This is a genomic window from Cellulophaga sp. L1A9, assembly GCF_009797025.1.
In the GTDB taxonomy this organism is placed as follows: domain Bacteria; phylum Bacteroidota; class Bacteroidia; order Flavobacteriales; family Flavobacteriaceae; genus Cellulophaga.
Genome location: NZ_CP047027.1, coordinates 346,028 through 403,698, shown reverse-complemented (window position 1 = coordinate 403,698; position 57,671 = coordinate 346,028). Strand labels below are relative to the sequence as shown.

Below are 57,671 nucleotides of genomic sequence, written 5' to 3'. Positions count from 1 at the left end.
CAGTTAAAGTGACACTAGAACCCGGAGTAATCGCTAAAGGATTAGCAACATCAGCAGGATCAATAATCTCAGTTATTGAAAGATTTGCATTGTCTCCATCAGGATCATTATCACCTGTTAATACATCAATATTTGAAGCTACAGCAGGATCTATCGTTGCTGACTCATCATCTGCTACCGGTGGTTGGTTTACCGTAATAGCTACGCTACCTGTATCAGTTAAACCATCTTCATCTTCTAAAGTATAGTCAAAACCTGTACTTGTACTACCTGCTGGAGGTGTTACATTTAAGGTTCCATCGGTTAATAGTTCTACAATAGTTCCATCGGTTAACGTGACACTAGATCCAGGAGTAATGGCTAACGGATTAGCCGTATCTGCAGGATCAATAATCTCGGTTATTGAAAGATTGGCATTGTCTCCATCAGGATCATCATCACCAGTTAATACATCTACATTTGTCGCTACAGCAGGATCTAAAGTTACGATTTCATCATCAGCTACTGGCGGTTGATTTACAGTAATAGCTACGTTACCTGTGTCAGTTAAACCATCTTCATCTTCTAAAGTATATTCAAACCCAGTACTTGTACTCCCCGCAGGAGGTGTTACATTTAAGGTTCCATCGGTTAATAGTTCTACAATAGTTCCATCAGTTAAGGTAACACTAGATCCAGGAGTAATGGCTAACGGATTAGCTGTATCTGCAGGATCAATAATTTCAGTTATTGAAAGGTTAGCATTGTCTCCATCAGGATCATCATCACCCGTTAATACATCTACATTTGTCGCTACAGCAGGATCTAAAGTTACGATTTCATCATCAGCTACTGGCGGTTGATTTACAGTAATAGCTACGTTACCTGTGTCAGTTAAACCATCTTCATCTTCTAAAGTATATTCAAACCCTGTACTTGTACTCCCCGCAGGAGGTGTTACATTTAAGGTACCATCAGTTAATAATTCAACAATAGTTCCATCAGTTAAGGTAACACTAGATCCAGGAGTAATGGCTAACGGATTAGCTGTATCTGCAGGATCAATAATTTCAGTTATTGAAAGGTTAGCATTGTCTCCATCAGGATCATCATCACCCGTTAATACATCTACATTTGTCGCTACAGCAGGATCTAAAGCTACGATTTCATCATCAGCTACTGGCGGTTGATTTACAGTAATAGCTACGTTACCTGTGTCAGTTAAACCATCTTCATCTTCTAAAGTATATTCAAACCCTGTACTTGTACTCCCCGCAGGAGGTGTTACATTTAAGGTACCATCAGTTAATAATTCTACAATAGTACCATCAGTTAAGGTAACACTAGATCCAGGAGTAATGGCTAACGGATTAGCCGTATCTGCAGGGTCAATAATCTCAGTTATTGAAAGGTTAGCATTGTCTCCATCAGGATCATCATCACCCGTTAATACATCAACATTTGTCGCTACAGCAGGATCTAAAGTTACCGTTTCATCATCAGCAACTGGAGGTTGATTTACTGTAATAGCTACATTACCCGTATCTGTAAGTCCATCTTCATCTTCTAGCGTATAATCAAAACCTGTACTTGTACTCCCCGCAGGAGGCGTTACATTTAAGGTTCCGTCAGTTAATAATTCTACAATAGTACCATCAGTTAAAGTGACACTAGAACCAGGAGTAATCGCTAAAGGATTAGCCGTATCAGCAGGGTCAATAATCTCAGTTATTGAAAGGTTAGCATTGTCTCCATCAGGATCATCATCACCCGTTAATATATCTACATTTGTCGCTACAGCAGGATCTAAAGTTACGGTTTCATCATCTGCTACTGGCGGTTGATTTACAGTAACAGCTACATTACCCGTATCTGTAAGTCCATCTTCATCTTCTAGCGTATAATCAAATCCTGTACTTGTACTCCCTGCTGGAGGAGTTACATTTAAGGTTCCATCAGTTAATAATTCTACAATAGTACCATCAGTTAAGGTAACACTAGATCCAGGAGTAATGGCTAAAGGATTAGCCGTATCTGCAGGATCAATAATTTCAGTTATTGAAAGGTTAGCATTGTCTCCATCAGGATCATCATCACCCGTTAATATATCTACATTTGTAGCCACAGCAGGATCTAAAGTTACCGTTTCATCATCTGCTACAGGAGGTAATTGTGTAAATGCAATAGCTACGCTACCCGTATCTGTAAGTCCATCTTCATCTTCTACTGTATAGTCAAAACCGATTGGCTCCGTACTATCAGTTGGAGGCGTTACCTCTAAAGTACCATCCGTATTAAGAGAAACAACAGTACCATCAGAAAGGGTAACTGGACTAGTCGTACTTATAGCTTGTCCTTCTACTTCTGTGATAACAAGATTTGCATTGTCTCCATCAGGATCATTATCACCATCTAAAACATCAACGGTAAGATCTGTATTTATGGTTGCCCCAATTACCATTTCATCATCAGCAACAGGAGGTTGGTTTACCGTAATAGCTACGCTACCAGTATCTGTAAGTCCATCTTCATCTTCTAAAGTATAGTCAAAACCTGTACTTGTACTCCCTACAGGAGGTGTTACATTTAAGGTTCCATCGGTTAATAATTCAACAATAGTTCCATCGGTTAAAGTGACACTAGAACCCGGAGTAATCGCTAAAGGATTAGCAACATCAGCAGGATCAATAATCTCAGTTATTGAAAGATTTGCATTATCACCATCAGGATCATTATCACCTGTTAATACATCAACATTTGTTGCTACAGCAGGATCTATCGTTGCTGACTCATCATCTGCTACCGGTGGTTGGTTTACCGTAATAGCTACGCTACCTGTATCAGTTAAACCATCTTCATCTTCTAAAGTATAGTCAAAACCTGTACTTGTACTACCTGCTGGAGGTGTTACATTTAAGGTTCCATCGGTTAATAGTTCTACAATAGTTCCATCGGTTAACGTGACACTAGATCCAGGAGTAATGGCTAACGGATTAGCCGTATCTGCAGGATCAATAATCTCGGTTATTGTAAGATTGGCATTGTCTCCATCAGGATCATCATCACCCGTTAATACATCTACATTTGTAGCTACGGCAGGATCTAAAGTTACAGTCTCATCATCTGCTACCGGTGGTTGGTTTACCGTAATAGCTACGCTACCTGTATCAGTTAAACCATCTTCATCTTCTAGCGTATAATCAAACCCTGTACTTGTACTCCCTACAGGAGGTGTTACATTTAATGTACCATCGGTTAATAATTCTACAATAGTTCCATCAGTTAAGGTTACACTAGATCCAGGAGTAATGGCTAAAGGATTAGCAACATCGGCAGGATCAATAATCTCAGTTATTGAAAGGTTAGCATTGTCTCCATCAGGATCATCATCACCCGTTAACACATCTACATTTGTAGCCACGGCAGGATCTAAAGTTACCGTTTCATCATCTGCTACCGGTGGTTGGTTTACTGTTAAAATAGCACTATCAATTAGTGATACGCATAAGTTATTAGGATGCGTTACTACAACAAAATATTCATTACCATTTAAACTGGTATTAGTTAAAATATTTAATGTATTTGTGGAAGTATCAGTATATGTAGCATCATCTGATAGTAATACACCTCCAGAATTTGGGTCGCCAAGATACCATTGGTACACAAAAGAAGATGATAGATCTGTTGCAGATGTTCCTGTATAATCAGGAGTTGTTGTAGGTGCAGTACCCGTATAATCAGTGGTACTAGTTGCAAGTGCTACAACTTGGAAAGTAGCCGTAGTACTTGGATCTTCAGTTTGATCTGTTGGTGCTGTGGTGATACTTGCTTCTACAGCTATAGTCTCGTCTCCATTGACCCCATCATAGGCTCCTGAAATATCACCTCCTCCAGTTACTTGACCATTAACATCTACAGTAGTAGGAGCATCACCTAAAATTCCATCACCATCATCATCTGTACCACCAGATTCTAAAACATCATTACAACCATCGTTGTCACTGTCTGTGTCTAAGTGATCTGGAATAGTATCACCATCAGAATCACATGATAATATAGCGTTACCTGTTAATATAATAAATGAACCTCTAAGACCTGCATTTCCAACCCCTGTTGCTCCTACAACCATACGATCAGTAACATAATAGGAATAATTTGCCTGTAATCCATATGCTGGATCACTATTCGTAGGATTTGAAACTCCGAAAGTACTTAATCTTGCATATTCATAACTCCCTGATGGTCCTCCTAACACAAATCCAGAATTGGTTAGTGCACTACCTTGTACCAAAGCACCTAATCTGCTATTTATTCCTGAACCTACTGCAAAACCTCCTACATCAGACATATCTCTACCTGTAGTAGCGTCAAGATCTCCTATAAAAATATTTGCATTAGCTAAAGAAACAGGTATACCTACTAAATCACCTGCTGATACGGTTGCAGTTTCAACAACTGTTAATTCAAATGCTATAAATTTATTATCATTTGGATTATGATCAGAAATACCTAGTCTTCCAGATGTAGCTGAAATAGCCGTTTCTCCAGGACCACTTACCTCAATTATGTTTAATCGAACATCGTAAGATAAAATACCATCTGTAAAACCACCTGAGAAAAGGAATACATCCCCTGCTACCAAATTTGCAATATCTGCTCCTGTTGAAACTGGAGTTGGTGGAGATGTTGGATCAAATGTTAATAGTGCTGAAACTGGACATTCTACCGTATCTAATATCCCATCATTATCATCATCTAAATCTGCAACATCATTTACACCATCTCCATCAGCATCAGCAACAAGAATAGTAGCAGTGGCTGTACTACAATTAGTCATATAATTAACATCAGCTTCACATATTTCATACATAAGTGTATATGTACCATCTGGTGTATTTGGATTTACAGTTATAGTACCATCTGTATTTAATGTTAAATTCGCTTGTGTTCCAACCTCTACAATGCTTACTTCACCTACTGCTGTACCAATTGTTGGTGGCGTGATTCCAAAAAAACTATCATTTAAAATAACACTTGGTGTAATTTCTCCGCTCGCTAGTGTTGCATATGAATCATTATTAGCCTCAATACAATTTAAAAAGTCTACCGGGGGAGAATCGAAGAAACACCCAGCGGCTTGTTCTACTCTTACAAAATAGACACCTGCCGCTGTTGCTGTATAAGTACCTGCAGTAGCTGAACTTACTACAGAAACCCCATCTTTAAACCATTCGTAATTTAAATATCCTGTTGGCGCTTCCAAATCAGCAGTAAAACCAGCCTCTAAACAAGCTGGACCATTTACTGTTACCGTAACTTCTGGTGTTGTATCAAAACCAGAAAAATAACCAGCATAGCCGGATATAGTGCCTACACCGCCAAAAACTCCAATTGCTACAGGACCATCAGCTACAACCGAAACATTACCCGTTAAATTAGGATTTGGTTCATAATAAATTGTCTTATAAATAGAAGTACCTAATATTGCATCAAATGTGTTTAATACAACTGGTGTACCTGTACCATCTGTAATCGTAACTTGTGTTACGGATTCATTAGCAACTACTGTAATTGCAGAAAAATTTGCAGTAGTACCTGCCATATCTTGAATATTAGGAATATTATTTACAGAATTTGGTAGTAAACAATTTGCTGGTGGAATAAAGTTCATCCCTATTGTTGGCCCATTTTGTTGACCTGCTGTACATTGATAAACATACGCGTTTTTTGTCGTAGTGATTAGCATATTAGACCCCACTGCTGTGCCAGAATATGAATCTACTCTTGCAAATTCTCCTATATCAATAGTATCTACTAAATTAGCAGGATTTGTTGGATCTCCAACATAAACCTCCGTATTATTTTGAGTTGCCACTACAATAGCATATTCATTAGCTGCCAAAGTAGATTCTCCTCTTATCAATACATATTCTCTCCCTAAAAAATCTATTGGTACGGGCTGATCCATACCTGCATCTGCTCCACTATCTCCAGCAGCAGCTACAAGTTGACCATTAGAAATTGCTATTGGTAAATTAGAACTAATTTGCGCACCAATCCATTCACTTCTATTTGCTACATGGTTAGTAACCCCAGAATCACAAATAGTCTCTAAAACATAAGTTTCACCTGCATTTAAGTTAATAGTTAGAGACCCTGTTGTCAAAACACCTGCAAGTGCTCCTTGTCTAAATGTTGTATTTCCATAATCTGAAATGGTTACACTCGTATTATCCTGTGTAGCATATATACCTAATGAAGTGGATACAGCATTAGAACCATTAGTTGTATTTGCATTATTTGGTAAACCTCCCCATCTAAACTCCGTACCTAAAGCTTTTGTTCCTTTTGCTGTATAAGATCCAGTCTGATTATTGGATGCAACTCTATAATTTAGATAAAAAAGATTATTAACCCCTTGAGACTCAAACCGCATACCTGCTGTTGTTTGCACAACCCCTGTTTGCGCTTGTGACATCAATATTATTTCATCTAAAGCTCCTTCAGCAACCAAATCACCAGTAACGTCTGTATTAAACAAATCCATTATTTGAGGGGTAGTATTTGACAATCCTACCACTGTATAAGAAGGAGACGTTGCATCACCAAAGTAAACATCCACATCAAAAGGAGTTGTTTCTGGCGTGGACAAATAAATGGCATTCCCAATATTAGAAACGTTGGTATCAGCTCCTGCGCGCATTGGAGGTAAATAATGCTTACTATCTAATTGTGAAAAAACCTGCCCTAGGTTTAATAAAATTATGATAAACGTCATCGCTATTTTAAACGATGGTCTATCAACATCAAAAGATTTATACATGTATTTATATTTCATAATAACAATAATTTGAAAAGGGGGGTTAGTGTTTGTAAAATATGTTTATTTTTTGCTTTACTTGAAGAGGAAATATAAAAGGTTGGTATTTAAAGGTCCAATAACAGAAAAGTATGGGGAATCTTTTTTCATGGTTTTAGTTGTATGGTTATTTTATTTGTGTTTTGAATCAAATATTATTATATATCATAGCGATTAGGTCCAAAACTAGTATCTTGATCACCTGTTATAAACCCATAACCATAAGCTACTGACACATTATATGCTAAAGGGTTTACCGTTACATTGTTAAATACAAATGAAGAATTTTCTACACTTGGAGTACTCGGGGATATAAAAGCTAATGTAGAACTTGTTGATGCATCTGGAGCATATACTATATAAGCTTCTCCTGTACAACTAAAAGGGTTTGTTAATGTAGAAACATCTGTTCCAGAAGGGTATTGAGCATTGATACTCAAATGAATTAAAGAAATAAACAAAAAAAGTAATTTTGCGGTTCTGAGGTTTTTTTTAGAAATATTTGAATTAGTTTTTATCATTTTATACTATTTACTTTTTATTAGCTAATTTTTGACAAGAAAATAAATTCAGTTTGAATGCAACTTTCTGTTCAATGTAAAATCGACACAATCGTTCAACGGCTTTATTTCAATGTTAAAATACAATTTTATAGGATAAAACTTACTTATTTGCATGTTAAATCTTATGAACTATAAAATTTTTATGTGTTAATTAGTTATAAAGTAAGACTAATTATGAAAGAATTTTTAAAAATTGTTGTGTTATGTACAATTTGTGTGGTCAAATGACCGATAAGTGTCGACAAGTGGTAAATTGACCATCAGGATAAGGAGATTTTTTATGTAGGAAATATTCCTAGAGAATGAATTTCACATAAAAAAGGATTTAGTTGAAGTCGGTAAACGGCTTCAACTAAATCCTTTTTATTTTATGATTTTGATTATCATATAGTTACGTATTATAAAGAAACTAATTTAAAAGAATCTTGGTGTTATTACTTTTTTGTATCGTGTTAAGAATTCATAGCGAAGAAAGACTTCAAAAGACCCATCATTAAAACGGGTAGCTCCTAGATCTGTTGTTTCTTTATCGTAGGCTAATCCTAGCATTAATTGTTCTGAGATTTGGAATCCTGCCAATAAACTCACTGCGGCATGCCAACGGTATGCAGCACCTACAGAAAATTTATCATTAATAAGGAAGTTAGCCGAAACATCTATTTGTAAAGGCGCTCCTTTTACAGCTTTTACAAGCCCTGCAGGTTTGAATTTTAGGTTGGGGTTTAAATCAAACACATAGCCTGTTATGAAATAAATGTTTAAACGTTCTTCTGCTAAGAAAGAGGAACTATTGGTTCCTGCACTATCAAAATGTTCTGTCTGTAAAAAGTTAGGAACAGATAATCCTGAATAAAACTTATCCGTATGGTAATAAATCCCTGCTCCAAAATTGGGAGCGAATTTATTATCCACGTTAGGCAAGTTACTTTCTGCGCCATAATTCCTAAGTTTAGAGAAATCGATGTTTAAGAAATGTCCTCCTGCTTTTAATCCAAATGAGAGTTTACCTTCTTCAGAGGTAGGGATGGTATAGGAAAACGCAGCATCTATATAGGTATCTTGGTTGGTACCATTTCCTATTTCATCATTAACAATAGAAAGTCCTAAACCCACCCTTCTAGACACCGGGGTATGCAGGTTTAGGGTTTGTGTGGTTGGCGCGCCATCTAATCCTACCCATTGTGAGCGGTGCAAGGCTGCAATGCTCAGTACCCCTCGGGAACCTGCATAGGCAGGATTCACCGAGATGGTATTGTACATGTACTGTGTGTATTGTGCATCTTGTTGAGCAGAGAGTGTGGTGGTCCCTGCAAAGACAAAGAGTGCTATGATCAAATATTTTTTCATGTTTTATTCTTAATGGTTAATGCTTATCGGTTGATGTATAAATATCCGGCTTTATTTAGATGATTCCCTTCATTTACGTATTTGATTATATAGAAGTAAACACCTACAGGTAGCTCAGAATCTGTACTAATGGTTACTCTACCATTAGAAGCGCCTCTAAATACGTTAGATTGATTATCATATCCAGCCATTTCATAGACTACCACTCCCCAACGGTTATAAATCTGTACTGTGTTGTTCGGGAAAGACTCAATGTTTTCAATCCTAAAGAAATCATTTACGCCATCGCCATCAGGAGTAAGAATTTCATTAGCAACAGCTATTCCTGAACTTACCACTTCTTCATCACAACCAGCTGCTAGGGTAGGGACACCACCAATAGCATCACAAGGATCTAAAGGATCTGTACCATCGGTTACTTCCTGACCATCTGGGATGGTATCCCCATCGGTATCTGCATTATTAGGGTCAGAACCAATGGCATCTTCTTGTGCAGTCGTCAACCCGTCTGCATCACAATCGCTATCAGGTAATGCTTTTCCGCCATTATAATCACAATCATCTAATGGATCAGTACCGTCCAATACTTCCTGTCCGTCCAAAATACCATCGCCATCGGAATCAGGGTCATTAGGATCTGTTCCTAAAGCAACTTCTTCATCTGTAGTTAAACCATCCATGTCACAATCTGATATTCCTAAAGGACTACCCCCGATAGAATCACAATCATTTAATGGATCAGTTCCATCTGTCATCTCTTGACTATCGGAAATTCCATCCCCATCAGTATCTGTATTGTAAGGATCAGTACCGTTGGTATCTTCTGTACCATTGATTACACCATCTGCATCACAATCTGCTGCTGCCCAAAGTGCATTGGTGGCATCGTATCCTGAGTACCCTGCAGCTTGCGCTGGACTACATGGATCTAGAGGATCAACATCGGTATTGTCAGGAACACCATCGCCATCGGTATCTGTATTGTAAGGATCTGTACCGTTGGTATCTTCCGTGCCATTGATTACACCATCTGCATCACAATCTGCTGCTGCCCAAATAGCATTGGTAGCATCGTATCCTGTGTACCCTGCAGATTGTGCAGGACTACATGGATCTAGAGGATCAACATCGGTATTGTCGGGAACACCATCCCCATCGGTATCTGTATTGTATGGATCTGTACCGTTGGTATCTTCTGTACCATTGGTTACACCATCTGCATCACAATCTGCTGCTGCCCAAAGTGCATTGGTGGCATCGTATCCTGAGTACCCTGCAGCTTGCGCTGGACTACATGGATCTAGAGGATCAACATCGGTATTGTCAGGAACACCATCCCCATCAGTATCTGTATTGTAAGGATCTGTACCGTTGGTATCTTCTGTACCATTGGTTACACCATCTGCATCACAATCTGCCGCTGCCCAAATAGCATTGGTAGCATCGTATCCTGTGTACCCTGCAGCTTGCGCTGGACTACATGGATCTAGAGGATCAACATCGGTATTGTCAGGAACACCATCCCCATCAGTATCTGTATTGTAAGGATCTGTACCGTTGGTATCTTCCGTGCCATTGATTACACCATCTGCATCACAATCTGCCGCTGCCCAAATAGCATTGGTAGCATCATATCCTGTATACCCTGCAGCTTGCGCTGGACTACATGGATCTAGAGGATCAACATCGGTATTGTCAGGAACACCATCCCCATCGGTATCTGTATTGTATGGATCTGTACCGTTGGTATTTTCTGTACCATTGGTTACACCATCTGCATCACAATCTGCTGCTGCCCAAATAGCATTGGTAGCATCATATCCTGTGTACCCTGCAGCTTGCGCTGGATTACATGGATCTAGAGGATCAACATCGGTATTGTCAGGAACACCATCCCCATCAGTATCTGTATTGTATGGATCTGTACCGTTGGTATTTTCTGTACCATTGGTTACACCATCTGCATCACAATCTGCTGCTGCCCAAATAGCATTGGTAGCATCGTATCCTGTGTACCCTGCAGCTTGCGCTGGACTACATGGATCTAGAGGATCAACATCGGTATTGTCAGGAACACCATCCCCATCAGTATCTGTATTGTAAGGATCTGTACCGTTGGTATCTTCTGTACCATTGGTTACACCATCTGCATCACAATCTGCCGCTGCCCAAATAGCATTGGTAGCATCGTATCCTGTGTACCCTGCAGCTTGCGCTGGACTACATGGATCTAGAGGATCAACATCGGTATTGTCAGGAACACCATCCCCATCAGTATCTGTATTGTAAGGATCTGTACCGTTGGTATCTTCCGTGCCATTGATTACACCATCTGCATCACAATCTGCCGCTGCCCAAATAGCATTGGTAGCATCATATCCTGTATACCCTGCAGCTTGCGCTGGACTACATGGATCTAGAGGATCAACATCGGTATTGTCAGGAACACCATCCCCATCGGTATCTGTATTGTAAGGATCTGTACCGTTGGTATTTTCTGTACCATTGGTTACACCATCTGCATCACAATCTGCTGCTGCCCAAATAGCATTGGTAGCATCATATCCTGTGTACCCTGCAGCTTGCGCTGGACTACATGGATCTAGAGGATCAACATCGGTATTGTCAGGAACACCATCCCCATCAGTATCTGTATTGTAAGGATCTGTACCGTTGGTATCTTCTGTACCATTGGTTACACCATCTGCATCACAATCTGCCGCTGCCCAAAGTGCATTGGTAGCATCATATCCTGTATACCCTGCAGCTTGCGCTGGACTACATGGATCTAGAGGATCAACATCGGTATTGTCAGGAACACCATCCCCATCAGTATCTGTATTGTATGGATCTGTACCGTTGGTATTTTCTGTACCATTGGTTACACCATCTGCATCACAATCTGCTGCTGCCCAAATAGCATTGGTAGCATCGTATCCTGTGTACCCTGCAGCTCGCGCTGGACTACATGGATTAAGCGAATCAGTACCATCAATTATTTCTTGACCGTTAGTAATACCGTCGCCATCACAATCAGCTGTATTCCATGCAGCGCTTGGTGCTTCAGTTGCACTTGAGATGATATAACTACATAAATCAAGAGGCAGTGTATTATCAATGTTAACTTCTGTTCCGTCAAGAACACCATCTCCATCAGAATCTGGATTATTAGGATCTGTGCCCGCTGTCGCTTCTTCTGCTTCTGTAAGTCCGTCATTATCACAGTCACTGGTTCCAAGTGGCGTTCCACCAACAGAATCACAGTCATTATTAGGGTCTGTACCGTCCAATGCTTCCTGCCCGTCGGAGATACCATCACCATCTGTGTCTGTTAGATTTGGATCAGTTGTATTTCCATTTGGATTTGCCGGAGTTGAAGGGTCATCTACACCTGTAGTCTCTTCATCATTTGTCAATCCGTCACCATCACAATCATTTGTGCCTTGTGGTTGCCAATCTGGATCTGAAGAAGGTTCACATGGATCATTTATTGCGGAGTCAAAGATGTCGCATATATTGTCTCCATCCACATCTGAACATGCTGGAATTGCTATAGACAAAACCGCTGTGTCACATATAGTTCCATTACAAATTTCATAAACAATATATACAAAACCAGGATCCTCACTAGGATCAGCAGTATATGTTATTTCTCCTTTAGCACTATCAACAGAAATAGGACCAATTCCATTAGTTTGTTGTGTTTCTGTAGGGGCTGTAGTCCCAGATGGAATAATTGTTATTGTACTCCCTATTAAGAAGTCATCATTATTTACGACATTATATGATTTTGGAGTGCCTACATCAGCTGAAGTGTTATCATCTACAGCCGTAGGTGTAAAAGGATTCGGGTCTGTTCCGTTACTATTTCCATCCCCATCACAATCTGCTGCAGCCCAAATAGCATAATTATCATCACCGGTAGTTCTTACAGAAGGAACGGTAACATCACAAGAACCAGTTGGATCTGTTCCATTACTAATTTCGGTTCCGTTGGTTTCTCCATCTCCATCACAATCTAGGTTGTTCCAGCTAGTTTCTACATTCGCTGTATTTTGATTTGTACTAAATATACATGGATCTAATGGGTCTGGGTCTGTAGTGTCTGGATCTCCATCACCGTCGTCATCTAAATCACAAGCTCCTATTAAGCCATCTCCATCAATATCTATTCCTATTGCAGTTACAGCAGCCACGTTTCCTGTGGTATATGTTGCACTTGATACTAAACCATTCAACAAAATAATTCCGGATCCGTCTGAGACAGTAGCATTATCTGCATTACTGTATTCAAAGCCATCACTATTATCGGCAGTACTATCATCATAAGCTTCGTTTGCGTCTGAACATCCATCCGCATCGCTATCTAAATTGAGATAGTCGGGAGTACCACTCGTAGTTTCTATAGGGGTTATCCCCGAACCTGCTGTATCAGGAACACCTGAAGAACTTACGACTCCATCAGCTTCTCCGTTGTTATCAGTATCGGTTCCTCCTGCTTCGATTACATCATATATACCATCATTATCAGCATCTAAATCAATAGTGTCAGGAACTTCATCGCCATCAGAATCGCATGCAAACTTATCAGCATCGACGATTAGTACTGCAGAAATATCCCAATCATCTTGCAACGCAGAGTAATTAAAACAAATATCCATAGTTGCAGCACCTGACCATGGTATGATAACAGAAACATCTGTTAACGCCCCTGAAGTAGTTGAAATTGGAAAACTACTTAATGAAGCTATCGCACCGTTACTTGCATTAACTGTGGCATTAGTGCTAGAATTATCCCCAGGATTATAAAAAGTTGTATATGTTGTACCATTAATTTGAAATTCCAACGTTGCAACACCAGTATTAACAATAGCATTTCCTGAACCATTAGTTCTAACTAAGAAGTTAAACTTCACGAAAGATGCAGCAGCTATTGATTGGACATCATTTACTGTATAACAAATTTGACTATCACTGTCGTTGTTTTGATTTCGTGCTTGTGATCCACCGCCTAAAACTGTCCATCCGCTTCCCAGTGACCAATTATTAAAGTTTTGATCAATTTCTGGTAATGAGCATTCAACAGAATCTAATATGCCGTCATTGTCATCATCTTGATCACAGCCATCTGGTATACCATCATTATCATTATCTTGAGAATCGTCAAATCCATTACATACATCTGTTGCATTTGGCACGCCGTCACCATCACAATCACTTGTTCCAAGGGGAATTCCACCGAATGAATCGCAGTCATTTAGTGGATCTGTACCATCTGATACTTCTTGTCCATCAGTTATGCCATCACCATCTGTATCAGCCAAGTCAGGATCTGTACCTGCAGTTATTTCTTCTGCATAGGTTAATCCGTCATTATCACAATCAGCGGTATCTACAGGAACATAAAGACTGTCCGCTGAAGGAGAACAAGGGTTTGAAGGGTCCGTATCACAGCCATCTGGAATTCCATCACCATCAGTATCTAATGGTTGCTTGTCATCATTAAGACCATTATCATCTGCATCGGGGCCATTATCAATGGTTCCGTTACCGTCAACATCAGAATCAAACTGATTGTTCACCCCATCACCATCAGTATCGGCTCCGTTATCATTTGTTCCATCTCCGTTAACGTCAATATCAGCACCATCAACAATGCCGTCACCATCAGTATCACAATTGCCATCATCAGGATCTAAATGATCAGGTAAACCATCTCCATCGGCATCCGCGGTATTATCTATTGTATCTTCCGAGTCTATAATACCATCTCCGTCAGAATCGGGAGCACCTGGATTATTATCAATATCGGAGAAATCGTTTATTCCATCACCATCGGAATCCGTTCCGTTATTGGCGATACCATCTCCATCAGGATCTATATCCACACCATCTGGAACACCATCACCATCGGTATCTGGATTATTATTATCTGGGTCAATAGCATCTGGTAAACCATCACCATCTGTATCAACAGTATTATCTATTAAGTCATTTTCATCTGTGATTCCATCGCCATCACTATCTGTTGCAGGATCTGCCACATCACCAGGACATGGTGTTGAATCAAATAAATCATTGATACCATCGCCATCACAGTCAGGTCCGTTATCTAAAGTTCCGTCACCATCAACATCGGCATCTGCACCATCTGGAATCCCATCTCCATCTGTATCTATATTATCATCATTTGGATCGCAATCATTAGGCAATCCATCTAGATCATCATCATCAAAAACATAAGTAAATTGACTTGTGAATGATTGACAAAAAGCCACATCTATTAGTGCAGAATACGTTCCTGATTGTGTAGGAATAAAAGTATTTCCTGTTTCACCAGGAATAGCTACGCCATCTTTATACCAAGTTATCCCTGATGGTGGTACTGAGCTTATCACAGAAAGTTCATCATAACAGTAATTTAAATATTGATTTGCCTCTAAATAAGGGGCACTACCAAAACTAGAGAAATAACCACCGAATCCGGCATTACCTGAGCCTCCAAATAAACTAACTGCAATTGGATTATTACTACTAACGGAATAGTTGCCATCATTATCAATAGGTATTTTATAAGTAACCCATGTAGTACTGTTAGGTACAGCTTTTTCTGTTTCAGTTGTGGCAGTTCCATTAACAAGTAGTGTAGAACCTGCAATAGTGGTAACCATTAAGCTTGAAGCTGTATATGAGGTTCCTGCAATTACCCTTGGACTTGAAAGTTCATTAAGTTCAATATCATTAAAACACGATAATGGGGGAATAAAATTTAGTCCATCTGTATTAGCAGATCCATTAACACCTATTATAGCGTGATGTACATAAACGGCACCTGTAGTTTCAATTAACATGTTTTCGTTTGCTGAAAACTCACTACCATTAATTTCTAAAAATGTACCATTTTCTACGGTACCATAAAAAGCACCATTAACATTAACCGATGTGCCATTAGCTGTACCTGTTAAGATAACACGTTCAGAAGAACCGCCATTACCTTGAATGACAACATATTCTGTACCTAATAATTCAATTGGTACAAGTTGATCAATTCCTAAATCTCTACCGCCCGTGTTTGCTATCGCAAATAATGTTCCACCTGTTGTTACAGCGATTGGCGAAGTTGATGTAATATCAGCACCAATAAATCCGGTTCTATTGGCAGTACCTGTATTTGCTCTTACTGCTAAAATATAGGATTCTCCTGCATTTAAGGTGAAATTTAGAGCATCATCTGTAATTGCGCTGGCATCTGTATTACGTTGAATAAGAAGATCTGTATCATAATCCGTAACATCTATAACGGTGCCATCTTGTGTGGCCATTATACTCAAAACAGAATATCCACCGGCAGCATATGTTGTTCGGTTTGGTGGTCCTGCCCATTTAAAATGGGTACCCAAAGCGGATGTACCTTTTGAAGTTAAACTAGCTGCTTGTGAACCTCCATTAACCTTAAAATTAACATAGAAATTTTCACTTGCAGTCAATTTTAGTCCTGAGCCATTGCCATCAATAACGTCACCTAGGTTTGCGGTGAGGGCTGAAGCGTACCCACTAGGAGCAGTACCTAAGCTTAAGACGTATGGAGCTCCATTAACAATATCATAAGCTCCAAGAGTTCCGTTATTACCCGCCCCAACAGGATTTCCAGCTCCGTCTTCAACAAAAACTGTAAAAGCAGTAGAGGAAGGTGTTGATAAATGAAGTTCTTCATTCCCCCAATTATTAGCATTGTATTCCGGACAATACATGGGTGGTATATAATGTGTATTACTTAATTGCGCATAAGAGCTAGAAAAAGCAAATACTAATAGTACCATACTATATAGTTTCTTTTTAAATAATTGGTTTTGGGTTTTCATAGTTTTAAAGGGTATGGTCAGTAATTTTTTTTATCAATATTTTATTAACATTAAGAAGAAAAAAATCATTACAATTTATAACTGGACTCAAAAATAATTTTTCGATGAAATGTTATTTATGTACGATTAAAAGTAAATAAATAAGTTAAAACTTACAAATTGCAAAATAAATAGTCTTATTACTGTAGTCTATTTTATTTATTAATACTTTTAACAAAGTAAAGTATTTGAGAAAGTTATTCGTATTTTTTGTTGTCGAACACCCCTAAAGGTGTGGTTAATTGTAACAAGGTGTCGGTGAACGGTAATTAATTTGGTGGTATGAGCAAGACTTATAGGCAAAAAAAACCTAGTAAAATTTTAATTTTATAGCAGTAGTGGATCTAGATGTGATCATCAGATGTTAAATTATTACAAAGAAACTATTTTAAAAGAATCTTGGTGTTATTACCTTTTTGTATCGTGTTAAGAATTCATAGCGAAGAAAGATTTCAAAAGACCCATCATTAAAACGGGTAGCTCCTAGGTCTGTTGTTTCTTTATCGTAAGCAAGTCCAAGCATTAATTGTTCTGAGATTTGGAACCCTGCCAATAAGCTTACTGCTGCATCCCAACGGTATGCAGCTCCTACAGAAAATTTATCATTAATAAGGAAGTTAGCCGAGACATCTATTTGTAAAGGCGCCCCTTTTACAGCTTTTACCAATGCTGCAGGTTTGAATTTTAAATTAGGATTCAAATCAAAAACATAACCTGTTATAAAGTAAATATTTAACCGTTCTTCTGCCAAGAAAGAGGAGCTATTGGTTCCTGCACTATCAAAATGTTCTGTCTGTAAAAAGTTAGGAACAGATAGTCCGGAGTAAAAGTTATTGGTATGGTAGTAAACCCCTGCTCCAAAATTAGGAGAGAATTTATTATCCACATTAGGCAAGTTACTTTCTGCGCCATAATTTCTAAGTTTAGAGAAATCGATGTTTAAGAAATGTCCTCCTGCTTTTAATCCAAATGAGAGTTTACCTTCTTCAGAAGTAGGGATGGTATAGGAAAATGCGGCATCAAAATACGTATCTTGATTGGTACCATTTCCTATTTCATCATTTACAATAGAAAGTCCTAAACCCACCCTTCTAGACACCGGAGTATGCAGATTTAAGGTTTGAGTGGTTGGCGCCCCATCTAATCCTACCCATTGTGAGCGGTGTAAGGCAGCAATACTCAGCACCCCTCGGGAACCTGCATAGGCAGGATTCACCGAAATGGTATTGTACATGTACTGCGTGTATTGCGCATCTTGTTGTGCAGAGAGAGTTGTGGTCCCTGCAAAGACAAAGAGTGCTATGATCAAATATTTTTTCATGTTTTATACTTAATGGTTAATGCTTATCGGTTAATGTATAAATATCCGGCTTTATTTAGATGATTCCCTTCATTTACGTATTTGATTATATAGAAGTAAACACCTACAGGTAGCTCAGAATCTGTACTAATGGTTACTCTACCATTAGAAGCGCCTCTAAATACGTTAGATTGATTATCATATCCAGCCATTTCATAGACTACCACTCCCCAACGGTTATAAATCTGTACTGTGTTGTTCGGGAAAGACTCAATGTTTTCAATCCTAAAGAAATCATTTACGCCATCATTATCAGGAGTTAGAATTTCATTAGCAACGGCTATTCCTGAACTTACCACTTCTTCATTACAACCAGCTGCTAGGGTAGGGACACCACCAATAGCATCACAAGGATCTAAAGGATCGGTACCGTCTGTTATTTCTTGACCATCTGGGATGGTATCCCCATCGGTATCTGCATTATTAGGATCAGAACCAATAGCATCTTCTTGTGCAGTCGTCAATCCGTCTGCATCACAATCGCTATCAGGTAAGGCTTTTCCACCATTATGATCACAATCATCTAAAGGATTGGTATTGTCTACTACTTCTTGTCCGTCTATGATGCCATCCCCATCGGAATCAGAATTATTAGGATCTGTTCCTAAAGCAATTTCTTCACCGTCTGATAATCCATCATTGTCAGAATCAGGATTGTCAGGATCTGTTCCTGCAGCTACCTCTTGATCTGTTGTTAATCCGTCGTTATCACAATCGCTATCTCCTAAAGGACTTCCGTTTACAGAACTACAATCATCCAATGGGTTTGTAGTATCTGTATTCACTTCTTGACCATCAGAAATACCATCTCCATCGGTATCAGGATTGTTAGGGTCTGTTCCTAAAGCTGTCTCTTCATTGTCATTAAGGCCATCACCATCTGTATCTACAGAAATAGTTACGCTACCTATACCTGAATTTCCTGAAGGATCGGTAGCTGTAATAGCAATGACATCTTCATCTAGTAAGGTAGGGAAGCTACCAGAATCTGGTACGGCTGTTTCGGTGTCTAAACTCCAGTTGCCACTAGCGTCTGTAGTTACTGTATAAATAACATCAGGAATATTATCCCCATCTGTATCCAATTCTATAAGCAAGGTTTCATTAGCATTTCCTTGACCTGTTAGAATAGGGGTAATGTCTATGGTATTAAAGCTATCTACTGTTGGATCTGAAAGATCAAGTGTAGCTGTATCCGTAACACTATTAGGACCAACGTTTCCTGCAACATCTGTTATGTTAGCAGTAAGGTCAATGGTACCTGCATCACCTGGATTAGGGATAATTACATCAATAAATCCAGTAGCAATATCTGTAGTAGAAAGTACTACATCTTGTGTGTTTCCATTTCCATCAGAGATGGTAACGGTATCTCCTGCGACAGCATCTGCAGGAAGTGTGATACGTGCATCAATATCACCCACTAATTCATCTTCAGAAATTAATCCGTCGTTATTGGTATCTTCCGTAATAACGACAGTTGGTGCTGTAGGGTCTGTTGTATCAAATGTTGCAATATCTGAAATACTATCTGGGCCTACATTACCGGCAACATCTGTGATAGTTGCCGTTACTGTAATTGTTCCATTATCACCAGGATTAGGGATCACGACAGCAATAGTACCATTAGTAATATCTGTTGCGGTAAGCACCACATCTTGCGAGTTTCCATTTCCATCGGTAATGGTTACCGTATCTCCCGCGACCGCATCAGCAGGTAGTGTTATCAAAGCATTAATATCGCCTACAAGCTCATCTTCAGAAATTAATCCGTCATTATTGGTATCTTCCGTTATGACAACACTTGGAGCTGTCGGATCTGTAATATCCAATACTGCAGTGTCGGTTACACTATTAGGACCCACATTTCCGGCAACATCGGTGAGGTTTGCGGTTACTACTAGGGTACCGGTGTCTCCAGGATTATTGATAATGACATCAATAAATCCATTGGTAATATCCGTTGCCGTAAGCACTACATCTTGTGAGTTTCCATTACCATCAGTGATGGTTACCGTATCTCCTTCAAGAGCATCGGCAGGCAATGTCACACGTGCATCAATATCACCAATAAGTTCATCTTGGTTTATTAATTCATCGTTATTGGTGTCTTCTGTGATGACTACTGTTGGTGCTGTAGGATCTGTGGTATCAAGTGTCGCAGTATCTGTAACACTATTTGGCCCCACATTACCAGCAACATCTGTTATGTTGGCCGTCACTATAATTGTTCCATTGTCTCCAGGGTTAGGAATTACAACCGCAATAGCACCATTGGCAATATCCGTGGTCGTAAGTACTACATCCTGTGAGCCTCCATTTCCATCGGTAATGGTTACGGTGTCACCTGCAACTGCATCGGCAGGCAATGTTACTACAGCATCAATATCGCCTACAAGTTCATCTTCATTTATTAATCCATCGTTATTGATATCTTCTGTGATAACTACTGTTGGTGCAGTAGGAGCTGTAGTATCAAGTGTTGCGGTATCTGTAGCGCTATTAGGACCTACATTTCCGGCAACATCGGTAAGATTTGCAGTTACTACGATGGTACCTGTATCACCAGGATTAATGATAACTACATCAATAAATCCATTGGTAATATCCGTTGCCGTAAGCACCACATCTTGTGAGTTTCCATTTCCATATGTAACGGTTACCGTATCTCCTTCAAGAGCATCGGCAGGCAATGTCACACGTGCATCAATATCGCCAATAAGTTCATCTTCATTGATTAATTCATCATCGTTGCTGTCTTCCGAAATAACTATCGTTGGAGCAGTTGGATCCGTAAGATCAATGGTAGCAAAATCTGACGTACTATCAGGACCTACATTCCCAGCCGCATCCGTAAGGTTTGCCGTTACGACTATAGTTCCTCCATCACCAGGATTAATAATGCTCACTATAATAAAACCATTAGAAGCTTCTGTTGCTGTCAAAATGATATTTTGGCTATTTCCATTTCCATCAGTAATGGTGACGGTATCGCCGCCAACGACATTACTAGGTAATGATATTACAGCATTAATATCTGCTGATAATTCATCTTCGTTTATAAATCCGTCATCATTAACGTCTTCTGAAATAATAACTGTTGGAGCACCAGGATCTGTAGTATCAAGAACTGCCGTATCCGTTGCACTAGTAGGGCCTACATTCCCTGCAACATCCGTAAGGTTTGCGGTAACTACAATAGTGCCTTTATCTCCAGGATTAGCGATAATGACATCTATAAATCCATTAGTAATATCAGTAGCAGTTAAAATAAGATCTTGAGAATTTCCATTCCCATCGGTTACGGTTACGGTATCTCCTGCAACAGCATCCGCTGGAAGTGTTACACGAGCGTCTATGTCTCCTACGAGTTCATCTTCATTGATTAATTCATCATCGTTTGTATCTTCTGTAATTTCTATTGTCGGAGCACTTGGATCCGTAAGGTCAAGTACTGCGGTATCTGTAGCGCTGTCTACACTTTCATTGCCGGCGATATCCGTAATTTTAGCGGTAACAACAATAGTTCCGTTATCACCAGGGTTAACAATTACAATAGCAATCGTGCCATTGGTAATATCTGTTGCTGTAAGTACTACCTCTTGAGAATTTCCATTTCCATCGGTAATAGTTACTTTATCACCAGCAACGGCATCCGCAGGAAGTGTTACACGAGCGTCAATCGCACCAGTTAACTCATCTTCACTAATTAAACCATCATTATTGGTGTCTTCTATAATTTCTATCGTAGGCGCCGTTGGATCCGTAATATCGAGCACAGCAGTATCTGTAGCGCTATCTGGACCTACATTCCCTGCAACATCGGTAAGAGTGGCCGTAACCACAATCGTACCTGTATCTCCAGGGTTCGCAATAATCACATCTACAAATCCTGTTGTAATATCTGTTGCCGTAAGTATTACCTCTTGAGAATTTCCATTCCCATCGGTAACGGTTACTTTATCTCCAGCAAGGGCATCAGCAGGCAATGTCACACGAGCGTCAATATCACCTACAAGTTCATCTTCACTAATTAATTCATCATCGTTGCTGTCTTCCGAAATAACTATAGTTGGAGCAGTTGGATCTGTAAGGTCAAGTACAGCAGTATCTGTTGCGCTGTTAGGACCTACATTCCCTGCAACATCCGTTATATTGGCGGTTAGCACAATAGTACCGCCATCTCCAGGATTGGCAATCACAATAGCAATGGTGCCATTCGTAATAGCTGTCGCGGTAAGTACCACATTTTGTGAGTTTCCATTCCCATCCGTAATGGTTACGGTATCACCTATAGCAGCATCAGCAGGAAGTGTAACTACGGCATTAATAGCACCGATTAATTCATCTTCACTAATTAGACCATCGTTGTTGGTGTCTTCTACAATTTCAACAGTTGGAGCTGTTGGAGCTGTAGTATCAATGGTTAATTCTAAGTTCGTAATATCCGTAGCACTGTTACCCGCTTCATCTGTACTTGTAACCAAAATTTCATTAGTTCCGTTTACATCGGGAGCAAAAGTTCCTGAAGTAGGAGCTTCTGTTTCCGTATCAATACTCCAATCCCCTGAAGCATCCGCTGTGGTAGTGAATGTTCCTCCACCAACAGTTACCGTAACTGTAGAATTAGCTTCTGCCGTACCTTCAAGTACAGGAGTAGTATCATTTGTAATTTGACTTTCTACTGTTGGAATCTCTGGATCTGTGGTATCTATCGTCAACTCTAAAGTAGTAGCATCTACAGAACTATTTCCTGCAGCATCCGTACTTGTTACCACTACTTCATTAGCTCCATTTACATTTGGCGTAAATGTTCCACTTTCTGGTGTAGCTGTTTCTGTATCGATACTCCAGTTGCCCGAGCTATCCGTAATTATGGTATATGTTGCTCCTCCAACCACTACTTCTAAGGTAGAATCTGCTTCTGCAGTTCCAGTAATTATTGGGGTTGTATCATTTGTAATTTGATCTTGTACTGTAGGATCAACAGGTGGCGTTACATCCACCGTGAGCACTGCAGCTGCAGAAGTCAACGGAGAACATACAAAAGAAGTTTCTGTAATTATTGCTCTATACGCATACCCGTTTTCTGTAATCGTTATACCTGTTAGGGTTAATGTTGCAGTGGTACTTCCTGTATAAATATCAGTTGCATTGGCTTCATCTATATCTATAAATCCACTACCAGATTGGTCATCAACTTGCCATTGGTATATTAATTCTGTTCCATTAGCAGTAACAGAGAATACCTCTGGAGAACTCCCATTTGTTAACACATCTTGCGGTTGCTCTGCGGCAGTTGCAATTGTTGGAATAACACCAGGTTGTTGAAAATCAAAGGCTGTATTGCTAGCACTATCTGCATTATTAGGAGTCGTGTATCCGTCGGTCACAGTTGTTCCTGTAACTATTCCGTTTGTATCTACTAGGGTAGGGGCATCACCCAAAAATCCATCAGCATTGTCATCTGTATATCCTGCTTCTATAACATCATTACAGCCATCTCCATCGGCATCTAATTCAAGGAAATCGGCAATACCATCAGGGGTAGTTTCAGAATCAAATACGGTATAATTTACAGTACCACTGTTTTGTTGTCCGCTTGCTTGTACCGTATTTACAATACCATCTGTACCCACGGCACCGTTTAGAACCCCGGTTGTAAAAGCTTTTCCGCTTCCAGATTCCACCGCATCATAAATACCATCATTATCAGCATCTAAATCAAAGTGATTAGGAACGCCATCGCCGTCCGTGTCAAAACTATCTACAATAGTATCGCCATTAGCATCAGGACCTAAATCTAGATCTTGGTAATTTAAAATTCCATCAGCATCATCATCCGCACTTGGATCAGTACCCGATGTTTCCAAGGTGTCTAAAATACCATCATTATCATCATCAAGATCAATTGAATCGGCTATGCCGTCTAAGTCATTATCATCAATCCCAACTTCACGATAATCTACTTCCGGAGTCGTAGTTTTTGCAATATTTGGTAGATCTATAGCTCCATTATCTTGATCATCGTTCGTATCAAAAAGGGTTCCTGGAGTATCAACATCATCATATCCATTTAGTAAACCATCACCATCAGAATCTAGATTGTTTGTAGCTGCAACAAAACCAGCTTCTCTTCTGTCTGTTAGTGTATCATTATCTGAATCTAAATCTAAATAATCAGGAATACCATCTAGATCTGTATCAATAACCATTATGCCTTCATTACCAGTTCCTTCATAAGCATCTCCTAATCCGTCTCCATCCGTATCATCTATTCCTCTAGGCGTATACGATGTGGTAAGTTGTGCTTCTACATTATCTGGAATACCATCATTATCAGAATCAATATCTAAATGATCTTCAATACCATCATTATCACTATCTATACCTTGATAAATAGTATACTTTGGTGACGAACCACCGCCAGATGCAGTACCATCAAGACTATTTGCCGTAGTGGTATTCGTAGGTGTAAACAATCCATTTATATCACAAGTTTGAAACAAAATAGATCCTAAATAATCTTGTGTAGCAAAACCTGTTTGTAATTCACCAGTAAAAGTTAAATTAAGGTTTGTAGTTTCATAGTAGTTAAAATACGCAGCCAACTTCGGTCCGAAATCAACTCCTGGCCATGTTTCATCTGGACCTTCAAAAGTTGCCGTACCCGTAGCTTGATTTTCTGATACGGTAAGTAATGAATTACTATCTACAGCATATAAACCTGGTCGAGTAAGTGTAACACTTTCTTTCGTATTTGCGCCATCAATATCATAAATGACCCCACCGAATCTAATAAGGTTCACTTGAAAATCTGTACCTGATGCTACCAAACGAATATTAAAGGAGATACTACCTTCTTCACCTGCAATACTTGATACATCTCCTACATTAAAAGTAGGTTGCCAAGCATCATTGCTACTACCAACAGGAAAAGCATCTATTGATGTTAAGGTCGCATTGTCAATAGCTGTTATTTGTACAATAGCATCTAAAACACCTAAAGATGAAGTAACTACTGTAGAAAATCTATACTCAGCATTTAGAGTACCTGCACCAGAACCGGTAGCAGGTATATACGTACCGCCTATAAATGATCCAGCAGGTATTCCGCATGCATCTCCTTGTGTATCTGTAGGTTGGAAGCCTAAAGATTCAACATAATCTAAGATTCCATCATTATCATTATCGATATCAATACTGTTATCTACATTGTCACCATCGGTGTCAATAGGATTTAAGTGAACAATATTATCCCTGAAATCTACCTCACTCGTAAAAGGATCTTGGGTGTTTAAGAACGTAGTAACATCTTGATTATTATTTGTTGCGCCGTTTGGATCTTCTAGTCCGTTAGGAGCTACAATACTTAAGTCAAAGGCATCATCTAAACCATCGTTATCAGCATCTGTTCCCGAAGGCGTAACATCTGCTGCCAGATCATCATTATAATCATACACCTCTATGGTGTCATCTAATCCATCATTGTCAGAATCCGTATCTCTAAAATCAGGACTATCTGTACCATCCGTATTTGTTGGAGCATTTATAGATTCTCCTGAACCGGCAGGAGCAACCTCATAATTATCGGCTAGACCGTTCCCATCAGAATCTGCGGATGGAAAAAGATGCCCTGATGTGGATTGCCATTCTATATTATCTATGATTCCGTCATTATCACTATCTAAATCTAAGTAGTCTGGTCGACCGTCACTATCTGTATCTTCTGGTGAAGTGGTAAGGCTATTATTAAGATCAAAATCGACATCGAAAGCATCATCAATCCCATCATTATCAGCATCGTTGCCCGATAGTTGTACTAAACCTGCATCTGTTTGTGCTTCTACTAAATCTTGTATCCCATCATTATCAGAATCGATATCTAAATAATCTGGACCAGCGGTACCGTCAGAATTTACAGGAACCGTTGAAACACCAGCGCCATCTATACCTCCATCTTCTGTGGTATCAGGGATACCATTTATACCCACGCCACTTTCTGAACTATCTATATACCCGTTGCCATTTGTATCTAAGGCACCATTACCAGTTTCAACAAGATCTGGAATACCATCATTATCACTATCAAGATCTAAACTATCTGGAACACCGTCACCATCAAAATCACCAGTACCTTCAACAGTATCTGGAATACCATCATTATCATCATCTTCATCACAAGCATCTGGAAGTGCATCACCATCTGCATTTATAGCATCATCAAACCCTTCGCAGGCGTCTAAAGAATTTTGCACACCATCGCCATCACAATCACTTGTTGGTAAAGGATTTCCTCCAATAGATTCACAATCATTTAAAGGATTTGTATTATCTGACGCTTCTTGACCGTCATCAATACCATCACCATCCGTATCTGAATTGTATGGATCTGTACCGTTAGTAACTTCAGTACCATTTATAATGCCGTCGCCATCGCAATCTGCTGCTGCCCACATAGCGTTTGTAGCATCATAGCCTGTATATCCTGGAGCTTGCACCGGATCACATGGGTTTAATGCGTCTGTATCTGTATTGTCTGGCACACCATCACCATCGGTATCATTGCTATAAGGATCTGTATTATTGGTAACTTCTGTACCATTCGTAACACCGTCGCCATCACAATCTGCTGCTGCCCAAATAGCATTGGTAGCATCATAACCTGCATATCCTGGAGCTTGTATTGGATCACAAGGATCTAATGCATTCGTGTCTATATCGTCTGGCACACCATCACCATCGGTATCCGTATTGTATGGATCTGTATTATTAGTAGCCTCTGTACCATTAGTAACATTATCACCATCGCAATCTGCCGCTGCCCAAATAGGGTTAGTAGCATCGTAACCTGTGTAGCCTGCAGCTTGTACAGGATCACAAGGATCTAATGCGTTTGTATCTGTATCGTCTGGTACACCATCGCCATCTGTATCGTTGCTATAAGGATCTGTATTATTGATAACTTCTGTATCATTTGTAACACCGTCACCATCACAATCTGCCGCTGCCCAAATAGCATTGGTAGCATCATAACCTGCATATCCTGGAGCTTGCACTGGATCACAAGGATCCAATGGATTCGTATCTATATCATCTTGAACACCATCACCATCCGTATCCGTATTGTATGGGTCTGTATTATTAGTAGCCTCTGTACCATTAGTAACATTATCGCCATCACAATCTGCTGCTGCCCATATAGTATTTGTAGCATCGTAACTTGCATATCCTGCGACTTGTACTGGATCACAAGGGTCTAAAGCATTGGTATCTGTATTGTCTGGCACACCATCACCATCGGTATCTGTACTGTAAGGATCCGTATTGTTAGTAACTTCTGTATCATTGGTCACGCCATCCCCATCACAATCTGCCGCTGCCCAAATAGCATTGGTCGCATCATAACCTGCATAACCTGGAGCTTGTACTGGATCACAAGGATCCAATGGATTCGTATCTATATCATCTTGAACACCATCACCATCGGTATCCGTATTGTATGGGTCTGTATTATTCGTTACCTCGGTACCATTAAGAACATTATCCCCATCACAATCTGCTGCTATCCAAATAGCATTAGTGGCATCGTAACCTGCATATCCTGCGGCTTGTACTGGATCACAAGGATCTAATGCGTTTGTATCTGTATTATCTGGTACACCATCACCATCTGTATCGGTGCTATATGGGTCCGTTCCATTGGTCACTTCTGTTCCATTAGTAACTCCGTCGCCATCACAATCTGCTGCTGCCCAAATAGTATTGGTAACATCATACCCTATATATCCTGGAGCTTGCACTGGATCACAAGGATTTAAGGCATCTGTATCTATATCGTCTTGTACTCCATCCCCATCGGTATCTGTATTAAATGGGTCAGTACCATTGGTAGCTTCTGTACCATTATCAAGGTTATCACCATCACAATCTTCAGCTGCCCAAACGGCATAATTTTCATCTGTTGAAGTGCGTACCGTAGGCACAGTAACTTCACAAGGATCGGAAGGGTTTGTATTATTGGTTACTTCAAAACCATTTGTTTCGCCATCACCATCACAATCTAAGGCATTCCAACTTGCTTCTGCATTTGCTGCAACTTGATTGGTACTGTATACACAAGGGTCTAAAGGATCTGTATCTGTAGTATCCGGATCGCCATCACCGTCAGTATCAAGATCACAGATACCCACTAAACCATCGCCATCCAAATCTAAATCTTCGGTGGTGACCGCGCTTACAGCTCCAGTAGTGTACGTAGCAGATGCCACCAATCCGTTCGCTAATATGGTTCCAGAACCATCCGTTACTATAGCCGAATCTGCATCATTATATTCTGCTCCATCACCATTATCTGCGGTGCTATCAGTATAGGCTTCATTAGCGTCTGAACAACCATCGGCATCGCTATCTAGATTTAAATAATCAGGAGTTCCTGTTGTTGTTTCCGTTGGTACGGTTCCTGTGCCTGCACTGCTAGGAATACCTGCAGTACTAATGCTACCATCTGCAATACCATTAGTATCTGCATCTGTACCTCCTGATTCTACTACGTCATAAATTCCGTCATTATCACTATCAAGGTCAAGTATATTAGGAACACCATCATTATCAACATCACATGCTAAAACTGATCTAAAGGCAAAACCTTCGTTTACATGGTTAGCACTACTATTTATGTTGCCGTCTGCATAATAACCGATATCCATAGGAAAGGTTATTCCCGTACTTGTATCTATTAATAAAGACCATCGTGAATCTGTTACAGTTCTTGAAAGTCCGGCAGCATCAGGAGCAACTTGAAAAGGAGTTCCTGAAGTTATTACCGCTCCATTCCCTAAGTCGGTTTCCCCCAAGGGATCGGAAAGTACAGCTGTACCGCCTCCTGGCCAAGTAATTGTTATTGTTTTATCTGCATTTTGTATGGCACCAACGTCGCTGTTCATCTCATACGAAGAAACACGAATTGCTTGTTGTAGTGCATTCATAGGTTGTTCCACGCTAAGAATCATTTCAACCGTGGGGTCCGTACCTTGATTCCATCGTACTTGCAAACCGTTATCCGCTGGACCTGTTTTGTCTAAAATATTATATTCTGTAGACGTAATTGTAAACTGTTGATTAACGCCATCGCCATTGTCATATTCTCCTGTAAGTAACAATGAATCATCTCCGGTTAAGATTACACCATTTGCAGGGGTACATTCTAAAGCATCTGCTATCCCATCATTATCGTCATCATCGTCACAGGCATCCCCTATTGTATCACCATCTATATCTTGAAATAAAGGGTGATTAGAATCACATTCTGAGCATTCATCTGCTTGTTGTAAATTATCTGTAGCAGTTCCTGCACCTTGAGAAGTTCCTCCAGGAATACCGGCAGCATCTATTGTTGCCGTTAGTCTAAGACTACCATCTAAATCACTATAATTATAACTTGCATCGCCTTCTAAAGCATCAGGACAACCGTCATTATCACTGTCGGAATCTAAATGATCATAAATGCCATCATTATCAGTATCTGTATACAGCGAACATAAAGTATTCACTCTCCAACCAATATTATCTGCATTAGCGGTGGCAGCTTGTGTTATAACAATTCTATTAATTCCTTTATCTATATTAAATCTGAAGTTAGCTTCTTGCGCTGTACCTCCAATTATAGCCGCTACTGCTTCTCCAGAAACTGGATCGTACGATGCTCCTGTACCAATGGTACCGCTAGTGGCATAAATGTCTGCTGGGAATTCTATTTGAACACTATTATTATAAAATTTGATATTTTGACTTTCATCATAACTACCAGAAGCATTTCTTGCTAAACTTCTTACGTTAAATTCTGTGGATAATATAAGTTCAGAAAATACAATTTCTGTTGTAGTACCGGTAATATTGGCATTTGAGTTTCGTGTTTGCATGTCTACTTGCACACTACCGTCTGTATAATTTGGATTTCCGGCCGGGAAGGTCCCTGAGCCAATCGTTGTAGTAGCAACCGCGGTGATATCGTTATCAAAATCCTTTATGTAGGCTACTAAATCACCATCATTACTATTTAACGTTATTAAATTATTGGATGAATCTGTAAAATGAATATCATTTGTGGGAACTAAACCACAGTCTTTATTAAATTCATCTATATCTAAAATTCCATCATTATCATCATCACTATCGCACCCATCTGGAATGCCATCTAAATCGGTATCAATACCATCATCAAAACCTTCACAGATATCTGAAGTATCGGGTACGCCATCATTATCATCATCTAAGTTTTCTATCGTGATTACTTCTGTTGAATCATCTACAGATGAATCAGAATCTGTTTGATCTTGTGCATTCGAAATTGTATTTGTTATACTTCTAGAGGCAATCGCTTCATTTATATCATCTGCCGTAGCAACAATAATTAATGATTGCTTTTCTCCTTTAACCATGGTGCCTACATTCCAATTTGGAGCAGTCCAAGTTCCTTTACTTGGAGTAGCACTTGAAAGCGTCAAACCAGTTGGTAAGGCATCCGTGATTACCAAATTGGTTAAATCATCTAAACCTAAGCTTTCTACAGTTATCGTAAAGGTTACTGTTTCTCCTTCTGAGATTGTGGTTTTGTCTGAAGTTTTATTAATATAAATATCAGGATCACAATAGAATACTTGAATCACATTTGAATTGTAATCACAACCACTTTTAGAAACATTTACGTAATGTTCGCCAATTTCGGTAGGAGTATAGCTTCCACTTGTTGCTCCAGGTATAGCAACTCCATCATTAAACCATTGATAAGTATCAAAAATTTCTGTAAGTGTAATAGTGGTTCCTAGACAACCAGAACCTGAAATAGAGTAATCTACTACGGGTATAGTATCAAAACCAGAAAAATATCCCCCAGTTCCTAGTGCTCCACTAAAACCAACAACTCCAACAGCAATGGCTCCTGAAGATTGGACATAGATATTACCCGTTAAATTAGGAATATAAAAACTTTTCCAAGGTAAGCCTGTGGCAGGTATAGGAGCGGGGAGGGTCACAGGAACACCATTAGAGGTCACTACTATATTGGCATCAGGAGTGCTATTGGAAGCTAGGATAGTTAATCCCCCAGATATTGTTTTTCCTGCTAAATCTTCAATTGTGCTTATATTATTTACATTGTCGGGAAGTAGACAATTAACAGGAGCAATAAAATTCATTCCTATGGTTGCTCCTGAATTACTACCGGCCAAACATTGATAGGCATACACATTTTTTGATGTAGTAACGGTCATATTATTACCAGCGGTACTGCCTGAATAATTTGATCCAGGAACTAAAAAATATTCTCCGTCATTTATTGTAGCAATAGGAGTGGTTGCGCCGTTAATAAAAATATCAGTACCACTAGCGGTTCCAATTATAATTGGAAATTCTAAGGCATCTGTACCACCACCTCTAATAAAAACATATTCACGACCAATGATATCTATAGGAACAGGTTGATCTGTTCCTCCATCTTGTATATTAACGTTAGGAAGAACACCAAGTAAAATATGACCAACACTAATTGCGATATCTTTGTCTGAACTAATATCTGCACCTAACCATCCGTACCTGTTGGCGTCGCCATTATTTCCTTCAACTTCCAATACATAAGATTCTCCTTTATTTAAAGTAATAGTAATCGTGTCATCGGTTAAGCCTGTACCATTATTTCCTAATCTAAAAACACAATCAGGATCATAATCTGAAACTGTAACTGTTGTATTATCTTCCGTAGCCATAATTCCTAAGGCCGCATTAAAAATATTTCGATCATGTAAAAAAGGAATTCCACCCCATTTAAAATGCGTACCTAATGCTGCACGACCCTTAGAGGTTAAAGAAACACCTTGAGAATTACTATTTCCTCTATAATTTGCATAAAATTTTTGTCCACCTGGGGCCTCTAAACGTAAACCAGCGGTACTACTAACAAGACCAACTTCAGCATTAGGTAATAATGTTATTCCATTCTCTCTAGAGGGTAGGATATACGTGTAAGGAATAGTGTTGGACACAGAAACTGTTGCTAGCGGAGTTACCGAGGTTCCTACGTAAATATTAACATCAAAAGGTATGGTTTCTGGAGTAGAAAGATATACGTATTGATCTACAATATAATTAGCATTTGTCTCAGCTAGCGGTGGCATGTAATGCAAGTCACTTAGCTGTGCATAAGAACTAGCCATTGTGAAAATCAGAAAAGCAAGACTTAAATAATAAGATCTTATAGTAGATAGATTATTTTTCATAGCAGGAATTGTGGTTTGTGGTCATTCTTTCGAAAAGGACAGTAGTTGATTTTAAGGTTTTATTAACAAGAAAATAAATCCAATTTGGATTCAGTTTTTAGTTTATTGTTAAATCTATATAATCGATTAAATGTCTGTTTCTAATGTTAAAATACAATTTAATAGGGTAAAACTTACTTATTAGTATATTAAATCTTATTTATGATATAATATTTATGTGTTAATTATTTATAAAGTAAGACTAATTATGAAGGAAATTTTAAAAATTGTTGTGTTATGTAAAATTTTGTGTGGTCAAATGACCGATAAGTGTCGACAAGTGGTAAATTAATCTTTGGAGATTTAGTTTTTTTATGTAGGAAATATTCCTAGAGAATGAATTTCACATAAAAAAAGGATAAAGCTGAAATCTATGAACGACTTCAACTAAATCCTGTTTATTTTCTGATGTTGAGCATCAGATATTTACTTAGTATAAAGAAACTATTTTAAAAGAATCGTGGTGTTATTACTTTTTTGTATCGTGTAAATTGCGTTTAGTTTACTCCGTGGATAATCTAAGTTCCAAATATAACTGAGAAGAAACTGTTAAAGCAATTTATATTGACTGATAATAGTCAAGTGTAGGTGAACGGTATTTAAATTGTTGCCATATGACAACAAATGACAACCTTAAAGGTAGTTAAGAGCTTGTTATTTGGTCGATGAAAGTCCAATTTCACTACCTTTTTTAAGCATAAATTGATAAGCTGCATCATATTCATTTAGAATTTCGCCCTCAAGAATTGCTTCTTTAATTGCCTCTTTTATAATCCCAATTTCTTTAGATGGTTTTAAGTTAAACGTCTCCATTATTTCTTCGCCACTAATTGGGGGCTGAAAATTTCTTACATGATCACGTTCTTCTACTTCAACAATTTTTTGTCTTACCAGTTTGAAGTTGTTTTGGTAGCGTTTTTGTTTTTTGGGATTTTTGGTAGTGATATCTGCTTCGCATAGGGTCATTAAATCCTCTATATTCTCTCCGGCATCAAAAATTAACCGACGTACGGCAGAATCTGTTGCAAAATCTTCCGATAAGATAATAGGTCTAGAACTCAATAAAACCATTTTTTGAACAAATTTCATTTTATCATTCAAAGGCATGCGTAACCTTTTAAATAACTTATAGACCATCTTAGAGCCTATAAATTCATGGCTATGGAAGGTCCAGCCTATTTTTTTATCAAAACGTTTTGTAGGAGCTTTTCCAATATCATGGAGTAGGGCAGCCCAACGCAGCCATACATTATCTGTGTTTTTGGCTATATTATCGACCACTTCTAAAGTATGCCAAAAATTATCCTTGTGGCGTTGTCCTTCTATCTCTTCAATACCTTGTAAGGCAGTAAGTTCTGGAAGTATATAGCCTAATAATTGTGTTTTATGTAATAATGAAAAGCCTAAAGAGGGAGTTTTACTCGCTAGAATTTTATGTAGCTCATCTACAATCCGTTCTTTTGAAATAATTTTTATGCGGTCTTTGTTTTCTGTGATAGCGTTTAAAGAAGCCTCTTCAATTTTAAAATCTAATTGGGTAGCAAAACGGATAGCACGCATCATTCTTAATGGATCATCAGAATAGGTAATTCCTGGAGCTAATGGTGTTTTGATAATTTTATCTGCTAAATCTTGAATGCCATTAAATGGATCTAATAGCGTACCATAATTTGTTTCATTCAAAGAAATTGCTAGGGCATTAATGGTAAAATCTCTTCTCTTTTGATCATCTTCTAATGAGCCATCTTCTACTACAGGCTTTCGGCTATCTTCATGGTAGCTTTCTTTACGCGCACCAACAAATTCTAATTCAATATCGTCGTGCTTAATCATAGCCGTACCAAAATTTTTAAAAACAGAAACCTCTGGTTTTCCTTTAAGTTTACTGGCTACTTTTTTGGCAAGCGCTATTCCGCTACCAATGGCAACAATATCAATATCTTTAGCAGTACCTCTGTCTAAGAGATAATCGCGTACAAAGCCTCCAATAACATAGCAGTCTAGATTTAATTCTTTGGCTGCAGCAGCAATTGTTTTGAAAATCGGGTTTTTTAGGGCTTGTTCGTGATTTGTATGCGTCATGCTATTCTCGGATAATTTTTACAACTCCATCATTTCCGAGTTTAATTATGGATGAAGGTGTTCCTGAATTTTGATCTTGGTGCAAATTTACCACATAGTCTACACCTTTTAAAATTGCACTGGTAATTTCTTTAAAAGTTTGAGGCGTAGCTTCTCCGGCAACATTTGCAGAAGTAGACACTATTGGTTTCTTAAATTTGGTAATGAGGTATTGACAAAATTTATCTGAGGCTACACGAATTGCTAAGGTGTTATCTTCTGCAACTAAGTTTTTAGCTACTCCTTTCGGGTTGTCATAAACTATAGTGGTAGGTTTTGTAGCTAAATCTATGATGTCATAAGCAACTTCTGGTACTGCATCTATATACTTTTCTAGCATAAAATCATTAGCCACCAAACAAATCATTGCTTTGGTATTTTTACGTTGTTTTAAGGCGTATATTTTAGCAACAGCTTCTTCGTTGGTAGCATCGCAGCCAATACCCCAAACAGTATCTGTTGGGTAAAGAATTAAACCGCCTTTAGAAAGAATTTCGATACATTTATTTATTTCTTCCTGCATGATAAAATTTTAGGGGTCAAAAATAACCTTTTATTAATGATTAAAATATATCTTTTAACAGATGTTTTAAGACTAAGTGTGTAATAAAGGCACTAGAAAAGCTGTTATAGCAATGTTTTATTGCAGTACTTTGTGTTAGGAATGCAAATACGGCTATTTTAAAAGGGTATTATGAAGGAAAAATTGTCTGTTTTTATTATTACATATAATGAAGAACGAATTTTGGATAAATGTTTAAATAAGCTTTCCTGGGCCGATGAAATTATTGTTGTAGACTCAGGCAGTACAGATGCTACCTTAGAAATTTGTAAAAAATATCATGTAAAACTATTTCATAAGGATTTTGAAGGTTTTGGTACACAAAAACAATTTGCCTTAGAGAAAACAACAAACAACTGGGTACTGAGTTTAGATGCTGATGAAATTCTATCCGAAGAATTGATTACTGAAATTCAAGAAAATCTTAAGCCAGAAATGAATATCAGTGGTTTCTATCTAAAAAGGAAACATGTTTTTCTAGGCAAAGTATTTGACTATGGTCCAGATAGTAAAGAATATATCTTGCGCTTATTCAATAAGAATATGGGAAAGTTTGATGGTAAAAAAGTGCATGAAAATATTATTTTGGAAGGAGAATCTGCCAAATTAAAAAATAATTTTCTTCATTTTACCACACGGTCATTAGATAATTATATAGTAAAACTTTCTAATTATGCTACGATCTATGCGGAGGGCAAATATTTAAAGAATAAGAACTATTCCATAGCTACAATTTTCATTAGAGTGAAATTAGAGTTTTTTAAGAAATATTTTGTAGAGCTTAATTTTTTAAATGGTAAAGAAGGATTTTATTGGTCCTATTTAGCGGCGTATTATATGGGACTTAAATACATGAAAACTAACGAGCAATACAAGCAAGTTAAAAAACAATTGATGTTCTAAAGCTGTTTTTCTTTGCGTAATTTTTTTAATTCACTATACCTGTTGTGAATGCCTAGCGCCATTAAATAACTCAAAATGATTCCTTTTTTTCCGTCTAAAAATCCTAAGCCAATTACATAATGTTTAAAGAAGCGAAATGCGGGTTTTATGACAAAGTGAAATGCAGTAGGTTTTTTGTTTTTAGCCAACAATTCCTTGGCTTGCATGCTGGTATACTTTAATCGCTTGTTTTTAAACTCTTCGTAGTTGTTATAGGAATAATGGATGAGCTTATTTTTTAACACCTTAGATTCTCCGTCAACCAACAGTGTTTCGTGTACCGTTTTTGTAGTGTCAAATTTCACTTTAGATTTCTGAAACAACCTGTAATTTTTATCAGATTGCGTTCCAGTAAAACGCATCCGTTGTTTTTCGAACATAAATATTCTCAAAAAATAATAGGCAGCTGCTTTCTTTTGATCCGAATTTACAGTTTTTAGCACTTCATTTTTCAAGGCATCGGTTAGCCGCTCATCAGCATCAATAAATAAAACCCAATTGTGCTTAGCTTGTGCTAAGGCATACGCTTTCTGATCCGTAAAATCTTTAAAAGGTCTTTGAATTAAATGAATGTTTTTAAAAGCTTTTATTTTTTCAATGGTCGTATCCGTACTAAAAGAATCTACAACAATGATTTCGTCAGCAAATTGTAAGTTCTCTAATACACCATTGATATGTTCTTCCTCATTGTAGGTTATTACAAGTGCCGATATTTTTTCTTTTTTAGGACCTGTACATATGTCTTTAGTTGGTTTGCCAAAGATTTTACGTATTTTTTTCCTTCTTAAAAACGATAACTTCCTTTCGTTAGGCACTCCATTCTTTGCAATATATTCTTTGGTGGTTTGCACCATTCGCGCTGCCGATTTTCCATCGTTATACGGATGATACTGCGCACATAATTCTTTTCTTTGTAAAGCGAAGCTATCATTTGCTATACTCGTTCTTACTTTATCGGTCAGGCTGTCGTAAGATTTAGCATCTAACCATTGAATATTTTCAGAAATATTCTTAAAGGTTATTACAGGTTTGTTCAGTAATAAAAATTCATAAATAACGGAAGAGGTATCACTAACCATCAAATCAGCTAGTAATAGATATTTTATAATATTCTTGTCTTCCTTAAAAAGGATATTAGGGATTTCTTCGGATAGTTTTTTATACGCGGCTATCCACTTTACATCCATTAAATCGTGGAATTTTATTAAAACAAGATAACCTGTATTTAATGCTAACTCTTTAATTTGATCTAATAAATAAGGTGCCGATGTTAGGCTAGGAGAGAAGGTAGGAGCATATAAAATAATCTTATCAGTGTTATATTTATTTAATAACGTTTCTTTTTCCGTGCTATAATCATGAGCCTCTGAACGGTAAATATCTAATTTAGGCCAACCCGTTTCTACAACTTCAAAATTCTGGTATTGCGCTTTAAAGGCATTAAATTTTTGAGTAAAGTAAGGTCCTTGCGTAAGGTATAAATCAAAATAATGGCGGATTCTAAAATGCCCTTTTTTTTCTCCTGCCAAACCATGAAATATTTGCACTTTCACCCCTCGTAAATAATACGGAACTTCATTTCCAGGAGCAAAAATAGCATCGCTTTCAAATAATTGAAGGTCTAAAATACTAGTCGTAAAGTTTTCTTTTTTGAACGGAAATGTATCTAATAACTTAGGTGATATATACCAGATATACTCATGACTCTCCTTTTGTAATACAGCTCTAATGGGTGCTAAAATTCCAAAAGCATAGGCATTCTGACAAAAAAGAACAGTTTTCATTATTCCAGTAGCTTATTGGCGTTATCTAAATCTTCCTGAAAATCTACTTCCATACAATTGTATTGAGAAATATCTACAGCACACACTTCCAAACCATCTTTTTCTATGGCAATTTCAATACCACGTTCAAAATAATCGTTAGCGTCACATTCTTCTAATCTAGCAATAAAACTATTGATGTCTTTTGATGCGATATAATTAATCCCAACGGCTTCACCTAGACCGCCTGTAACTGTTTTTGAAAGTTTTTTAATAAACCCATTTTCTAAGGTATATTTCACCTCTTCATCAGCTACTTTACTTGTGTTTACAGCAACGAAAGACTGTTTCTTCTTGATAAATGGACTCAAAACGTCAAATAGTTTTTCATCAAATACTACATCGCCATTCATCCAAAGTACAGATTTATCTCTGAATTTTTTTAAAGCCTTTAATAAACTTTTTGAGGTATTTGTATTGTCAAAAAAAGGATTGTAGATATAACTTAAATCAGGAAAACGCTCCATGATTAGGTTTTTTTTAAAACCTACAACTACACTAATATCATCAATAGAATAGTAAGCATCTATATTATCTACTTGCATTTGCATGATACTTTTTCCATTCACCAAAGGCGTTAAAGGTTTAGGAAACGGGTTTCCTAATCTTGAACCCATTCCGGCAGCTAGTATCACTATTTTCATAATCAAAGTATCTATTAAAACTTGTAAAATAGTTACAAGAACAATCGTTTTTATATGTTGGCAAACCTAAAAAAAAATGACCTGTATAAATAATATTTTAAGGTTTTTATATGAAAACGATTTCAAAAAAAAATCTTCCATGATCTATTAAAACCATGGAAGACTACGCTATTTTATCTAGTTGTTATTTTATACAGCAACATCATATTCTCTAAGCGCATCGTTTAGAGAGGTCTTTTTATTTGTACTTTCTTTACGCGTACCAATAATTAATGCACAAGGAACGTTGTATTCTCCTGCAGCAAACTTTTTTGTGTAACTCCCAGGGATAACTACTGATCTTGCAGGCACTAAACCTTTACGTTCAACAGGAGTATCTCCAGTAACATCAATAATTTTTGTTGATGCTGTAAGGACAACATTTGCACCTAATACAGCTTCTTTTTCTACACGTACGCCTTCTACAACAATACATCTAGAACCTACAAACACATTGTCTTCAATGATTACAGGAGCGGCTTGTAATGGCTCTAAAACACCACCGATACCAACGCCTCCACTAAGGTGTACATTTTTACCAATTTGAGCACAGCTACCAACTGTAGCCCAAGTATCTACCATAGTACCCTCGTCTACATATGCACCTATATTTACATAACTAGGCATTAAAATAGTACCCGCAGAGATGTAAGCTCCGTGTCTTGCCGTAGCTCCTGGTACTACACGAATTCCTTTTTCTTTATATCCTCTTTTTAAAGGCATTTTATCGTGGTATTCAAAAATACCAGCTTCAAGAGTTTCCATTTTCTGAATAGGGAAATATAATACTACTGCTTTTTTAACCCATTCATTTATTTGCCAACCATCTGTTGTTGGTTCTGCACAACGCAATTTACCTTCATCTAATAAATCTATTACTGAGCGTATTGCAGTTTGTGTCTTTTCTTCTTTCAATAAATCTCGGTTATCCCAAGCTTTTTCTATTTGCTCTCTTAATTCCGTCATTTTACGCTAAAATTTCCTCAAATATAAGTCCTAAACACTAATTATTCGTGCTAATTTATAGTTATAACAATTTATCCTTTATTTTTGTAAAAAATAAAATGAATGGCAAGGATTGTTGCAATTGATTATGGTAAAGTGCGAACAGGAATTGCTGTTACGGATGAGTTACAACTTATTGCATCAGGATTAACCACTGTAGCCACAAAGGAATTGATTGATTTTTTAAAGAACTATATCGCCACCGAGAATGTGGAGCTGATAGTGGTTGGAGAACCAAAACAAATGAATAATCAAGTTTCAGAATCTGAAGCTTTGATTTTACCATTTATAGAGAAGTTGAAGCTTAGTTTTCCTTCTATGAAAATTGAGCGCCAAGATGAAAGGTTTACCTCCAAAATGGCGTTTCAGACGATGATAGATAGTGGTTTAAAAAAGAAGCAGAGAAGAGACAAAGCATTGGTTGATGAGATTAGTGCGACAATTATTTTACAAGCATATTTAAACAGAATTTAATAAAATGATATTACCAATTATCGCTTACGGAGATCCAGTTTTACGAAAAGTAGGAACTGATATAGCAAAGGACTATCCTAAACTAGAAACCTTAGTCGAAAATATGTGGGAAACCATGTATAATGCAAGTGGCGTTGGTTTGGCAGCACCACAAATTGGCTTGCCTATTCGCTTATTTGTTATAGACACAACGCCATTTTCAGAGGATGAAGATTTAGCTCCAGAAGATCAAAAAGCACTAGATGGCTTTAAGAAAGTGTTCGTGAATGCTAAGATAGAGGAAGAAACAGGAGAAGAGTGGAACTTTAATGAAGGGTGTTTAAGTATTCCTGATATTCGCGAAGATGTGAATAGAAAAGAAACCATTAAGATTACCTATTTAGATGAAAATTTTAATGAAAAAAGTGAGAGCTACGGAGGTTTATTGGCCAGAGTAATTCAACATGAATATGATCATATTGAAGGAATTTTGTTTACAGATAAACTATCGAGCCTAAAAAAGCGTTTATTAAAAGGAAAATTGAGTAACATTTCAAAAGGAAAAATTAGTGCAGATTATCGCATGCGTTTTCCAGATATGAAAAAAGGTAGGTAATCTAGTTTTTTTATACGCGTAAAAGTTTAATATTTGTCCAGAAATTAAAATAATACATGAGTTTAGATAAAATTTTATCCATAGGAGGAAAACCAGGTTTGTTTAAATTATTAACACAGACTAGAGCTGGTTTTGTAGCAGAATCATTATTAGATGGTAAAAAAATAACCGTTGGTTTTAAGAACAATGTAAGTGTTCTTTCGGAAATCGCGATTTACACACTAGATGCAGAAATTCCGCTTCGAGAAGTGTTCAGAAAAATTCAAGAAAAAGAAAATGGGGAGAAAACTCCGGTTTCTCACAAAGATGATAAGTTAAAATTAGAAGAGTACTTTTTTGAAATACTTCCTAATTATGATGAAGATAGAGTATATGCCAGTGACATTAAGAAAGTTATTCAATGGTATAATATGCTTCAAGAGCAAGGAATAGCAGATTTTGAAGCAAAAGAAGAAACTAAAGAAGAAGTAAAAGAAGAAGAGTAAATCTAGATTTACACTCCTTAGTATCAGATATTTGAGAAAGGCAAAAAATATGAGTTTTCATATTTTTTGCCTTTTTTGTTTATATAGCCTTAGATTTTTTTAAGAAAATTGTAGTTTATATTTCCTTCATCGACAGTTTATGTTCATTCACCTATAGATAAAAAGCAGTTAAAGATACTGCTCTTAAATTTTCGTTTTAAAACATCAAATTTGAACCATAATATTGATTTAGCCTAAATCAAAAAGAAATGTCATGGTAGCAATAGAAGGAGAATATAATAAGGAAATAAGAAGCGCTTTTTTTAACATGGCATACTCACCATTTGTTATTTTAAACAAAGATTTAAATTTTGTTGATGTCAACGAAGCCGGTCTAAAGGCAATTAAAATAAAAAGAGAAGATTTTATAGGTAGAAATTTATTAGATTTTTTTCCATATTTAAAGGATACAGAGCGGTATCAAATGTATAAAGATGTTTTGCTTACAGGTGAAGCTATGGGGTTTGATGAATTAACGTTTCACACTGACAAAGGAATGTTGAAATTTATGATCAAAGCTTTTAAAATAGGCGATTATCTTGGAATGAGTACCCTAGATGTTACAAGCTTAACCAGCAACATTGATCAATTAAAGGCTACAAAACTTAATTTACAGACGGTAAACGATAACCTAAAACGTAAAAATCAGGAATTAGAGGAGTTTTCTTATGTAGCAGCGCATGATTTAAGATCACCACTTACTAATATACATAGTTTATTAGATATGTTGCAAAGCGAAAATGCAATTTCACAAGAAGGTTTACCTGTTTTTGAGAAAGTACAAGAAGTAGCAATGCAAATGTGCAATAAGTTAAGAGCTTTAAACTCCGTAATAGCTTTAAAAACTAATATGGAAGATAAAAAGGAAGTTGTTAATTTTTCCAGTATTATAGGCAAAGTAAAGGTTGACAATTCGGAAGAGATAGTACAAAGTAGAACTATTATAAAAGAAGATTTTGTACGCGCACCATCCATAATTTATAATTTAAAACAAATAGAAAGTATTTTGCAAAACTTGATTTCTAATTCCATTAAATACAGAAACCCAAATAGAAAACCAGTTATAATTATCAAAACGAGCATTATAGACGGTAAAACAGTACTAACAATTAAAGACAACGGAATTGGGTTTGATAAAGATACCGACCCAGAAAAAATATTCGGACTTTTTAAACGCATGCATTCCCATGTTGAGGGTCTTGGGGTAGGACTTTATATAACCAATTCTATTATCACTAATAATGGGGGTGAGATTACCACTAAAAGTGAATTAAATAAAGGAACACAATTTAAAATTATATTTTAATGAAAAATAATTCTAGTAGCAATTTTAAAATACTATTGGTAGATGATGATGAAATTACCAATTACATTACAACCACAAAGTTAAAAAATCAAGGTTTTGAGAATATAGAAGCGGTAATAGACGGACAATTAGCTTTGGATTATCTTAAAGATAATACACCAAGTTTAATAATTCTAGACGTAAATATGCCGGTCATGGATGGCTTCGAGTTTTTAGAAGAGTTATCTATAAAAAGTATTTATCAGGATATTCCTATAGCCATGTTAACCTCTTCTGGTAGGCTGGCAGATAAGGAAAAAGCTGCGAAATACAAAAATGTAATAGCTTATCTAGAAAAACCATTGAGTTATGAAAACATTCAGAACATTCTATTAACGATGAATAAAAGCTTGACGTAATTATTGAAAAGCAATACAAACGGGAGTAGGAGCTTCTATTTCAGCAACGAACGTTAATAATCCTGTTTCAGTATTTCTCTTGTAGGAAACTAAATTGTTTGTATCTTGATTTGCTACTACTAGAAAATCATTATCCGGAGACAGCGAGAAATTTCGTGGATTTTTACCTCGACAAGATTCGTATCCTACTAAATTTAAATCGCCATTATCCTCATTTACACTTAAAATGGCGATACTATTATGGCCTCGGTTTGTAGCGTAAATGAATTTCCCATCCTTAGAGATATGAATGTCTGCACTTTTAGTAGGCTCTTTAAAATCATCTGGAATAGAAGAAATGGTTTGCTTTTTTTGATAGTTGCCCTCTGCTGTTTTTGTAACGCTAGTAATTGTATTGTCTAGCTCATTTAAAACATATAGAACGTTTTTGTTTGGGTGAAATGCCAAATGTCTTGGTCCTGCACCTTCTGCCATTGGCAACCTAAATGGGGGTATCGTATCTAGTGTATTTGTTGTTGTATTAATGGTTGAGAACCAAAGCTCATTAGTTCCTAGATCTGCTGAAATTATAATATCGTTGACAAACCAAGAGGAATGTGCGTGTGGTGCTTCTTGCCTTTCTGTAGTGCCTTTTCCTGTATGTTGTTGGAGATCTAATAGGTTTGATAAATTCCCCGAAGAATCAATTTTTAATAGGCCCACAGAGCCACCGCTGTAATTTGCAGCTAAAACATATCCATCATTATTAATGTTGATATGACAAGGATGTGCGCCACCCGAAGAACTCATGTTCTTGAAAAGTAAAGTATCTTTCTCAATTTGATAAGAACTTACAAAACCCATGTTTTTTTCTTCCACTTCATTTACGACTAAAAGAAATTTTTTGTCAGGACTAAAAGCTAAGAACGATGGATTTTTAGCTTCTGCTGCTAATCCAATTTTATTTAATTTTCCTTCAGATGTTAAGCTATATTTATAAATACCTTTACTTTCTTTATCGGTATAGGTGCCCACGTAAAAAGAAGATACCGGTTCTTCATTATTCTCAGGAGCTTCTTTTACAGGTTTTATTTCCGTTTTACAGTTTGTAAGCATAATTAATACTAAAAAAAGGATAGAATACTTCATTGAGTTGGTTTGTGGTTGTGCCGTTATTTAGTTTTTTAGAATGGTTTTTGAAGGAGCTGTCTTCCAATCAATCAATGCAGACGGATAGTAATTTACTTTCATTCTGTTTAGATAAGGCGTTTGGTTGGCTAATCTAGTTTTAAAATCTTCCCAATTTCTATTCTCATCGGTAGACCAGCCAAGTTCTGCGTATCCTATAATTCTTGGAAATGCCAAGTATTCTAGTTCAGACATGTTAGATATTGTTTCAGACCAAAGTGGTGCTTCTATTCCTAAAATATTTTCTTTTTTTAGTTCTTCAATATAGGTGGTAGGAGACCAGTTGTAAGCAGTATCAACAGGAATGAGTGCAGCCCAGTCTAACCCGTGAATAGACGCGTCATCATATTTCATATCTAAATAGGATTTAGTAGCTGGAGACATAATTATTTTTGATCCTCTTACAGCTGCGTCAAGTGCATTTTTCTTTGTATTCCAATGTTGCGCAATACTTGTGCTATTTACATCCGCTTGCATAATTTCATCCCAACCAATCATTTGCTTCCCATGTTTTTGAACAATTTTTTCTACACGATTTACAAAATAAATATAATCATTCTTCTTTGTTACATGGCTTTCATCTCCTCCTATATGAAAATAAGGTCCAGGTGAAAGTGCTGCTATTTCGCGAACAACATCATCAATAAAGGCGTAAACGGTATCCTTATGCGCGTCAAACGTACTAAAGCCAACATGTGTTCCCGTATAAGGTTTCATTGTTTTTCCATTTCCATTAAGAATTGGATAGGCAACAGAAGCTGCATTGGTATGCCCCGGCATATCTACTTCAGGAATAATAGTCATGTGGTGTTTAGAGGCATAAGCAACAATGTCACTATAGTCCTCTTGCGTGTAAAAGCCTCCTTTACCACCACCTACTTCTGTGGCACCAGAAACAGTAGTCAATTTTGGCCAAGATTTTATTTCAATACGCCACCCTTGATCATCGGTAAGGTGTAGGTGTAATTTGTTAATTTTATAGTAGGCCAATAGGTCTATATATTTTTTTACATCGGTAACGCTAAAAAAATGTCTAGCAACATCTAGCATGGCACCTCGGTATTCAAAATTAGGACTGTCTATTATCTTTCCAGTTGGAATTAGCCACATAGCGTGATCTGTGATGGTGTCATTGCTTTTTTCTGGGATAATCTGTCTTAGTGTCTGTACTCCTCTAAAAGCGCCTTCAGCAGTCTTAGAATTGATGATGATAGAATCTTTTGAAATGTATAACTGATAGGATTCTTTTGTTTCTAGCTCCAGACTGTCAGATTGATTGATGTAAATAATACGATCTGCAGTTTCTCGCTCTGTCGTATTTACAGGAACTTTTAATGCAGTAACTTCTTCAATCTTGTCAGATAGAAATTTTCCTACTTCAGTATATCCATTAAATGCTTGCGAAGTGTAAATTATCGTGTTTTGATCCAAACCAAAGGCAGAATTTGTAGCAATAACTTTAGAAGGCTTCGGAATAATATTTTCTGCAGCTAAGTTTGTTTCAGGAAATACGAGCACAACTTTCTTCTTTTTTTCGGCACATGAAACGGAAACTATCGCTAAAGCGAATAAAGCTATTTTTAAAGCAAAAATCTTTTTTTTCATAGATACAAAACTAGCGTGTTAATCAATGTAATCTTTAATAATAGAATGCCAAAGTTGATATCCTTTTTCATTCATATGTAAGCCATCACTTATAAAAAGATCCGATTTTATTTTTTTTCTATCGAGCATAATATCCCATACGTTCGCAAATTCTAGGTTGTCATTTCCTTCACAAAAGCGTTTTAGTTTTCTGTTTAAACGTTTGTATTTTCCTTTGTGTTTCCACCTAGAGATACTTGGTTTAGCCGATATAATAACCACTTTTGTGGTGCTATCATTCTTTTTTATTTTTTGAATTACTTTAGAAAAAGTATGAAGAATTTCTTTATGCCTTTTTTTAGACGAAATATCATTATCTCCTTCGTAGATAAATACTTTTTTTGGTTGATACATTAAAATAAGCTCTTCTGTGTATCCTAATAAATCAATAGTTTGAGATCCTCCAAACCCTGTGTTTAGGATTTGATGTTCAGGGAAATATTGATTTAAGGATTTCCACATCCGAACACTAGAACTCCCTGTAAATACTATCGTTTCTTTAGAGGAATCCCATAAAGAATCGTATTTTCTGGTAATTGAAGATACTTCATCCTTGAAAAATTCATTCGGTTGTGCTAAGCAGTAAAGGGGAACTAAAAATAAGATTAAAAATTTCACGTTGAATACTTTAAGCTTCTAAGATAGCTTTTATCTGCTAAACCTTCAATTTTAAATACTTTATGAGAGGGATTTTTTATATTCAATTACTGAAGGATTCATTGGGTAAAATCTTTTTTTTTAGCGGTAGTATTGTATATATTTGAAGCTTAATTTAATCGGGATGTAGCGCAGTCCGGTAGCGTACACGGCTGGGGGTCGTGTGGTCGCAGGTTCAAATCCTGTCATCCCGACGAAATTAGATATCAATCTATACTAAAAACCTGTTAATCTTATGATTAACAGGTTTTTATGTTTTTAGGGATATCAAAAAAAAACAATTATATCCAAAGAACATGTCAACAATTCGGTTAACAAATTAATTTTTTAAAAAGTGTTGACCGAATTGTTAAAATTCCTCTGTGTAGGCTAAATAAATGTATCTTTAAGTGATTTGACTTTCGTCTGATAACAACATTTAATGTTAACAAAAAGACGAAATTATGAAAACATCTTCTTCATTCAGTATTCTGTTTTGGGTAAACTTATCCAGAACAAAGAACAGTGAGGCATCTCTTTACGCACGGATTACCGTAAACGGAAAAAGGGCTGCCATCAGTTTAAATCGCAAAGTTTTAATAACCGACTGGGATAGTGACAGAAATAGGGCAAAGGGCACCGGGCAAAAATCACGTATCCTTAATGCGTATCTAGACGAAACTTATAATCAGTTATTTCAAGCGTATCAAGACTTAAAGTCAGAACATAAACAGATAACTGCGCGGTCGATTAAAGCAAGGTTTCTTGGTTTGGATGCAATTAACCGTTCGATCTTGGACATCATTAGCTATCATAATGAGGATATGAAGGGCAAGTTAAAATGGGGAACTCAAAAGAACTATTTTACAACACAGCGCTATATTTCTAGGTTTCTCTCAAAAGCTTACAAGAGTCCAGATATACAGTTGAGGGAACTGGATTATGACTTTATCATAAAGTTTGAGAAGTTTTTGAGAGGCTATATTCCCCAAGATAATCAAAGGCGCATGGGAAACAATACAGTTATGAAGCATATAGAACGCTTTAGAAAACTAATTAACCTATCGCGTAAATTGGGATGGATGGAACGCGACCCTTTCATTAATTTTAAGGCGAAACGAATTAAGACTGAACGTGGCTTTTTAAGTCTATTAGAGCTTCAGGAAATAGAAAAAAAGAATTTCACTATTCCTAGATTGCAACTAGTAAGGGATTTGTTTGTCTTTAGTTGCTATACGAGTTTGAGTTATATCGATGCTATCAATCTTAGCGCGGAGAATATTCGTATTGATGGGGAACTATGGATTTATTATAAACGAGAAAAAACAACGAAGCCTATTCATATTCCTTTATTGCCAAAAGCTTTGGATATCATAGAGAAGTATAAGGATAACCAAAAAGCGATTTTACAAGGCAGGGTATTTCCCAAAATATCGAACCAGAAATTGAATTCTTATTTAAAGGAAATAGCAGACGTGTGCGGTATAGAAAAGAATCTCACGTTTCATATAGCTAGACATACTTTTGCCACAACGGTCACCCTAAGTAACGGGATGCCTATAGAAACCGTTTCAAAATTATTGGGACATTCAAAGATAGCTACTACTCAAATTTATGCAAAGGTTATTGAGCGCAAGGTGAGTGACGATATGCATCGCTTAAGGAAGCATTTTAATACTATTGAATGCCAACTGACTTAATGCCAACTGACTTAAAAAACCTATTAGAACACTATCCTTTAAAAATCAACATATAGAATTTTCAATAATTAAATCTAAGATCCACACTATTCAAGAAAACAAAGAAATTCTTTATTTTGACTAATCGGTCCTTAATAAATTGGAAAATAAGGTGTTAAGACAAGCTGTAAGAAGGAACCTTAAGAGATTTCCGGAAGACTTTAGGTTTCAATTGTCTAAAGAGGTCTGGAAAGAGCTTATCACAAATTGTGATAAGCTACCCGAGAAGGTTAAATTTAGTCCAACTACTCCTTTTACTTTTACGGAACAAGGAGTAGCAATGATTTCTAGCGTTCTCAATAGTGACAAGGCTAATTTCTATAATGCGAGTCTTTGTTTTACTTAGACGGCATCTAACCGACGATGGTAACTTAAAGGATGAAATAGAGCAACTCGAAAAGAAGATAGAAATAGGGCTTAGACAAGTAAAAGTCGAAAAAAATTTTGAAATGCTGGTGTGGTGGAATTGGTAGACACGCCACACTTAGGATCTGGTGCCGTAAGGTGTGGGAGTTCGAGTCTCCCCATCTGTACAAGAGCAGAAGAGAAATCTTCGGCTTTTTTTTGTTTGAAATCGAACCGAAAAAAGGTCAGGTACAACATATGTAAAACATTTTGTTATTTTTTTACTAACATTCAATTCTATATCGTTTAAAAGCAAATCACATTATATTCTATTTTTTATTTGTTGGATTCATAGAATTCAAGATTTCATAGCTCATTCAGCCCATTCCCATTCATTCCGTGGAAAAATCTTCATTGAAAGGTCATGGGCACAACTTCAAAGCTTCCGATTTTCATTAAGCTAACCCTACCAAAAAAAGAGAGCAACACTTCATTTCTCATCTACACCTTTAAAGTAGAGTCCGCTTCAGACACTACTTGTAATGAATAATAGGCCTTTGCATATAATTTATTCCTTTTATATAAGAGTTTATAGAGTCAAATTATTACCACTATAATGATATAGTGGTAATAATTAGTTTTCAAATATTTACCACTTTTTTGTATATTTGGCAAAGTTTTGATAAAGAGTATATGCCAAAAATTATAGAAAATAGGATTATAGAAGCATTTAAGGAACGAAGTTTCTTCGATAGGGACGAGCTATTTCAATTCTATCTGGAATATGAACCAGACTTAAAAGAAAGTACTTTTAGTTGGCGAATTTATGACCTTAAGAAAAAGGATATTATCAAAACTATTGGGCGTGGACTTTATGTAATATCCTATAAACCCAAGTATAAACCAATACTGTCTAATAACGTGCTAAAGATAGCTCGTAAAACTACCGAACGTTTTGAGGATATTAAATATGCTATATGGGAAACCCAATGGCTAAACGAGTTTTCTCAGCACCAGACATCCAATCAAATGATTCTAGTCGAAGTAGAAAAAGAGTTTGCCGATTCCCTTTATTACTATCTCAATGATACTATGCGAATGGATTTTTTTCTTAATCCCGATGAAAAGGAAATCCAGTTTTACATTTCAGAAAGTAATGTACCAGTTGTTATCAAATAGTTTAGCCCCTAATAAGTTCGGAGTGATCTTTTAAATTTCAAACTTAATATATTTGAGATATGAAATACAAGAAATGGACCTTAGATCAGAAGTTAGAAATTCTCTCTAGTTCAGAAGAGATCGGCATCATAGAAGCCTGTCGTAAATACGGAGTTAGTACAGGTACTTTTTATAGTTGGAAGAAGAAACATGAGAGTCAAGGAGAAGCAGGCTTAAAAGTCATCTATGATACTAAAAGTAAAGAACACAAGCAGGCAGAAGAAGAAAACCGAATACTACGTAAGCTTCTAAGCAATAAGGAAATTGAATTAGAAGTACAACGAGAACTTTTAAAAAAAAAGTTTGGAACGTCCGATCCAAGAAAGATTTAGTGAATGCTGTTTATAGCAAGCATAAAATTAGTAAAACCAACATAATTAATATGGTAGGGATGGTTCATAGTAGCTATTACCGTACTCCCAGTTTTGGTAAAAAGGGTAATACTCCTAGTAAACTCACCTATCATAAATCTAGAGGTTGGGTTAATCAAGACGCTGTTATTGCTTCTATAAAAGAGATTTTAAGTCATGAATTTATAGATTGTGGTTACCGATTAATGACTTCTTACTTAAAAAAAGAAGCATACCTGATTAATCATAAAAAGCTCTACAGAATTATGAAAGAACAGGGAATGCTAAAACTAGAGAATCGGATAAACAGGAGTGGTTCTGGGCGTAAATTTGTAAAATTCAGAAAAGTAAATACCTCAAGACCAATGGAATGTTTAGAGATGGATATAAAGATGGTATGGATTCCTAATGTGGGTAAAAACGCTTATTTATTATCCATCATAGACGTACATACTCGTAGAATATTAAAAGACTATTTTTCTTTTTCTATTAAACAGGATAAGGTGATAGCGTTTTTATCAGAGTTGTTTGCAGAATACCAATACCCTGATAACGTTGTTATTAGAAGTGACAACGGTAGTCAGTTTATTGCAAATAATGTACGTGAATACCTTGGACTAATTGGGGTTCAGCAAGAATTTACACATATAGCCACACCAGAAGAAAATGCGCATATAGAAGCCTATCATGGAATACTAAAAAAAGAAATTTTTAAAAGAGTGGATTACACATGTTTTGGGCAAATTGAACAAATCTTAAAAAGGTATGTGACTTTTTACAACAATACTAGGTTACATGGGCTCTTAGGGCGTATTACACCAATGGAAAAATGGAACGCTGATAAACACCTAATTCTAATGAAAAAAATAACAGCTTAAGCTATAATCGAAATTTAAAAGATTACTCTTGTTTTATAGGGGTCAAAACAGTTTTTGCAAATAGATTTAATTAGTTATTTATATTATTTTCCCAATCCCATGAAGATTTTATCATTTCATGGAGCCCTTTTTCTGCAGTCCAACCTAATTTTTCTTGAGCTAAAGTTGTAGCTGCATATAATTGCGGAACATCACCCGCTCTACGTTCAGTAAATTCATAGTTAAGTTTAACCCCTGTGGTGTTTTCAAAACAATTAATTACATCCATAACAGAATAACCTATTCCTGTACCTAGGTTAAAAAATTCTAATGGTTTTTCATGTTCTTTATTTAGCAATCTCTTAACTGCAATTACATGTGCTTTTGCTAAATCTACCACATGAATATAATCTCGTATTGGTGTACCATCTTTAGTGGGGTAATCATTGCCGTAAACCATTAATTTCTCTATGTTTCCATTCGCTGCTTGGGTAATGTAAGGCATTAAATTATTGGGAATACCATTGGGTAATTCTCCTAAGAGACCAGATTCATGCGCCCCTATAGGGTTAAAATAGCGCAGTGAAATTGCTGAAAACTCATGATTTGACTTAGTGAGATCATCTAAAATCTCTTCTGCCATTTTTTTTGTGTTTCCATATGGAGAAAATGGCCGTTGGGTTTTAGTTTTTTCTGTAATAGGTAATGTTTCCGGTAAGCCATAAACCGTTGCAGACGAAGAAAATATAAAATTGTTAATACCATTTTGGCTTTGCGCGCTTATGGTATTTAATAATGAATAAAGGTTATTTTGATAGTATTTTAGAGGTTCTGCTACAGATTCGCCTACTGCTTTATGAGCTGCAAAATGAATAACCAGTTGTGCATCTTTGTGTTTTTTAAAAACAGTATTCGTTTCTAGTTCATTTTTTAAGTCTACATTAATAAAATTAGGAAGTACACCTGTGATATCATGTATTCTTTCAACTGTTTTTTTTGATGAGTTAGAAAGGTCGTCAATTATTACGACTTCAAAATTATTTTCTATTAATTCAACAACGGTATGTGAACCAATATATCCACATCCACCAGTTACTATAACTTTATTTTTCATCTTTCTAATCAATTTTAAGCAAATATATAAAATTTACTATAAAAACATACTAGTACCTACTAGTTGTATGGTTGAAAAATATTTTTATATTTGTCATATGGAAATTGTAAAAGTTGAAGGAAACTCTAGTATTCCAAAATATAAACAGATTGTTGTATCCATAGAAGAAGCTATTAGTAATGGATCTTTAAAGAAAGGGGATAAGCTACCTTCTTTAAATAGCGTTAAAAATGAATATGATCTTTCACGAGATACTGTTTTAATGGCGTTTAATGAATTAAAAACGCGAGGGATAGCTAAATCTATTGTCGGAAAGGGTTATTATATAGTAAGTGAAGAAATAGGAGTAATACAGAAAATATTCTTAATGTTTGATGAGCTTAATTCTTTTAAGGAAGATTTGTACAAGTCTTTTCTTTCCAGTTTAGGGGAAAATGTTCAAGTAGATATATTCTTTCATCACTTTAACCATGATGTCTTTCGCAAGCTAATCTATGACAATGTTGGTAGTTACAGTTCTTATGTAATTATGCCTGCTAACCTCGAAGGTGCAGCGGAGGTTATTGATAGATTACCAAAAGATAAAGTTTACATACTAGACCAAACGAACGAAGAACTTTCCGAATACCCATCTATTTATCAAAACTTTCAGAAAAATATATTTAATGGGCTTAAAGATAGTTTGTCTCTATTGCAGAAATATGCTAAGCTAATCTTGGTGTTTCCACCTGAGAAACAGCCAAAAGGTATTAGAATAGGGTTTGAGTTATTTTGTAAAGAATATGCTATAGCTAATGAGGTGGTGTCTTCTATAAAAGGCAGAAGACTGGAAAAGGGAGATGCCTATTTGCTATTAGATGATGAAAATCTCTTAAGGCTTATAAAAAGTATGAAGGAGGAGAACTTATTGTTGGCTGAAGATATTGGTGTTATTTCGTACAACGACACCTTGTTAAAGGAAATAGTTTCTGGCGGAATTACTGTTATTTCAACCGATTTTGAAGTTATGGGAGCGCGTTTAGCAGAAATTATTATAGGAAACGAGCATGTTCAAATAGAAAACCCTAATAAGCTTATCATTAGAAATTCCTTATAAAATTTTCAAAAAAGTGTCATAAAAATTAATAGCATTTAAATCTGCTTACAAAGTTCGATTTAATGAGATGATTAAATATTAACTATTACCAAACTTATAAATTATGCAATTCTTAGCGTTCATTGGTTTTACTTTAATTGTAGCCTTAATATCATATTTAAAAACTAGAAATGTTAAAGAATCATCTTCTGATGGTTACTTTCTTGGCGGTCGCAGCTTAACCGCTGGAGTTATTGCCGGTTCTTTATTACTTACAAACTTGTCCACAGAACAAATAGTAGGGTTAAATGGCTCTGCATACGAAAGTGGCTTATCAGTAATGGTTTGGGAAACGCTAGCTGCATTAGCTATGGTAGTTACAGCAATGTTTTTATTACCAAGATATTTAAAAGGAGGTTTAACAACAGTACCTGGGTTTTTAGCTAAAAGATTTGATGTTACTACTAAAACATTAACTTCAGTTTTATTTCTTTCTGGCTATGTAGTGGTATTGTTACCTGTGATTTTATATTCAGGGTCTTTGGCTATTAGTGGTATGTTTGATATACCTACGCTATTAGGCGTAACACACATACAGTCTATTTGGATATGTGTCTGGGGCATAGGAATTATTGGGTCTATATACGCTGTTTTTGGGGGTTTAAAAGCAGTTGCTGTATCTGATTCTATAAATGCAATAGGGCTGTTGATTGGCGGAATTCTAATTCCAATATTTGGATTGATGATGATTGGTGACGGAAGTATATTAGATGGTCTTTCTATACTAACTACTGAAAACCCTGAGAAATTTAAATCCCTTGGCGGGCCTTCAGACCCTGTGCCGTTTCACACCATTTTTACGGGAATGATGTTGGTTCAATTATTTTATTGGGGAACTAACCAACAGATTATTCAAAGGGCATTAGGAGCTAAAAATTTAAAAGAAGGGCAAAAAGGATTATTACTAGCATCTTTTATAAAAATACTAGGTCCTTTAATTGTGGTCTTACCTGGTTTAATTGCTTTTCATTTATTTCAAGGAAATTTAGATAGTGCAGATAGTGCATACCCAATGCTTGTAAAAAAAGTATTGCCAAGTGCATGGGTTGGTTTCTTTGCCGCGGTATTATTTGGAGCTATCTTAAGTTCTTTTAATAGTGTTTTAAACAGTTCAGTAACTTTATTTGGTATAGATATATACAAGCAACATATTAATAAAGAAGCGGGAGAGAAAAAAGTGGTAATGTATGGTAAATTTTTTGGCGTTGTTTTGGCCATTATATCTATGTTTATTGCACCTCTTATAGCAAATGCTGGAAGCTTATTTGCTTATCTTCAAGAGATTAATGGTATTTATAGTATTCCTATTTTAACAATTATTATTGTAGGCTATTCCACTAAATATGTACCTGCTATTGCTGCTAAAATCGGATTAATTTCTGGTTGTTCGTTGTATATTCTCAGCCAATTTATATTACAACCTTATTTTATTAATAAAGCGCTTGCAAAAGCAGCAGCTTCGGGTATTACAGACGAAGCTACTTTAGCACTTACTGAAACACAAGCCTATCCTCATTTCTTGGATGTGATGGCTATTTTATTTGTACTAAATGTGGCTATAATGTTGGCTATTGGGATGGTAAAACCAAGAAAAGAAGCCTTTGTACAGGAATATACAAAACAAGTAGATGTTACCCCTTGGAAATATACTAAACAAACAGGTATTGCCATCTGTGTGATTGTACTAAGTGTCTATATTTATTTTGCGTAATTATTATGAATAAAAAACTAATTAAAGAAGTAAAGAAAAGTTTTAAAAAACAATTTAAAACTAAACCACTAATTGTCTTTTCACCAGGAAGAATAAATCTTATTGGTGAACATACAGATTATAATGAGGGTTTTGTATTTCCCGCAGCTATTAATAAAGGTATTGCTTTAGCGATAGGTAGGAGTGATGCAAAGGTTAGTAACACCTATGCTTTAAATAAGGAAGAACTTTATGAATTTAAAGTAGAAAACATTGAACCTTTAAAAGATGGAGGATGGCGAAATTACGTGTTAGGTGTTGTTTCAGAATTGCAAAAAATTGACAAACACGTTGGTGATTTTAATAGTGTTTTTGCAGGTGATATTCCTGGTGGAGCTGGCATGTCTTCTTCCGCAGCATTAGAGAATAGTTTTGTATTTGGTCTCAATACATTATTTGATTTGGGTTTATCTAAAAATGAAATGATTTTAGTCTCTCAAAAAGCGGAACACAATTTTGCAGGCGTAAAATGCGGTATCATGGATCAGTACGCAAGTATGTTTGGTAAAAAAAATAGTGCATTGTTATTGGACTGTAGAACAATTAAATCTAAAGCTTATAAAATAGATTTTAAGGAATATAAATTGATGCTTATCAATACGAATGTGAAGCATGATTTGTCTGAGAGCGCTTATAATGATCGGCGTGCAGTATGCGAAAAAATTTCTAGACTATTACATATTGATGCCTTACGAGATGCTTCTAAAGAAGACCTTGACCAAATCAAAGTTGATATCACGAAAGAAGAGTACCAAAAGGCGCTTTATGTGCTCAATGAAAATAATCGTGTAAAGCAATTCGCAGAAGCCATTATAAAAGATGATATACAAATGTTAGGTAATTTACTTTATCAATCTCATGACGGCTTAAGTAGAAACTATAAAGTAAGCTGTGTAGAATTAGACTTTTTGGTAGAAAGAGCAAAACAAAATCCAAATGTATTGGGTTCTAGAATGATGGGTGGTGGCTTTGGTGGTTGCACGATTAGTTTAGTTAAAAAAGAGGCGTATAAAAGTTTTAAGAGGGATATTTCAAAAAAATTCAAAGAAGAATTTAACAAAAAATGCTCTGTTTACAGTGTAAAACTATCTAAAGGAACGCAAGTAGTTAATTAAAGAAATTGAATATAATGAATACAAATTTACAAGACTTCTCACATAAACGTTTTAATATTCTTACTGGGGAATGGGTTTTAGTTTCACCACATAGAGCAAAAAGACCATGGCAAGGACAAGAGGAAGAGACTTCTAATGAGAAAAGGCCAACACATGATCCAAAATGTTATTTATGTGCTGGTAATACAAGAATTAACGGAGAGCAAAATCCGGAGTATAAAGATGTTTTTGTATTCACCAATGATTTTGGTGCACTACAAACAACAGCGCCTCAATTTTCTGTAGATAATGGTCTGCTAAAAGCAGAAAGTGAACAAGGTATTTGTAAGGTCATTTGTTTTAGTCCTGATCATTCAAAAAGTCTCGCAGACATGAGTGTTAAAGAGATTAGTAAAGTAGTAAAAGTGTGGCAAGAAGAATATGATGTTCTAGGAAAGAATGAAATGATTAACTATGTCCAAATATTTGAAAACAAAGGAGCTGTAATGGGTTGTAGTAACCCGCACCCTCATGGTCAAATATGGAGTCAATCAGCACTGCCTAATGAAGTTGTTAAAAAAAATACGCATCAAAAAGAATATTACAACACTAATAATAGTAGCTTATTAGGGGACTATTTAAATCAAGAACTAGAAGCAAACGAACGTATCATTTATGAAAATGATGACTTTGTGGTATTAGTGCCATTTTGGGCAGTATGGCCGTTTGAAACTATGATTGTCCCTAGGGTTAAGTACACAAATATCACAGAGCTTTCAAACGTAGAACGTTTGTCTTTTGCAGATGCTATCTCGGTAATTACTACAGCTTATGACAAATTATTTCAATGTTCATTCCCGTATTCGAGCGGAATTCATCAAGCACCAACTAATAACGAGAATAATAATCATTGGCATTGGCATATGAGTTTTTACCCGCCTTTGCTTAGAAGTGCTACTGTAAAGAAATTTATGGTAGGTTATGAAATGTTTGGCTCGCCGCAAAGAGACATAACCGCAGAGCAAGCTGCCGCCAGGTTAAAAATATTGATTAACAAAAGTTAAACTACTTTATTAGAACAATGATGTATTTTGTAAAGCAAATTAAAGTTTAAAATCAGTAGAAGCGACAGATATAGGAAAATCGGATTCTAAATAACTTTTTAGCATAAATTATAGAGGGCTTGGTGCACAATAGTAAAGATTTAATTTTATGATAGAACTAGAAAAGTTTTTTATGTTAAAGTGACTGGTGTAATCGTTTTATATAGTAACATTATTCTTAAAAGGAGTCATTCCTTTTTTATAACTTTCTTAATTATTATTGCTGAAAATTGTTGTTGTGTCATAGTGACGATGTAATTCTGAATCGGGAATGTTAATTGATAAAAGCACCCAATGCAAGCATGATTTGTGTTTTCACTGAAATTATTTATCTTGCTATATATGTCAATTGTAAATTTTTAATATAATAAAAAACCTAAATCTGTAAAAATACTAAATTTGGTTTTGCAACTTTATAAAAAATGCTTCATAAGGTAGATAACAGTGAAAATTTCTTAATCAAAGAGCTTAGCAAGGGCAATAATAAAGCCTTTCGTAAACTTTTTGATAGGTATCGTAACGACTTGTATAAGTATAGTTTAAGTATGGTTCATTCAAAGAGCTATGCAGAAGAAATAGTTCAAGATGTTTTTATGAAAGTGTGGGTTAAGAGAGCATCATTAAATTCTGAGTTATCCTTTAAATCTTATCTTTTTACAATTACTCGAAATAATAGCATAAAATTTCTTAAAAAGGCTGCAAATAACAAAAAACTATGTGAAGAGATTTTTTATAAAACTCAAAAGTTTTCTAACCCTACAGATC

31 protein-coding genes and 2 tRNA genes (2 of these 33 running past the window's edge) are annotated in these 57,671 nt (G+C 36.5%); 18 read left to right on the top strand and 15 right to left on the bottom strand.

Translation table 11 applies throughout. The features are described 5' to 3' along the window. From GQR94_RS01645 to GQR94_RS01610, 8 genes are all read right to left on the bottom strand, one after another. Window positions 1–6,817, bottom strand: the 5' portion of a protein-coding gene (locus GQR94_RS01645; protein ID WP_158973698.1) for a gliding motility-associated C-terminal domain-containing protein. The gene continues 1,595 nt to the left of window position 1, outside the view; the window shows 6,817 of its 8,412 coding nt (coding positions 1–6,817); the start codon lies at window positions 6,815–6,817; the stop codon falls past the left edge of the window. A 179-nt stretch (window positions 6,818–6,996) separates the two neighbouring features. Next, window positions 6,997–7,359 (bottom strand): hypothetical protein, encoded by a 363-nt coding sequence (locus tag GQR94_RS01640; protein WP_158973697.1) that lies wholly within the window; start codon window positions 7,357–7,359, stop codon window positions 6,997–6,999. A gap of 456 nt (window positions 7,360–7,815) precedes the next feature. Next, entirely contained in the window at window positions 7,816–8,748 is a 933-nt protein-coding gene (locus GQR94_RS01635) for a type IX secretion system membrane protein PorP/SprF (RefSeq protein ID WP_158973696.1), read from the bottom strand. Window positions 8,749–8,771: 23 nt separating this feature from the next. Beyond that, window positions 8,772–16,610, bottom strand: a complete 7,839-nt coding sequence (locus GQR94_RS01630; protein WP_158973695.1) for a gliding motility-associated C-terminal domain-containing protein — start codon at window positions 16,608–16,610, stop codon at window positions 8,772–8,774. Between the two features lie 427 nt (window positions 16,611–17,037). Next, complete coding sequence (locus tag GQR94_RS01625) at window positions 17,038–17,970, bottom strand: type IX secretion system membrane protein PorP/SprF (protein ID WP_158973694.1); 933 nt, start codon at window positions 17,968–17,970, stop codon at window positions 17,038–17,040. A gap of 23 nt (window positions 17,971–17,993) precedes the next feature. Beyond that, window positions 17,994–32,282 (bottom strand): Ig-like domain-containing protein, encoded by a 14,289-nt coding sequence (locus GQR94_RS01620; RefSeq protein WP_158973693.1) that lies wholly within the window; start codon window positions 32,280–32,282, stop codon window positions 17,994–17,996. Between the two features lie 693 nt (window positions 32,283–32,975). Continuing rightward, window positions 32,976–34,403: a CCA tRNA nucleotidyltransferase gene (locus GQR94_RS01615; protein WP_158973692.1), complete on the bottom strand. Its 1,428-nt coding sequence runs from the start codon at window positions 34,401–34,403 to the stop codon at window positions 32,976–32,978. Window position 34,404: 1 nt separating this feature from the next. Next, the gene (locus GQR94_RS01610; protein WP_158973691.1) at window positions 34,405–34,965 is read right to left on the bottom strand and encodes an L-threonylcarbamoyladenylate synthase; all 561 of its coding nucleotides are present in this window, start codon (window positions 34,963–34,965) and stop codon (window positions 34,405–34,407) included. Between the two features lie 171 nt (window positions 34,966–35,136). On the opposite strand from GQR94_RS01610, the gene GQR94_RS01605 reads away from it, so the two are divergent. After that, window positions 35,137–35,907: a glycosyltransferase family 2 protein gene (locus GQR94_RS01605; protein ID WP_158973690.1), complete on the top strand. Its 771-nt coding sequence runs from the start codon at window positions 35,137–35,139 to the stop codon at window positions 35,905–35,907. Here GQR94_RS01605 and GQR94_RS01600 read toward each other — a convergent pair. From GQR94_RS01600 to GQR94_RS01590, 3 genes are all read right to left on the bottom strand, one after another. Further along, entirely contained in the window at window positions 35,904–37,730 is a 1,827-nt protein-coding gene (locus GQR94_RS01600; protein ID WP_158973689.1) for a CDP-glycerol glycerophosphotransferase family protein, read from the bottom strand. The genes GQR94_RS01605 and GQR94_RS01600 overlap by 4 nt on opposite strands. After that, entirely contained in the window at window positions 37,730–38,413 is a 684-nt protein-coding gene (locus tag GQR94_RS01595) for an NTP transferase domain-containing protein (RefSeq protein WP_199271517.1), read from the bottom strand. The genes GQR94_RS01600 and GQR94_RS01595 overlap by 1 nt, the downstream gene beginning before the upstream one ends. 189 nt (window positions 38,414–38,602) lie before the next feature. Then, the gene (locus tag GQR94_RS01590) at window positions 38,603–39,418 is read right to left on the bottom strand and encodes a 2,3,4,5-tetrahydropyridine-2,6-dicarboxylate N-succinyltransferase (protein WP_158973687.1); all 816 of its coding nucleotides are present in this window, start codon (window positions 39,416–39,418) and stop codon (window positions 38,603–38,605) included. 102 nt (window positions 39,419–39,520) lie between these two features. Here GQR94_RS01590 and ruvX point away from each other — a divergent pair, with 102 nt between their 5' ends. The 5 genes from ruvX to GQR94_RS01565 all read left to right on the top strand — a co-directional run bounded on the left by ruvX (window position 39,521) and on the right by GQR94_RS01565 (window position 42,754). After that, window positions 39,521–39,931: a Holliday junction resolvase RuvX gene (gene ruvX, locus GQR94_RS01585; RefSeq protein WP_158973686.1), complete on the top strand. Its 411-nt coding sequence runs from the start codon at window positions 39,521–39,523 to the stop codon at window positions 39,929–39,931. Window positions 39,932–39,935: 4 nt separating this feature from the next. After that, window positions 39,936–40,526 (top strand): peptide deformylase, encoded by a 591-nt coding sequence (gene def, locus GQR94_RS01580; protein ID WP_158973685.1) that lies wholly within the window; start codon window positions 39,936–39,938, stop codon window positions 40,524–40,526. A gap of 56 nt (window positions 40,527–40,582) precedes the next feature. After that, complete coding sequence (locus tag GQR94_RS01575; RefSeq protein WP_158973684.1) at window positions 40,583–41,011, top strand: DUF5606 domain-containing protein; 429 nt, start codon at window positions 40,583–40,585, stop codon at window positions 41,009–41,011. A 253-nt stretch (window positions 41,012–41,264) separates the two neighbouring features. Beyond that, window positions 41,265–42,356 carry an ATP-binding protein gene (locus GQR94_RS01570; RefSeq protein ID WP_158973683.1) on the top strand — a complete coding sequence of 364 codons (1,092 nt, stop codon included), beginning with the start codon at window positions 41,265–41,267 and terminating at the stop codon, window positions 42,354–42,356. Then, entirely contained in the window at window positions 42,356–42,754 is a 399-nt protein-coding gene (locus tag GQR94_RS01565) for a response regulator (RefSeq protein ID WP_158973682.1), read from the top strand. Before GQR94_RS01570 ends, GQR94_RS01565 begins: the two co-directional genes overlap by 1 nt. On the opposite strand, the gene GQR94_RS01560 is transcribed toward GQR94_RS01565, so the two are convergent. Genes GQR94_RS01560 through GQR94_RS01550 form a run of 3 tightly spaced genes read right to left on the bottom strand, consistent with a single transcriptional unit; the run spans window position 42,755 to window position 46,183 of the window. Continuing rightward, window positions 42,755–43,882, bottom strand: a complete 1,128-nt coding sequence (locus GQR94_RS01560; protein WP_158973681.1) for a lactonase family protein — start codon at window positions 43,880–43,882, stop codon at window positions 42,755–42,757. A gap of 27 nt (window positions 43,883–43,909) precedes the next feature. Further along, window positions 43,910–45,526: a family 20 glycosylhydrolase gene (locus tag GQR94_RS01555; RefSeq protein ID WP_158973680.1), complete on the bottom strand. Its 1,617-nt coding sequence runs from the start codon at window positions 45,524–45,526 to the stop codon at window positions 43,910–43,912. Between the two features lie 18 nt (window positions 45,527–45,544). Then, a complete protein-coding gene (locus GQR94_RS01550) occupies window positions 45,545–46,183 on the bottom strand; it encodes a GDSL-type esterase/lipase family protein (protein WP_158973679.1) in 639 nt (212 codons plus the stop codon). Window positions 46,184–46,342: 159 nt separating this feature from the next. Here GQR94_RS01550 and GQR94_RS01545 point away from each other — a divergent pair. The 7 genes from GQR94_RS01545 to GQR94_RS01515 all read left to right on the top strand — a co-directional run bounded on the left by GQR94_RS01545 (window position 46,343) and on the right by GQR94_RS01515 (window position 50,731). Continuing rightward, window positions 46,343–46,416: transfer RNA gene (locus GQR94_RS01545), tRNA-Pro, on the top strand. A gap of 249 nt (window positions 46,417–46,665) precedes the next feature. Beyond that, window positions 46,666–47,901: a site-specific integrase gene (locus GQR94_RS01540; protein WP_158973678.1), complete on the top strand. Its 1,236-nt coding sequence runs from the start codon at window positions 46,666–46,668 to the stop codon at window positions 47,899–47,901. Between the two features lie 139 nt (window positions 47,902–48,040). After that, window positions 48,041–48,286, top strand: coding sequence for an ORF6N domain-containing protein (locus GQR94_RS22890; RefSeq protein ID WP_158973677.1), 246 nt, complete (start codon window positions 48,041–48,043; stop codon window positions 48,284–48,286). Between the two features lie 105 nt (window positions 48,287–48,391). Beyond that, window positions 48,392–48,473, top strand: a tRNA-Leu gene (locus GQR94_RS01530). A 505-nt stretch (window positions 48,474–48,978) separates the two neighbouring features. Then, on the top strand, window positions 48,979–49,464 hold the full coding sequence (locus GQR94_RS01525) for a DUF6577 family protein (RefSeq protein ID WP_233268606.1): 486 nt from the start codon (window positions 48,979–48,981) through the stop codon (window positions 49,462–49,464). A gap of 59 nt (window positions 49,465–49,523) precedes the next feature. After that, window positions 49,524–49,835, top strand: coding sequence for a transposase (locus GQR94_RS01520; RefSeq protein WP_158973676.1), 312 nt, complete (start codon window positions 49,524–49,526; stop codon window positions 49,833–49,835). Beyond that, window positions 49,835–50,731 (top strand): IS3 family transposase, encoded by an 897-nt coding sequence (locus GQR94_RS01515; RefSeq protein WP_233268392.1) that lies wholly within the window; start codon window positions 49,835–49,837, stop codon window positions 50,729–50,731. Before GQR94_RS01520 ends, GQR94_RS01515 begins: the two co-directional genes overlap by 1 nt. Before the next feature lie 70 nt (window positions 50,732–50,801). Here GQR94_RS01515 and galE read toward each other — a convergent pair whose 3' ends face one another. Continuing rightward, complete coding sequence (gene galE, locus GQR94_RS01510; RefSeq protein WP_158973675.1) at window positions 50,802–51,824, bottom strand: UDP-glucose 4-epimerase GalE; 1,023 nt, start codon at window positions 51,822–51,824, stop codon at window positions 50,802–50,804. A 97-nt stretch (window positions 51,825–51,921) separates the two neighbouring features. Between galE and GQR94_RS01505 the strand changes: the two genes are divergently transcribed. The 5 genes from GQR94_RS01505 to GQR94_RS01485 all read left to right on the top strand — a co-directional run. Continuing rightward, window positions 51,922–52,920 (top strand): GntR family transcriptional regulator, encoded by a 999-nt coding sequence (locus GQR94_RS01505; RefSeq protein WP_158973674.1) that lies wholly within the window; start codon window positions 51,922–51,924, stop codon window positions 52,918–52,920. A 103-nt stretch (window positions 52,921–53,023) separates the two neighbouring features. Continuing rightward, the gene (locus GQR94_RS01500; protein ID WP_199271516.1) at window positions 53,024–54,670 is read left to right on the top strand and encodes a solute:sodium symporter family transporter; all 1,647 of its coding nucleotides are present in this window, start codon (window positions 53,024–53,026) and stop codon (window positions 54,668–54,670) included. Window positions 54,671–54,675: 5 nt separating this feature from the next. Then, entirely contained in the window at window positions 54,676–55,824 is a 1,149-nt protein-coding gene (gene galK, locus GQR94_RS01495; protein ID WP_158973673.1) for a galactokinase, read from the top strand. A 14-nt stretch (window positions 55,825–55,838) separates the two neighbouring features. After that, the gene (locus tag GQR94_RS01490) at window positions 55,839–56,867 is read left to right on the top strand and encodes a UDP-glucose--hexose-1-phosphate uridylyltransferase (protein ID WP_158973672.1); all 1,029 of its coding nucleotides are present in this window, start codon (window positions 55,839–55,841) and stop codon (window positions 56,865–56,867) included. Between the two features lie 461 nt (window positions 56,868–57,328). Continuing rightward, a protein-coding gene (locus GQR94_RS01485; protein WP_158973671.1) for an RNA polymerase sigma factor crosses the window boundary here: on the top strand, window positions 57,329–57,671 show its 5' portion. The gene runs 254 nt beyond the window's last position; 343 of the gene's 597 nt are visible here — the first part of the coding sequence; its start codon is at window positions 57,329–57,331; its stop codon lies off the right edge, out of view.

What these genes read in the sequence shown, in the direction of transcription:
- GQR94_RS01595 (WP_199271517.1), bottom strand. Translation starts at nt 38,413, where the DNA reads ATGAAAATAGTGATACTAGCTGCCGGAATGGGTTCAAGATTAGGAAAC.
- GQR94_RS01540 (WP_158973678.1), top strand. Translation starts at nt 46,666, where the DNA reads ATGAAAACATCTTCTTCATTCAGTATTCTGTTTTGGGTAAACTTATCC.
- ruvX (WP_158973686.1), top strand. Translation starts at nt 39,521, where the DNA reads ATGGCAAGGATTGTTGCAATTGATTATGGTAAAGTGCGAACAGGAATT.
- GQR94_RS01635 (WP_158973696.1), bottom strand. Translation starts at nt 8,748, where the DNA reads ATGAAAAAATATTTGATCATAGCACTCTTTGTCTTTGCAGGGACCACC.
- GQR94_RS01610 (WP_158973691.1), bottom strand. Translation starts at nt 34,965, where the DNA reads ATGCAGGAAGAAATAAATAAATGTATCGAAATTCTTTCTAAAGGCGGT.
- GQR94_RS01520 (WP_158973676.1), top strand. Translation starts at nt 49,524, where the DNA reads ATGAAATACAAGAAATGGACCTTAGATCAGAAGTTAGAAATTCTCTCT.
- GQR94_RS01505 (WP_158973674.1), top strand. Translation starts at nt 51,922, where the DNA reads ATGGAAATTGTAAAAGTTGAAGGAAACTCTAGTATTCCAAAATATAAA.
- GQR94_RS01630 (WP_158973695.1), bottom strand. Translation starts at nt 16,610, where the DNA reads ATGAAAACCCAAAACCAATTATTTAAAAAGAAACTATATAGTATGGTA.
- GQR94_RS01525 (WP_233268606.1), top strand. Translation starts at nt 48,979, where the DNA reads ATGCCAAAAATTATAGAAAATAGGATTATAGAAGCATTTAAGGAACGA.
- GQR94_RS01620 (WP_158973693.1), bottom strand. Translation starts at nt 32,282, where the DNA reads ATGAAAAATAATCTATCTACTATAAGATCTTATTATTTAAGTCTTGCT.
- def (WP_158973685.1), top strand. Translation starts at nt 39,936, where the DNA reads ATGATATTACCAATTATCGCTTACGGAGATCCAGTTTTACGAAAAGTA.
- GQR94_RS01615 (WP_158973692.1), bottom strand. Translation starts at nt 34,403, where the DNA reads ATGACGCATACAAATCACGAACAAGCCCTAAAAAACCCGATTTTCAAA.
- GQR94_RS01500 (WP_199271516.1), top strand. Translation starts at nt 53,024, where the DNA reads ATGCAATTCTTAGCGTTCATTGGTTTTACTTTAATTGTAGCCTTAATA.
- GQR94_RS01565 (WP_158973682.1), top strand. Translation starts at nt 42,356, where the DNA reads ATGAAAAATAATTCTAGTAGCAATTTTAAAATACTATTGGTAGATGAT.
- GQR94_RS01605 (WP_158973690.1), top strand. Translation starts at nt 35,137, where the DNA reads ATGAAGGAAAAATTGTCTGTTTTTATTATTACATATAATGAAGAACGA.
- GQR94_RS01590 (WP_158973687.1), bottom strand. Translation starts at nt 39,418, where the DNA reads ATGACGGAATTAAGAGAGCAAATAGAAAAAGCTTGGGATAACCGAGAT.
- galK (WP_158973673.1), top strand. Translation starts at nt 54,676, where the DNA reads ATGAATAAAAAACTAATTAAAGAAGTAAAGAAAAGTTTTAAAAAACAA.
- GQR94_RS01575 (WP_158973684.1), top strand. Translation starts at nt 40,583, where the DNA reads ATGAGTTTAGATAAAATTTTATCCATAGGAGGAAAACCAGGTTTGTTT.
- galE (WP_158973675.1), bottom strand. Translation starts at nt 51,824, where the DNA reads ATGAAAAATAAAGTTATAGTAACTGGTGGATGTGGATATATTGGTTCA.
- GQR94_RS01600 (WP_158973689.1), bottom strand. Translation starts at nt 37,730, where the DNA reads ATGAAAACTGTTCTTTTTTGTCAGAATGCCTATGCTTTTGGAATTTTA.
- GQR94_RS01560 (WP_158973681.1), bottom strand. Translation starts at nt 43,882, where the DNA reads ATGAAGTATTCTATCCTTTTTTTAGTATTAATTATGCTTACAAACTGT.
- GQR94_RS01490 (WP_158973672.1), top strand. Translation starts at nt 55,839, where the DNA reads ATGAATACAAATTTACAAGACTTCTCACATAAACGTTTTAATATTCTT.
- GQR94_RS01640 (WP_158973697.1), bottom strand. Translation starts at nt 7,359, where the DNA reads ATGATAAAAACTAATTCAAATATTTCTAAAAAAAACCTCAGAACCGCA.
- GQR94_RS01625 (WP_158973694.1), bottom strand. Translation starts at nt 17,970, where the DNA reads ATGAAAAAATATTTGATCATAGCACTCTTTGTCTTTGCAGGGACCACA.
- GQR94_RS01570 (WP_158973683.1), top strand. Translation starts at nt 41,265, where the DNA reads ATGGTAGCAATAGAAGGAGAATATAATAAGGAAATAAGAAGCGCTTTT.
- GQR94_RS01555 (WP_158973680.1), bottom strand. Translation starts at nt 45,526, where the DNA reads ATGAAAAAAAAGATTTTTGCTTTAAAAATAGCTTTATTCGCTTTAGCG.